Here is a 57,671-nt window from a genome sequence, read left to right on the forward strand (position 1 = left end):
CACAGCTTCTCAAACCATTAATCAACAAAAACAATCGATTAATCAAAACACCAACAAAATATTAAGAAAAAGAAAACAACCACAACCCCTATCCAAACAACCAACTAAACACCATCACAACTACTGGAGCCCTTAGCGCCCTTCGTGGTGAAAAATAGTGAACCTTGGTTATCTTTGTGATGGACTTGACAACTATAGACTGATATATGCTAAAAACTTAAGACACTCGCTACTTAGACTTGGTCTCCTTCGTGCCTTATTCTCCGAACTTTATGACGGACACTTCCCCGCTTTTCAGGTCGACAAGCGGTATCCTTGCCGGATCGGGCTGGATGTTCATGCGTTTTTGGAACTCGGTCTGACCCTGCCAGGTGCCCGAATTCGCGAGAAGGACTCCCCTGTACCTGCAAATCCCGACCGTATGAACGTGTCCGCTGTGTATGACATCGGGCAGCGGGTCTATGACAAAATGATCTTTCGACTCTGGCGCTATCATCACCCTGCCCCCGTATATGGGCGACAGGTGGCGGCGTTTTAGAAGCTCTACCATGACTTTTTCAGGGTATGAATAAGATGCTCCCGGAAGGTTCGACACCATATCGTCGATGGAACGTCCGTGATATATGAGGAATCTTACCCCCTCTATTTCCACTGCAGCGGGGTTCCCCACGAAAGTAATATTGTCGTTCCGGAACATGCTCCTTATCTCTTCAGGCAGTGCCGGCTGTGGCTCGGCCTGGCGTACGGCGTCGTGGTTGCCCGGAGATATCACGACGCTTATGTGCTTCGGTATCTGGTCAAAGTACTCTGCTGTTTTTTTGTATTGATCATAAATATCCAGGATATGAAGCTCTTTATCCTGTCCCGGGTATATCCCTATGCCGTCGACAAGGTCTCCGGCGACTACTATGTATTTTAGCCGTGATACCAGGTCGGCATCCTGATCTGAAACGGAGTCTCCGTTTATCCAGTCAAGAAAGCTTAGCCAGTTATCCTCAAGGAACGTGTCGCTGCCTACATGCACATCAGATATAAGAGCTGCCACTGCCGGTTCATCGGAATGGCGGGCAACGTTAGTATAGGGCACATCGGGATAAATGATGGAACTGGCTATGAAAAGTCCCCCGTCGCTTGCGGGAACACCGGTCACCCCGATGACCTCGTCCAGAAGGACAGGCATATCGCAAATGTCGCTGTCTTTCATTATGAGAACGCTGATCGAGCCTGTCTGATCCTCTACCTCTATCAGCCTGTGGCCGTTAGCCGTAACGCGATGGTCGGACACGATGCCTATTATGGATATCTCGTTCTTTTCAGAAGAAGAGGCGGACCTCATTCCTTTTTTCTTCAATATGCTCTCTATGGGGCGGGAGCTTATCCTGTTACGCATCATATCCCCGAGTATGGAGAACCTGTTCCGGAAATATCCTACGAACTCGTCATAGTCCCCTATGCATGTGGAGTTGTTCGTGATGTCCTTTAATATCCTGATGTCGGGCGGAGTGCCGGCTATCCCCGTGGCAGCGGGCTTGATCGCGATACGCGCCACATCTTTGCCCGATATTATAAAGGCTGAAGGGTCCAGTCCTGAAAGCAGCCTGCCAATGAGCTCGTCCGGGTCGCGGCTGCCCTTAAGCATATCAAGGGCATCAGGCTCAAGTATGTAACCCTTATTCGCCAGAACTTTTACGATATCCATATCATGCATGTACAGTATATGCCAATATCTCAATTACCAATATAGCTTTTTGGGAAAGGTATAAGAACATTAATAATATAAAATTATTAATATATTATAATAGGGGCAGAGTACATTGGTAAACTTGATCCATCAATTCTTAACAAGCGACAATTTTTGGATATCGCTGTTCAGGGACGTCTTATACGCATTCGCTCTTGTTTCGGTCCTTGCCATAGCGCTTTATGCTTATGCAGGAGTATGGCCGCCGCTTGTGAGCGTGGAGGGCACCAGCATGTACCCCAACATGCAAAACGGTGACCTTATCGTCGTACAGGGCCTGAACAAGATGGATATCGTCACGAATGAAATAGGGAAACAGAACGGGTATAAAATGTTCGGTGATTATGGTGACGTCATAGTATACAGGCCGTTCGGGAGGAGCGACGTCACGCCTGTGATACATCGCGCCATGTACTGGACGAACGCTTCCGAAGTGATGTGGGACGGAGGAGTGCAGGCGCCGGCAGAAGGCTACATCACACAGGGAGACAATAATTTCCTTTACGACCAGTGCAGCGGCATATGTCCGAACACTCCGGTGAAGGACGAATGGATACTGGGCGTCGCAAAATACAGGATCCCGTACCTCGGGTATATCAGAGGGCTCCTCGGGTTCATAGGATAGCCCGATAATACCTGACCTTATTTTACCATTTGTTGTAATTTATCCATGATATATCTTAAATAAGGCGTATTCGGCGAGCTGGCTCCCCTGAAAGAGTACTCGATGACGCCTTCCTTATTTATGAGAAAAGCCGCCGGATAGGTCCAGTTCGATACCGGATCGTACACATCATACTGTTTTGAAACACTAAGCTCGGGATCGCTCAGTACCGTAAAAGGTAGATGCACTCTATTAACGGTGTTTTTAACCTTATTCTCCAGCTCGGGAGTTATGGCCACGACCTCGGTGTCAAGCTTTTTGAGATCGGGGTAGGTCTCCTTTAAAGAATTTAGGAACTTCAAAGCGTTTTCATCATACCCGCCTGTATAAAATGTTAAAAAAATATTATGCTTACCTATAAGGTCCATTAATGAGAAGTCTTTTCCGTTCTGGTCTTTTAGACTAAAGTTCTCCGCATTGTCACCTATGTCCAGACGTAAAACCATCTTATACATATCTATCAAAATAAATCTGAACATATTCTTAAAATAATAATCCAAATTTTATACTGTTGTACGAACATATATAACATTAAAATTATAAACTAAAATATTGGCTATGGAGAAAAAGGGCTTATCGGGAGCTTCAAATGGCGATGGTAAAAAGTCTTTTTGGATAGAGCTCCTTAAGGATATTGTTTTTTCGCTCGTGGTGGTCGCACTTATAGCCGGATTCTTATTCGCTTACTCCGGTATCTGGCCGCCGATGGTGAGCATCGACGGAAAGAGCATGCTCCCCAACATGAAACAGGGAGACCTCGTCATAATCCGCAGCCTTGATAAAGTAAATGTCGTCACGTATGAAGAAGGGCAATATAACGGCTATAAGATGTTCAATAATTACGGGGACGTCATCGTGTATAAGCCTCTTGGCGATAAGTCAAATACTCCTGTCATTCACCGTGCCATGTACTGGGTCGACGAAGGACAGCCTATGTGGAGAGGAGGGCCGCCTGCACCTCATTCAGGCTACATTACCCAGGGGGATAATAATTTCCTTTATGACCAGAGCTCGTCAATATCGCCGGGCCAGCCGGTCAAGCCGGAATGGATCCTGGGAGTGTCGGAGTTCAGGATACCGTACCTGGGCCTGGTACGGGCAAGACTTGGATAGGGAATGTTCTGATCGTTGTATCCCCTAAAATTCGATGTTTTATACGTTATTGTCGGATAGGGCGTTAATGATAATGATATCACTGGCAGTGCTTGACATACACTTACAGCATATCCGGTTCACACGCAAATTTCTATGTCGCTAATTATAGGTCTTTGCTTTACATCTTAGGCCCTAAAGGATCTGAGGCTGGATGATGCCTCTGTGCTATAGCCGCTGCTGGTGAAAGAAAGGCCTCGCCTCCTTCAGCGTCCTCAGGCGATAATCGTCCGTTAACACTTTTCTGGTGCTTTCGGCGGGGACACTTAAGGATATTTCTTTTGTACGCCCATACCTTCCCTTGCTCACTACGGTCGCGTTGATTATCCCCAGCATGTCAAGCTCGGATATCAGGTCTGTCACACGTCTTCCTGTAAGGATGTCTATGTCTATCATCCTGCAGAGCCTCCTGTAGACGTTGTAGACATCGCCGGTGTTGAGCTCGTGGGAGCCTTCTGAATCAAGCAGCACTATGCTGTAAAGGACCAGCTTACTCTGTGTAGGAAGGGTGCGCACGACCTCGGTGATCCTGTCCAGCTCTATCTTTTCACGGGCCTTCCTGACATGCTCTTCCCTTACCACGGTATCGCTTAGCCTTTCGGAAAGCTCGGCCGACACTCTCAGGAGGTCGAGCGCTTTTCTTGCGTCGCCGTGTTCCTGGGCTGCGAAAGCCGCACATAACGGTATTACCGCCGGCTCCAGCATATTTTCCTTGAACGCCATCCTGCTGCGCTGCTCAAGAATATCTCTTAGCTGATCGGCATTATATGGCGGGAAAATTATCTCTTCTTCGCCGAGAGACGATTTTACTCTCGGGTCAAGATAATCCGTGAATGTGAGGTCATTGGATATCCCTATTATGCTTACCTTGGCTTTTTTGAGGTCCGAGTTTATTCTCGAAAGATTGTAAAGGATATCGTCACCGCTTTTCTTAACAAGGTTGTCTATCTCATCAAGGATTATGATTGCTATCTGTTCCTTTTTATCGAGCGCGTCCCTGAACTCATTGAATACCTGGTCTGTCGGCCAGCCGGTGATGGGCACATCCCTGTTGTAATGCCTGGCCAGGTGCGCCAGGATCCTGTACTGGGTATCGATCCTCTCACAGTTTATGAATAGCACTTTGCATTCAATGTTCATCTTTTCGGCAAGGTCCTCGAGCTTTTTGCTTACGCTCTCCAGAGTCGCTGTCTTTCCTGTGCCTGTTTTACCGTATATCAATATGTTAGAAGGTGATTCACCCCTGAGAGCTGACACCAGGATCTCCGCGACACTGTTGATCTGATCAAGCCTGTGCGGCAGGTATTCCGGAGTGTAAGATGGTCTTAATACTTCTCTGTTCTTGAAAATGGGCTTAATGCTCAAAAGATTTTCAAATACTTTATCTATTGATTTTTCCTCAGCATTACCTACCAGGTCATCAAAAAGTCCCTTTTCGGACCTATGTTCCCTGTCATTTTCGGAGGACTGGGATGAAGGTGGGGATGTTTTATCAGTGATCATAATCCGTTCTCCAAAACTAAGCGGTTCCAATAGAAACGATAGTTTCGTTCTATATTAATAGTTGTGGTAGGCATAACCCCTTAATTTCTACTGGAGTATAGCTTTATTATCAAATATTTTTATGAATAAGCTTTTTAAATTCCATAATAAATTTAATACTACATAAATTCCTGTGTAATTTGAAAAATAAACGGTTATAAACAAAAATGACTTCGCAGTAAGGGCATAATTTCCACTGGAAAAATTAATGTTCAGTAACACCCACCCCTTAATTTCGAGTGGAACTCTGAAAACACAAAAACAAACTTTTTGTGTTTTTTATGGTGAAAACACATTGTTGTTTCGTTATGAAAATCATACTATTTATAAATAACCATATGTATAGCAAGCGTTTACTGAACAAAAATGATCCGAGTATATAAATTAAGGCCAAAATTCAAATATATTATTATTTTTTTAAATTAAAACGTTCAATTAGCGATCATCAGGAATATCTGGCTATGAATTAAGTAAACTGTCAGAAAAATATTGCATTGGAAATATAGGGGTGGGCCTGTTTTATATACTCTCATTTTCATTTTTCATTTTTTGGTAGTTCTATATTTTCAGTTATTTTAATGTTATAGATCATGAGGTTCAAATATTCTTTATTATTCTAATGGCTCTTCTGCGATCTTTCGGAATTTTAATTATACCTATCGGATGGCAGGTATGCACTAATTTCACGAATACGCTAAACCACTAAATTTTTTTAATATTTAAGAGCTCAAAGGCACAAAAAAATTTCACTCACAAAATCACTAAGGCTCTAATTTCACAATCAAGGCACTAACTGCTCAAACGCTCGACTCAACGCTCAAAGGGCACAAAGTCTCCAACACTAAAACAAGGCTCTAACATCACAAAAAGCACAAATGTTTAAATCACTGTTTGTGTTGCACCTTATCGATCATCATTATATCCGGTAGTATCCATATTTGTCTGTAAATCTTTTGTGACAACCTTTTAGCATGTGTATAGATTCCCAAATTACAGCAAAATCGGGATATCACCGACATCACCATATCCGGTATGCTTCAGCCATAAAGCGGAAACCGTGCCATTAAAATTTCGTGCCTTAGTGGAGATTAGTGTCTTGTTTTAGTGTTGGAGACTTAGTGTTCTTTGTGCGTTAAGTCGAGCATTTGAGAAGTTAGTGCTTTGATTGTGAAATTAGAGCCTTTGAGTTTTGGTGAGTAAAAAAATTCTTAGAGCTTTCGTGTACTTAAAATCTAAAAAAATTTAGTGTTTTTGTGTTTTTGTGAAATTAGCGTATACCTGCCATCCGATAAAAACAACACAAAAACATCAATACAAAAATAGCCTAAGAATTATTATAGTTCATGAAAAAAGTTATTTACCATACACGCGCTAAAACTCAAAGGTGATTTCATCATGTTTCCAGGAATGGGCGGAAGAGGTATCAATCCCAAGCAATTAGAAAAGCAAATGAAAGCTCTCGGCATCGATATTGAAGAGATCGAAGACGTAAAAGAGGTCATAATCAGGACCGGTAGCAAAGAGATAGTATTCAAGGACGCTCAGGTCAGCATAATGAATGCCAGAGGAATGAAGACTTACCAGTTAGTAGGCACTCCCGAAGAGAGAGCTCTGGAAAAAGAGATACCGGAAGAGGATATAACCCTTGTCGCCACGCAGACAAACGTCAGCAGGGACGTTGCAAAGCAGGCATTAAAGGAGTCAAAGGGTGACCTCGCCGAAGCAATAATGAAACTATCCGAAAACAAGTAGATCTGAATGATAGCTCAAGGAGAATATATCCTGCTCAAGGCTGAAGGAGGCCGCGAGTATTTTACATCGGTCAGGGATGAGAAACTACATACAGACCTTGGCATAGTCGACTTGAAAAATATTGAAGGCCTTGAATGGGGCGCCATTGTATACTCGCATCTGGGTAAAGAATTCAAGGTCCTCAAACCCAGGACCCCGGATTTCTTCAAACATATCAAGCGTACAGGGGCGCCTATGATGCCCAAGGACATAGGAACTATAATATCTTATACCGGGGTATGTCCTGACGACACGATACTTGATGCCGGTACGGGATCAGGCGTCCTGGCAATATATCTGGGTACCATAGCTAAAAAAGTAATAACTTATGAAGCCAACGAACACTTCGTTAACGTGGCCCGGAAGAACGTCGATAAGGCAGGGTTAAAGAATATCGAGGTCAGGCACGGTAACATAGTGGAAGAAATAAAAAGCCTTGAAGGCCCGTTCGATGTCGTCACTCTTGACATGCAGGAAGCCGCAAAGGTCGTACATGACGCTAAAAGAGTTCTCATGAATGGCGGGTTCCTGGCGACGTATTCTCCATTTTTTGAACAGACGTCCGAGATCAGGGCTGCAGTGGAAAGAGAGGGCTTTAACGATATCATCACTGTGCTGATCAACGAGCACGAGCTCGAGTTCGGAGAAAGAGGCACGAGGCCTTCCACAAGAGTAGGGCATACGGGTTTCCTGACTTTCGCAAGAAAGTGACAGGGCGACAGGAGTACACCCCGTACCCCGCATCCTTTTTTCTTGTCCGGGATATCTTAAGCATACTTTTAATGATCAATTTTCTTCCTGACAATAAACAGCAAAATACTGGATATTTCTTTAATGGCAATATTATGCCGTTTCCACAGGAAATAAAGGGGTAAAATCTTTTTTATAATTTTTAATTGATGATATTGACAGAATATCTATTTTTAAGCCTTGAATTGACTTCTTGCAAAGTTTCATACATTTCCTGGCGCCAGGAGCTTATTATATTGTCAGGTTCTCCATGATCCGAAGAATAACTCCTCAATTGACCTGCCCATACGCTCAGGTCATGAATATGGCCCAGCCTGTCCTGGAAAAACTTGAGGTCTTCTATCTCATCATCATCGATGCCCGGAATGAAATCTTTCAGGCTGCTCAAAGCATACCTGAGCTTTTTCGCATTGATCCTCACCCTGTGCAGCTCCTCTATGAACTTCTCATTATCCATATCCTCCGGCGTCCTGTTATCCAGGCCCAAGGAGATCATAGAGCTTTCAAATCTTTCTCTGAGCCACATTATCTTCTCGTCCAGGGAAACGCTCTTAAGCAGCTTCGGGATCCTTCTATTCGCCCAGATAAGCATCTTAGTTCTCCAGCGGGGTCTTATGTTCTTCGGCAACTTTTTCTTAGCCTTTATCCTTATGCCTTCGCGTTCCGACCTTTTTTCATCAAGCCAGCGCCCGATCAATTCTTTATCTTCCACGTCCATATTTTCGGCACGTTTTTCCATTTCCTCTATGAGCACATCCAGGTCTCTAAGGTCGCCCAGAGACTTTATACCTTTTTTTAAAGAGCTGCGAAGCCTGATGAAACCGGGACGTTCCTTTTCGAATTCATCCGACAGGACATCAAGGTAAGTCAGAAGCGTGCGGCCTTTTACCCTGATCTGGTGCAGGTCTTCCGGGTCTCTGAAGGTCAGCACCGGCTGTTTATAGTCATATATTTTTTTCGTTGTTTTTTTGACCGTCTTTTTTAACGCCTTTTCCATACATTCCTCGACCGGATATTACAATGATAGGTTGTATAATTAATAATTATAAAAATTACTACAAACATTTTCCGGAACGCAGTATTCATATATGGAAAATAATGCAGTTGCGACAGCAATACACTGAGAGGATGAAGCCGGAAACAGGCGGCTGATATCGGGATACAGCTGAATTCTTACTATACAGGATAAAGCTGGCTATTTGCCTGTATAAAAATGAGAAAACAAATGATCGCCAGACCGATAAAGTCTGGCCTGTACTTATATTATGGACTATCTTCCATATTTGGCATGAGCCCTGGCAAGATCCTGAGACGCGAGCGCACCCAGCAGCGATAATTCGCCCGCGAGCGCGGTCGACGCTATTATCTCGGCAAGCTTCCTCGCGTTTGAGCCGGGTGGGTCCCCTCCTCCTTTTACGCCAAGCATCGATAAGCACTCGCTCTGCGTAGCTACTCCAGTGCCTCCTCCGACCGTCCCCAGCGGAAGCGACGGGAATGAGACAGAGAACTGAAGGTCACCGTTATCGGTCATCTCAGCGGATGTTATGGCATTGCTGCCCTCTACGACATGGGACGGGTCCTGTCCGCAGGCGATAAATGTCGCGGCTACTATATTGGCGATGTGAGCGTTAAATCCGAACGATACCGCCCTTGCCGATCCAAGGAAATTCTTACGGTAGTTGACGTCGCAGACATTCTCCGGGGTCGTCTTCAGCTTTGAAAGGACAACATCCCTCGATATGGTGATCTCTGCCACCGTCGTCCTTCCTCTGCCCTCGATGACATTAATGGCGGCGGGCTTTTTATCCGTGCACATGTTGCTTGAAAGCGCTATGAGCCTTGCGCCAAACCTTTCCTCCACCAGGTGCATGACAGCCTCTGAAGCTATGGTTACCATGTTCATCCCCATCGCATCCTTTGTGTCGTAGGCGAACCTGAGAAAAACATTCTTACCGACCACATACGGGTCCACTCCTAGAAGCTCGCCGTGCCTGGTCGTAGAGCTTACGGCCTTTCTGACCTCTTCCATGAACTCGGGCGACTTAAATGCCTGGACTATTTTCTTCGCGTCCTCAAGGGTGTTGACTTTTACTACAGGCGCCCTGGTCATCTCGTCCTGGAAGATCATCGTATTGACCCCTCCGCTTTGAGTGCACACAGAGCATCCCCTGTTGACACTGGCGACAAGCGCGCCTTCAGTGGTCGCAAGGGGCACGTAGAAGCTTCCTTTCGCATACTCGCCATTGATCTTTAACGGTCCGGCGACTCCCAGGGGTATCTGCACGGCGCCTATGGCGTTCTCTATGTTCTTTTTAGTGACAGTCTCAGTGTCAAAAGTATAGTTAGAGACATGCTTAAGTTCGGTCCCGGTAAGCTTTGATATGGCTTCACGGCGGATGTCCAGGGCTTCTTTTCTGGAGCTCGTGAACTCCTCGACCTGATATAGCTTAAGTTCTCCACTGACGATCTTTTTAATTAGCTCTTCCTTATCCATACCCTACCATCCCGAATAAGTAAAAATTATAACAAGTGTTCCGCAAGTTCCGTTTCCAGCACGAACTCGCAATACGAGCACCTTAGCCTTACAGGATCTTCGGACTCGACAAAGAACCTCGATTCTAACGGCTCGTTCGTGTTGGATATACAGTTAGGGTTTCCGCATCTAACGAGGCCGACGACGGATCTTGGCGTTTCGACCCTGAACTTCTCCACGACTTCATAGTTTCTTATGATATTGATAGTCGTCTTAGGCGATATCAATGCTATCGTCTCGACCTCTTCAGGGTCCAGCTCACGGTCCTCGACCTTTACCACGTCCTTTGCACCCATATGCCCGCTCGGGACGTTCATCAATACGCTTACAACAGATTTTGTATGGCTGGTTATTCCCAGTATCTTTAAAACATTTAACGCCTGGCCTGCAGATATATGGTCAATAACAGTCCCGTTTACTATCGGCTTTACTCTTAGCTCTCTTTCTGTCGTCATATCTACATCTCCGCATTCAGTACTAGCGAAAGTACCGCCATCCTGACAGGTACGCCGTAGAACGATTGCTGGAAATATTTTGCATGTTTGGTCGAATCCACTCCGGGCTCGATCTCGTCAACCCTCGGCAGAGGGTGCATGATTATCATGTCATCCTTTACGCCGGCTAACATATCCGTCGTGATCCTGTAGCTTCCCGCGACTTTCAGGTATTCGCTCGGGTCCGGGAACCTTTCTTTCTGGATCCTCGTCATATATATGACATCAGCATCCTCTAACACTTTATTCAGATCAGACGTTTCGAAGAACTCAATGCCGCCTCTCTTCAAATAGTTTATTATGTTCGACGGCATCTTCAACTGGTCAGGGGCTACGAAGGATAGCTTCGTGCCGTATAATGATAATGCGTAGACCAGCGAGTGAACGGTCCTTCCGTACCTGAGGTCTCCGACGATGGCCACGTTCAGGTCGCCTATGCCCTTTGTGCACTCCTTTCTTATCGTATACATATCCAGGAGCGTCTGGGTAGGATGATGGCCCGCCCCGTCGCCTGCGTTTATTATAGGGACGCTCGATATTTCCGATGCCATCCTCGCCGCCCCTTCCCTCGGGTGGCGTAATATTATGGCATCCGCATATGACTCGATGATCTTTATAGTGTCAAATAGCGTCTCACCCTTTGCAATGGAAGTGGAGGTCGCCGTATCAAACCCTATCGTGCTGCCTCCAAGCCTTTTTACGGCCGTGTCAAAAGAAAGCCTCGTCCTTGTAGACGGCTCGAAGAAAAGTGTGGCAATGATCTTGTTTTTAAGCAGGTCAAGGTGACCTTTACGGGCGACCGGTTCAAGCTCTTCCGCCCTGTCGAGTATGAGGTCTATCTCATCCCTCGAGAAGTCTTTTGTCGATATGATGTGTTTCCTCTCGAAAATCATCGTAGTTAGTAAGCCGCTTTAGGATAAAATAGTTCCTGTATGCTACATATTCGCAAGTGTTCGGGGATCGGTTAGCTGTATCACATGATCATTATCGGATTCGATCGCGATCATTGATACATCATGCCTATGTGCAGGGCGCCGGATCGCTATCGTTGACAACCGTACACGATAATGACAATATTCGGGAAAAGTTATAGAACACAGCACATAGAATCATACCCAGGCTATTGTGGGAGGGCTTTCTTTAGTCTCTTCTGCTTCAAACCTGCCATCTATTTTTTTCAGCTTGAGCTTGATGTTGCACCGCGGGCATACCGTCAGGCATCCGTCATAAGTATTGATAGTGACGGGCGTGTCAAGAGAGCATACGGGACAGCCATACCTGAAGTTATCCATTAACATGGACCCTACAGGCGTGGGGCCCTGAACTGAAATGATCACGAGGTCATTCTCACCTGCCAGGATGCTGTGCAGAGTATTTGCCGGGACGTATATGGCGGAATTCTCACTTATGGAACGTTCCTCATCATGGACTATGAATATGCCTTCGCCGTCAACCACATAAAAAACCTCGTCATTATCCGGGTGCTTATGCATATGAAGGGCCTGCCACGGCTTAAAATTGTAGACGTTGAAAATGATCTTATCTGTTTTAAAAGGGTTTACTTTGAGGTATTTTTCGACTGAGAACTCTTCTAATGAACTGATCTTCACCGTCTCCATCCTCTCACCAAGAAATGATGATAATTTTTAACACTGTCCAGTGATCCTATGATAGTCATCGAATCCTAAAAAATAATATTACAATACAATTATAATAATCTTGATACTATAAAAAATGAATAAAAATACGAAAGCGTCGAGAAATTTTTTAATATCTCTCGACACGTTCACCAATCGATTTTGTGGATAGGGATTTACTCTCTAATATTACCTAGTATCGTCTTTTACGATAGTTGAAGACTATACCTACTCCTAATATGAAAGCCGCAAATATCCCGGGAATCGGGCAAAAGCTATCCGAAGGCACTACGCTGGGCTCTGCCGGCACGGTCGCCGTGGGTGTCGGAGATAATGTAGGACCTGTCGTAGTGGATGGCTTTGCCGTGGGGACCGGTGTGACCATGACGAGCGTCGATGGCAGCTTCAATGAATATACCTTGCCGTCAAGCGATCCGAAGTATATGTTCTTATCCGTGACCACAGGCGTCGTATCTACGGCGTCCCCCGTCATATATTTCCAGTACATCATCCCGAACTTAGCGTCCACGGCATGCATGTAGCCGTCGCCCGATCCTGCATAGACGACCCCGTCCTTTACTACGACAGAGGCTTTTATCGGCCCGTCGGTCTTATAGCTCCATACAAGGTCGCCTGTTGATGCATCGAGCGCGTACAGGCGGCTATCTCCCGAACCAACAAAGATGACGTCCTGATATCCGACAGGCTTGGCATAGACCTCCCCGTCAGTCTTATATTTCCATATTATCCTTCCGCTGTTGTGGTCTATGCAATATATGTGACCGTCCTTGGTCCCGACATATACTAATCCTTTATAGATACCCGGAGAATTCACCTTTTCCTGAAGGTCCAGGCTCCATTTTTCCTTTCCGTTATAATTTTCGACCGCGTATATCTTTCCGCCCGACGTGCCGAAATAGATCTTACCGTCATAAGCCTCGATCTTTGAGCTCATGGTGCCCGTGGCAGTATAGTTCCATATCTCCTTGCCGTTAGAGATGTCCAGTGCATGGAGCTTCCCGTCATCTGACCCGACATAAATGACGCCATTGTAGAAAATTGGCGACGAATCGATGTTGGCTTCCGCCGTGAATCTCCATTTTTCAGCGCCTCTGGAAACATCAAGGGCATATACTGTACCGTCACCCGTACCAAAATAGATCGTACGGTCGTAGTATTCAGGGGATGACGCTATGTACGAACCGGCATTGAATTTCCAGTTCGCTGCACCGTTCATCGTGAAGATGCAATACATGTGATTATCGTATGAGCCTGTGTACAACATGGCGTTCTGGTAGTTTGGGGATGAAGTGATATACGATCCCGTATCGTAAGCCCATTCGAGGGACGGCTGCTCCGCAAGACATGCAGGCGCCGCGAAGGTTATTATCGCGGTGGCGAGCGTAATCGTGAACAATGCTATTAATGATCTTTTCATTCTTTTACCCACCTAAAAATAAATCAACGTATACGGATATTATTTTCATGTTAATCAATCGATGGATAAAAAGCTTTGGGTGACTGCTCCCACGGCTAAAGCCCGTGGGCTTCTACGGAGATTACTCCGACAGATTGCGATCCCAATCTGAGATCGTTCACGGCCGCATTCTCATCTCTATTTATGACGAGACCGCAGCTTGGACATTCATGTATACGGTCTGACAGTGATTTTTCGACTATCAGACCACATCGAGAGCGTATCTTGCTTGTGTTAGCAGGGTTAACCAGCACTACTCTTGAACCGGCACTTTCAGCCTTGTACTTCGTGGCGGTGATTAACATATTCCATACGGCATCGGATATGCTCTTTGCAAGACAATGATTCTTGACCATTCCTTTGATGTTAAGGTCTTCAAATAATCAGGGGTTGTCGGGATAAGTGTCGCCATTCATCCCATGACTAAAGTCATGGGCTTTCTGGCTGTTTCATCGTAAATTGTATAATGTAATGGTGCTCAAAAACTTAAGGCTCAAAAAAATATATTTTCATAGAATAATGATAAAGAAAGGTACTCTGCCGGAAAAATATGATTATTTCCAGTTGAAATAAGGGGGTAAATTACTATTTTTATGATAATAATTTTATTATACATATTTTTGTAAAATTTTTATTTAGTTAATATAAAAATAAGATATTCAAAATATTCCCCCGAAATAAAATGACTTCCTGTGAATAATTCATGGGCGTTACGTTCATACGCCCGATGTTAACGCAAGAGCCTCAAGATATTCTATGATAGCAAGAATGAATGTGGAATGTGACCAGGTAAGAGGTACCACTGATATCGGCTCGCCATTTTCACCGACCTGTTCTGGCATAAGCCCTCCGGGCACTGAATACCTGACGGACCATTCAAGAAGCTCCCGGGCCCTTTCAAGGTCCCCTATCCGGATATACCACTGGGCAAGCCATAATGTGCAGATTATCCAGCTATTCATATAACCCTGATAACCGTCGTCGGTATAGCGGGCTATGCCGCCGTTAGGCCTTAGGAGCCGCTCTTCCATGGCCTTCATCGTATTCACCGCCATAGGGTCTTTCGCAGGAACAACGTCCAGATACCAGACGGCAAATAGGGACGAATCGACGACGTCATCGTCTATGCCCCGCTTGAACCTTCCCAGGGAAGGATCGTATAGTTCTCTTATTATCGCGTCCCTGACGTTCATTGACATTTTACGCCAGACAATGCCCCTGTTATCGTCGCCGAGCGCGAAAGCCATCTCTGAGGCTCCTTTCAACCCTGCGTAGACGCAGGCGCACGAATATGTATAAATGCCTTTACGCTCTTCCCACAGGTCAAAACTCGGCCTGGGCAGATCGTTCGAGCTGTCTATAAAGTTCATAAGGGCATTTGCGGCAGGCTTTACCAGAGGCTCATACAGGGCGGATACTGTCATTATGTTCCTGTCTTCTGTCCAGTGCTTATAGACTGCATATAACGGCAGCCCTGTTTCGTCTATCTGCAGCATCGGCAGGGGATGCCATGTGCTTCCAAGGTCCCCTTCCGGGGTATACTTATGCCTGAAATAGCCTCTGGGATCGATCACGTCCTTGAGATAATGGTATGTGCGCCTGCTCAGGTTACTATACCCGGCTTTATCCAGCGCGATCGCCACCCACGCCGCGTCCCTGGGCCAGCAATAAGAGTAATAGTCAGCGCCCTGCTGTTTTATTTGAGAGTCGCAGGATGCTATTATGGAGCCTCCCTTATCGACATGGCATGTGACAGTAAGAAGGCTTCTGGCAAAAGCCTCCTGCAGGTCCTGGGGCAATAAATAGAAATTTAACAGGTTTTTCTCGTCATAAGCTTTCATACTGAAGGATGACCAGTAGTGGTGGTTCGAATGGAATACGGATTCAATGTCATGGTCTTTTATCCAGTTGTTTATGTCCCTGGCCATGGGATAGTTCTCTCCCACGCATACCCAAAAATAGACGGTAGAAGATTTTCCTGACTGCAGAGGCAAAAGGTTCCAGCCTACGCTGGAATCTACCATGCCCTGGGAGACTGTGTTCCCCTCGAGAACGCCATCTTCCGCGTCCTTCCATGTCCCCAGCCTGTCACCCCATTCCCATAGTCCGGTCGTGAACTGGTCGAACACCGGAAAAGAGCTATGAAGGAAAAACCTGTTCCTTTTGTAATGGTTCATCATGGGGCCGTCCCTGACGGCAGTATTCGCATAATTGTTCTCAAGTATGCTGTAGGTCTGGGACGAGAAGAGCCTGAAGTTCTTTATCATCTCTGATGTGTTTTTTACTTCTATAGAGCGCAGAAAAAAGTTCTTTACCTGATGCACCATTTCTCTTACAGTGACCATCGCCTCAAATCTTTCATTATCAAATACGGTCTCGCCGATAAGAGATATGTTCTTGAACGGGCCCAGCCTGTCCTTGATCAGGTTATCCTCCCTTAAAACATAGTACTCGTCCGGAAAATCTGACCGATATCTCTGGACAATTTTCCAGTTCTCCAGCCAGCCGAACGTTTTAAGATCACAATCGTAAAGTCCGAGGCGCATGTACCCGCCATGGTTCTCCATACCCGCATACGGGTAATAAAAGTCCCGAACTACACCTTTTTCGTCCACGCATACCAGAAGTGAACCATTACCATATATGAGAGGCCTCATCGTTATCGTATTAAATTTATATCATATTTAATATAATTATATTGCATGATATATGGAAAAAGAATGACAATATAGTACAAAATAATGTCTTCTATGGGATTATCGATGCCTTTTCATGAATAGAAAGAAATCGGCCAGGCCTTTTAAACTAATTTAATCTAAAGTATACAGAACAGGCTCTTCTGTTATTTCAGACGATGTATTTATTTAAAATCGGCATACTTGTCTCATGTTGAATGACTGCTTGTTTGGCCGGCAGATAGTATCAGGCCTGATAGACAGCAAAATAAAAACACTCAACAGTACGCTCATTTAAAAACGGAAAAGATCAGAAAAAATATTATGCGGTTTTCGCCTTAACGCTCGAACAGCCTGTCCACGAACCAGCCGGTCTCGAATTTCTTTATATCCTTATATTCCTGTCCCATTCCCAGGAATAATATCGGCTTACCGGTGATATGGGCTATGGAAATAGCCGCTCCGCCTTTTGAATCCGCGTCGGCCTTCGTAAGAATGGTGCCGTTAATGGGAACTGCGTCGTTGAAGAGCTTCGCCCTTTCGACCGCATCATTGCCCGCTATGGCCTCATCGACGAATATGACAAGGTCCGGTTTCACGACCCTGCTGATCTTACGCAGCTGGTCCATCAGGTTGATGTTAGTATGCAGCCTTCCTGCGGTGTCGGCAAGGACTATGTCCTTTTTATTAGACTTTGCGTATGCCACGGCATCGTAGATGACAGCGGCCGGGTCCGCGCCCTGCTGGTGCTTTATCATCTTGATCCCGAGCTTTTCCGCATGCCTTTCCAGTTGCTCGATGGCGCCCGCCCTGAACGTATCGCCTGCAGCGATGGCCACACTGTAATTATGGTCCTTCAGGTACTGGCCAAGCTTTGCGATGGTCGTGGTCTTTCCGGCGCCGTTGACGCCAATAAAAATGATGGTGACTGGCTTTTCTCTATTCCTGACGAACTCGTCAAAATCAAGAGTGTTAACGTTCAGTATGTCGGAGATCGCATGCCTGAGAGCGTCCTCGGTCATGTCCCCCGTGGATGATAACAGCTTTTTTCGCTGTCCTGTCATATCCTTTTTAACGGTCTCGATGATCGATTCTGCGACGGGCAGGGCCACATCGCTTTCAAGAAGCGCCATCTCGAGGTCCCATAACGGCCCTTCAAGCTCTTTTTCGGACAGTATGAGCTCTCCGCGCGTAAGCGCGACAGCCTTATCAAAAATACCTGATGGCTGTTTCGCTCCCGCCGGGGCGGTCTCTTTAGCCCGGGCCGGAGCTTGAGCCGGAGCTGCAGCCTGAGGAGCTTCTTGAGCCCTGGTCTCAGGTGCCGTCTCAGGCTTTTGTTCCTTCTCGGCCTGAGTAACGCTCTTTACTTTATCATCGATCGTCTTTTTAAAGTCGTTAAGCTTCTCTTTGAGCTTATCGAACATCGACCGATCACCTGTACTTTTCTGCTTCCTGCTGAAGCCTCATCAGTTCGTTAGTGACCTGATTTATGGCCCCTGAGGTCTCTACAAGGATCTTCTCCATCTCCGTCCTTCTTGAGGAAAGGATGGCCTTTGAATCATCAGCGCTCTTCTCGACGCTGATGCCCGCGCCGATACCTATCAGTACGCGGCTCGGGTTTGAGATCGTTGCATAGACATAAGAGTTAGCGCCGATCGGGACAAGCATCTCGTGTCCTTCTTCCTTTTCCTCTAAGGACCCAAGCGCCTTAAGTGCGTTATCAATGTCGTTTAACGATAACTGTATAAAATTAGCCTGCTGTTGCAGCATTTCCAGCCTGGACTGGTATGCCTGCATCCTGGCAACTAATTCCCTTATCTGTTCCTCGGTCGCCATGTCTGCCATTGATCATGCCTCTTCAACGGATTCGATGTTTATCCTGTTCCTGGTCACACGGTGCTTGCTTCCGAATAAGGATAGGACTTTCTCCTCGGCATTATTCGCGTTCTGCGATTCTACCTCTTTGGAGAACTTCTCCTTCTGGACGCCAGCCTGAAATGTTCCTTTGACTATGAATTTTGCCATATGTTCACTCCCCTATGAAGCCCAGGGCATCCTCGATCCTTCCTAATTCCGGACCGGATGTCCTAGTGCCTGTTATTAGCCCTTTCGTCGTAGCGAGTATCGCCGAACCGACGAGCGGTGAGCCGAAGCTTACGGTGCCTATGTCGACTGGCAGGTTAAAAAGGTCCTCAAGGAAAGATAACTCTTCCTCGGTAGCCCTTGGATGTACCAATAAACCCTTATTGGTCGCGAATCCTGCCATTCCTACCGTCTTCAGCCCTCCTATCGTTCCACGCTTTACGGTAACTTTGAGGGTATTTTCAACTATCTCGATACTCTTGTCGCTCAATCCCGGATGCACTAGCGCCGCATTGTCGTTTGCCAGTACTATGTTGCCGACCGCCGTCATTTTTCCCGGCAGCCTGGCCACTGGCACGTACTCTTCAATGGGGCGTATCTCTCTGTCGAGCGCGAGGTCAGAGACGATGATGCCATTACTGTTGCCCGTGAGCATCGAGCCTATCAAAGTGCTTTCGTTTATCAGCGTAGTGACGGGTTCGACCTCCAGGACTTCTGCCACTTCTGCCACAGTGTCCTTTGGAAGGTCATGCGGCAATATCACCAGGTTTTCCGTATTAGATCCATAAATGCCTACGTACGGATAACCGTAAAAGTCTAACTGCTTGATCATCCCGTCATCACTAGCCTTTATACTTACTCGCTTCCGATCACATCGGCCTCTACTATTCCGTCCTCTGCCTTGATCGCTTTGACCCTGACCTTGGAGGGCGGCTTTTCGATGCCCTTGGACCATACAGCCTCATTGAGCGATTTGTTGATCCTGATGCTGCTTTCGTCTACCTTCATGTGCCTGGAAAGGTATTCTCTGATAACTTTAACGGCCTTGTTACTCTTCTTCCATGTCGGGTAGTTCTTGACCTCCCTCAATGGGATCGTGTAGATCTGCTCGGTAACGGCCCCTGTGGTTTTTTCATTTTCTGCCATGCTAAACACCTACGCTTCTTCTACCTTACTCCGGTAAGCTTGTTCTTCTCCAGCTTCTCCTCTGCGGGTGGGACATGACAGCACGGTTTGTCTTCATTATGACCCAAGCTGGAACTCTTCTGTTCTGGTTAGTGTATTTTGCTAACCTGATCTTCTTACCTTTCGACTTTTTCGTCATGTTTAAACCTTCTCAGTACCCTTGATTGAATATGTTTATGGGGAAATATTCGATGATACACGTCCTCCCCGTATTTGTCCCTCATCAACGACCTTGCTTCTGTCTCGTAATCGGCCTTTTCCAAGGTCTCGGAGTTCGCTTCTACGATCTCGAGATGCTCTCTCACGAGAGCGTCTATGGCGCTTTTTCCATATCCTGCAAGTGGCCGGACATATCTGATATTCGTTCTGTCCTCAAGGCTCCTTATCTCGGATATGTTGAGCATCGGCGCGCGGTCATCCCGTCTCGTGCCGTCGGCAATGAATGCCGCCTCACCCAGCGCAGCGACCGTTTCGAGCGCCTCTTTATGTATAAGGTTAATGCCGTACCGGGGATACCCGAACTTGAGCATTACCTCAATGCTTTCATCCAGCGTTTTCGGATCAAGCTTCACGAGCTTGAACGGGAACCCGATGTCATGGGCAGCCTGCCTGGCATTCTCCCACGATCTTTCCAGCCCGAACGTACAGGTAACAAGCTCCACCTCGAAAAAAGGCTCGAGCAATATGGCTGACAGCGAACTGTCCTTGCCGCCACTGTACAATACCTGCACTTTCATTTCCGTCTTATCTTAATGTCCCGCTTCTTTGGCTGGATCTGTTCCAGTATGCTTTTCAGCTGTTCGTCGTCGATCTGTTTTGCGAGCCTTCCCGATTGCGCCAGTGCTATCAACTGGTTCTCGACGCTGGCAACGAATTCGGGCTTTGTCATCCTTATCGTATTAAGGCGCTCGCGGGCTTCGGGAGTGAGGATCTGGCGGAGAATCATTGCTTTTTGCTGCTCTACCTGCTGACGCTGCTGCTCTCTTGCCATGTCTTCGCCCTGGGCTCTCTGTAGCTCTTCAAGCTTGCGTCTGCGTATTTCGTTTATTTCATCGCCGCTCATTTGTATCACTCTATTCTATACGGGTTATACCTATAAATCGATCCCTGGCTTTATGCCTCTACCTTCGACTCACCGGCTACCATTTCGGTAGCGATCTTGTCGAGGAACGACATGCCTGCCGGTGTGATAACACGGCCGTTCTTGATCGATTTTACGTATCCTGCCTTCTCGAGCTGCTGAAGCGCTGTCCTTATGACCGCACCGCTGCCTCTCTCGTGTCTGTCCGGGCGTACACCGCGGTTCTTCTTTCCGCCGTACAGCGACCTGAGCCTCTGCACACCTACGGGGCCGTCCATATAGATCCTTCTTAAGATGGATGCGCATCTGGTGTACCACCAGTCTTGCTGGGTGGGAGGAAGCTCTCTGTGTACACCTGTCTTCACATCTGCAGCCCATTCAGGGGGCTGGATCTTACCTGTCTCCTTTAATTTTTGTGCCGTCTTGTTAACAAATAAAGTGCCGGGCACGTCATAAACTACTGCCATCTTATTCCTCCGTAATACTTACGTGATAGATTCATCGCCTGCCGGGTCTTTTTGGAGGCCTGGCCGTTTTACCCTGCTATGTACAAGTGCGCGGTCATCCCGCCGGTGTCATCCGCTTTTTGCTTCACGCGACACTGCCACGGTTTCGGAGCATACCTTACGGATGCGCCAAGGTCGGGCAAACTAAATACCGTCACAGAGCCTGTATGATCGATATCATCAATTACATTGGGCAGATAAATCTATGGCTTGTGAAGTGTTTTTATATACTTATAGTTTTTCGTGAGTCGAAACACTTCGTGTACTATTGAAACGCATCAAGGATATAAAGCTTCACTTCGACTGCAGGTCCTAGCGTTCATTCTGATGAAAATTAATTATAAAATTACGTGTATAAATAAATATGTATTTAAAGAAAAAGGATGGAGCGCATCAAATGATGCAATCTTCATTTAACCTGTAAGTGCCCGGCTTCACCGGCCTGCCGGAAGTGAGACGGTCTATTATCTTATCATATATATCATGATCCTTCGAGTCCTCTATGCCCGCATAGAAGCTCGGGTTATCGTTGATCTCTATGCAGTAATATTCCCCGTTGACCTCTTTTATGTCAAGGCCGTATAGCCCGTCGCCCACGCACTTTGTGACCTTTATCGCAAGCTCCTCCAGCTTCTTAGGGATGTTCTTACGCATGATGGGCGTCGATTTCCCCCATTCCTGCTTGCCGTCAACCATGGACTTTACTTTCCACCCTCCCTTTGGCATATGATATTTACAGAGGTAAAGCACCTTGCCGTCGAGCATTCCGACTCTCCAGTCGAAAGTCGTCGGCATGAACTCCTGCAGGACAATGGGCCTGGCGTTCTTGAGATACCTGGAGGTGATCTCCTTGAGCTCAGCCTCATCATGCGCTTTCTCCACATGTGAGGAGAACTTGGTGTAAGGGGCTTTGACCACTATAGGGAACTTAAGGTATTCTATTATTTTCCTGAGATTATCCGGGCTGTAGTCTCCCGCGAAAAGGACCGATCTCGGGGAAGGTATATTGTTCTGCTTGAACAGGCCGTCAAGCACCACTTTAGAGGAACAGGTGCGTATCGAGTGGGGGTCGTCTATGACGACCTTACCCAGTGCGTCGGCAGTCCTCGATACGACATACGCGGTATTCATGGGGTCCGTAGTGGCCCTGATGAATATCGAGTCGAACTCGGGTATCCTGTTCAAGTCCTTTTTAAATATATACTCGAACTGATGCCCTTTTCTTTCAGCCGACGTCTTGAAATTCTCAAGCGCCTGCGCCTCTATTTTGGTGTGGAAGGAATATGTTTCAACGAAACACCCTATTTTCAAATACACGCACCACGTTTTTCAATGTTATGGATAGTATGCAGCTTCTGTTTGACGAGATCCCAGTTAACCTCTTTTCGCTCACAGGGCTCGAAATGCGAAAGATATGCCTTTCCGTCGTGGATCTGTATTATCAGCTTTCCTATAGGTATATGGAATGCCTCATAGAACTTGCGGGCTATCTCTTTCGCCTCTGCAACATCGGTCTCTCCGAAGACCTGAATGGCTTCCTTTACCTCTCCGACCAGAGGCTGGACCGATACGGGATACCTGTTATTCATGCTCAGGCTTTTCATCGTCCTGTGCATCTTTGACTCAGATCTCACCTGTGTCACGGAGTTACAGGTATACGGGTTTACCGCGAAACACAATGCAGGCAGGTTAACGTTATGCTCGTACTTTGCCAGCAGCGTGTAAGGCATGCAGGGAATGCCTGCCTTTTCTGCCCTTATCATAAGCAGCGGGTTCCTGTGAGCATCGAGAATATCCGCGCAACTCGGAGTGACCTTGTTGCCGCTTAGCTCGGCATGCATAGAAACATAGTAACCCATCTTCTGGTATCTATAATCGTGCGATACGTTCAACACTTCGCCCTTTACGGACGAGTTAAGAAAAGCGAAGGGACCGAAATCCGCTTCATCATCATCCTCGTTAATAACGATTGTCACTAAGGGACATCTCCACTTGTGCTAATATCATTTCTGAATGTATATGAATTTGATGGTGTTACTCCTGTTATAACCGCTTAAATAGCGAAATTTAGCAGTATTTACATTATCGATAATGTATTATATAATTAATATCGAAAAAAAAGCGATAATTACCGAACGGCATGTTGGCCCCGATCTTTAAAACTCTGAATGAATTAAGGCGATATTAAGCGATATATACCATCGGGTCCAGGATGGGTATGATCATCATTGGTCATGAAGGAGATGTTATTATGCTGTGCGCAGACATGATGCACTGCCTTCATGATCATTATCGCCCTGTCTGGCATGAAAAATGAGGCCCGGAGGCTTAACATAGCCTCAGCTGGCCATTGTAGACTTTTTAAAAGTAATTTCTTTTCCACCGGAAATAAAGGGGTAAAATGCTCTGTTTAGAGCAAAAAATACCCGTTATTTACCCTTCCACGGATATGGTCTCAAGCTGGCTCGCTATGTTCCAGATGAGAGTCCTGGTGTGCAGCGGTATGTTGGGATCGTTCGATATCTCATCAAGTATCGATATGCTCGACGCTGCCCTTACGGCAGGGGTCTCGCTTGTGTTGAGCAGTATATTTTTAACGTTATCCGCGCTTCTTCTGATGTTGCGCGGGACGGTGTCGTCGTCCTTGATCCTGGACAGGACGTCCACGCATTGTTTTATTACGGTGTCAGCATTTGACATTATATCACCTTTTTAACCGTTTGATCGATGTAAAATCAGATGTACGATTTCTATATATAATATTATAGAAAAATTTCGGTCAATCCGGACTTACTCTTGGTATGTTTATACTCTTATCTATTATTAGTGTATCCTGATATAAAACTTATCTCTTGAAATTTTCCAGAGACATTATCATATGTTTTTTAAGGTTCATATAATACGCTATGCCTCTGCCCAGGAACAATGCGGCCTCGGCCAGGAGAAAATAGCTGACATAAAGGTACTCCCTGCCCGCACCGTGCCACGGCATGCTGATGCCGAACTGGCCGAAACAGAACGTGTAAGCTAAAAGTGATGCGACCGCCACAAAAACGAATGAGATCGCCGTCATCAGCTTACTCCACGACCCCTGCCTTCCCGACATAGCCCTGTACTTGAATGTCTCCCTGAACCTTGAATAAAGAACGCCGAAGAAGACCAGTGCCGGTAAGAAGCTTACGACCGCTATCAGGAAAGAGTACGGGCTCAGCCTGTAGGATGTCTCAAAATACACCGAAGACGCCAGGAATATGACCGTGAATAACAGTGACATCATAGTGAACACAAGCTCAAACCTCAAAATCCGTTGAGCCCTGTCTGCCAGTATCCTATCCAGTTGATTCCTCATACAAACGAACTGAGATTGGTTTTAACCCTTATGAAGCTTCCCATTATTGCGCCCGGCATTTATAGAAAAGTTTATCTGAATAGTACCTAACCTATTCATAATATGGCAGAGGAAGACCTTGAAAAGATAACGAAGATGCTGGAGCGCGGCGGGACGATGCTCGCGAAGCACTGTGATTGCGGAGCCCCGCTGTTCAAGTATAAGGGTAAGATATTATGTCCTGTGTGCGACTCTAAAAAAGAAGAGGAAACATCTACAAAGCTGGCAGTGCCGGTGGAGACAAAGCCTGCGCTGACGCCTCAGCCGTCGCTCGAGGCTGTAAAAAGCAATCGTATGATCGAGCTCCCCGAGAAGCGCGTGAGCCTGGTCATCAAGTACGATGAGCTGGAAGAGGAGAACATCGAGGCTGTAATAATCTCAAAGATCAATGACATCACGGCCAGGCTGGCAAGGGAAGAGTACCCGGACAAGATCCAGATGTACCTCGATATACTTGAGACATCCATGCGAGTCCTGCGTGAATTAAGAGGCCTGTCCAGATAGGCCTTTTTCAATATTTTATTTTTTATCTTTTTTCTTCAGGGCGAACTCGTATACTTCCATAAGCCTGCCGGCGCAATTCTCAAGCGAGTGCTCGGACGCCGTTTTTATCGCTCCCTGCTTCAGTTTCATCCGGAGCCCGTCATCGGACAGTATCGTTATAATGTGGCCTGCCATGGCTTCGATGTCGTCCGGCTTGAATAGGTATCCGTTCACGCCGGGAACGACCGCGTCAGGTATAGCGCCGGCGTCCGCACCGACGACCGGGATGCCTGTGGCAAGGGCCTCGATGACTATCAGCGACTGGGTCTCCACCGGAGAGTTCAACGCGAGGACGTCTGCAGCAGCGAAGGCTTTTGGGAACTCCTCATCGCTAATGTATCCCGTAAACACTACGGAGGACTCCACACCGCGTTCCTCTGCTGTCTGCTCAAGGGACTTTCTGGCCGGGCCGCTGCCAACTATCAGAAGCTTAGCGTCAGGCACGTTTTTTAGTATTATGGGCATTGCCTTGATGACATAGTCTATGCGCTTTTCAAAGCTCAGCCTGCCTCCGTGCAGTATGACGGGTCCGTTCCCAAGGCCGTATCTGTCCCGGAACTCCTGTCTTCCTTCAGGGCCATATCGCGACAGGTCGACGCCGTTAGACACCGGGAATATTTCCTTGCCCTTGATGTCAATGTATATCGCGGCCGATCTCGCCGGCACGACAATGACGTCGCATTTGTTGTAGAACCAGTCCTGGTAGGTTTTTGCGATCTTGCCCAGTATCTTTTGTAAAAGTTTAGAACGCTTTGCGATATACATCACATACCCGTCTATGGGCGTATGGAAAGTGCCGACAAGAGGCGATTTTAATTTTTTAGCGGTCCTCCATGCACAGAACCCCATGATAAAAGGCGTATGCGCATGTACTATTTCCGGCTTGAACTTAAGCGCGTCACCGGTGGGGTTGATGAAATCGATCGAATACTCGAACTCCGGATATGGAATGAAAGTGAATGCTCTGTACCTGTGTATCTCAGCGCCGTCCAGCGTAGACACGCCGGGCTTTTTTCCGGAGGTGAAGACTTGGATCTCATGCCCTTTTTTGGTCAGCGTCTTATTAAAGTTCCTTACAGCGTTTACGACCCCGTTGACCTGGGGGAAAAAAGTGTCCGTAAATACCGCTATTCTCATGCTATCCCTCATGACCGTACGATAGCACGCTCTCAACTGCTTTAATCCTTTGCATTCAAGCTAATAAGTGATAATATCGTTGTTTTTTTATTATGCAAGCTCCAGATTTATAAAACTCCACGAATTCGAACGCGAGTACTCCGTTTCCTGAACTCTTTAATATATCAGTTCATCTTAAGATCAAGTCCACCACAAAGGCGACGAAGGTACACTAAACTGTTAACCGCGAAGCACACGAAGGCGAAAAAGGTATACAATTTTTTTTAAGTATATGATAACCTTCTAAAAAAGTCATTTGTGTCCCTTTGTCGCCGTTGTGCGCTCCCATGAAAGACTTTTTGATGGTCTCTGTAAAGACTTGCATGTAACATCTATTATGGGATCGATGTTCTGCCATTGTGCCTGTCGGATGGCAGGCAGGCACGTAACCTCACAGAAACACGGAAACACAAAAATTTTTTTATATGATTTTTTAAGGTCACGAAAACCCAAAGGTTCTCTCACCAAACCACAAATGGCTCTAGTATCACCGTCAACGCACTAAAGTCTCTAATGCACGGCTTAATGCTCGAAGTGCTCTAAGTCACTAACGCTAAAACAAGACCCCGAACATTCTCCAAAAACACTAAATTTTAACTGCACGGTTGACGCTTACACGACAAATATATCACTGCTATAGGTCAAGGGGAACACAAACCGGGATATTGAACTTTTGTGATTTGGGGAATGTTCGTGTCTTGTTTTAGCGTTGGTGACTTAGAGAGGTTGGTGCGTTGAGCCGGGCGTTTGGGCTGTTGGTGCGTTGACGGTGATACTTGAGCCCTTTGTGGTTTGGTGAGTAAATTCTTAGTGCTTTTCGTGACCTTAAATTCTAAAAAAATTTTGTGTTTCCGTGTTTCTGTGAGGTTACGTGCCTACCTGCCATCCGACAGGCACAACCATAAAAACTTCATCTCAAAGACCATTTAGTAAGACACGTACTTTCATTCTTAAAACCTGAGCAAGACCCCGCTCATCAAAGATTTCGTGGTGAAAAAGAAGATAAAATCAATGAATTACCAAGACTTACCGCTTAGAACCTTAAAACCGTGCTCTGTTCTACGGATATGGCCAAATAATACTTTCAGAAAGCACTAACGTTTTATAATAATACCTGTATCTGTAAAATAATCAATAATATGGTAGTGAAAAAACGAACGGCCGCCGAAATGGCCAGAGAAATGAAAGAAATATCGTTCAGCGAATTTATCGCAGCGAACCCGCATCTTGTCGGCTTTGAAAGCTCCATTAAGATGCTTCCAATGTCCATTCATGAGCTTATCACTAATTCTTTGGACGCGTGCGAATCGGCAGGCATATTGCCCGAGGTCTGGATAGACCTGAAGAACATCGATGAAAAGGGTAAGCTAAAAAGATACCGGCTTGTGGTCAGGGATAACGGTCCGGGGATACCTCCGAAGAACATACCCTACGTTTTCGGGAAGCTCCTTTATGGCAGCAAGTTCGGCGTCAGAAAACAATCACGCGGGCAGCAAGGCATAGGGGTCTCTGCCGTTGTTTTAATATCTCAGTTAAAGACAGGGGAGCATACAATAGTAAGATCTTCGACCAGCGGAAAGACCGCGACAGTGTATGAGATCTCTGTCGACGTAGCGCATAACAGGGCTATTGTCCACAATACCTATAAAGAGAAAGCCGGCGGGTGGACCGGAGTGGAGGTCAGCGTCGTGCTCGAGGCGCAGAACTCGTCAAAGATCGTCGAATACATCGAGCTTACTGCGGCCATTAATACTCATCTTACAATTCATTTTGACGGCATCTCGCCTGAAGATCGCATAGAGATCGAGAGGCGCACAGATGAACTGCCTTCACAGCCAGTGGAAACAAAGCCTCATCCCATGGGCGTCGACTATGATATACTGAAGAAGATCGCCTTGCAGAGCAGATATTCCCGGCTACCTGAATTCCTGAAGGGCGAGTTCGACCAGATGCGCCAGGACATCGTCAAAGATGTCATCGGAAGATGCAAGGGCTCCATCGATGTGAAAAAACACGTGCAGGACCTGGAAAAGTCTGAGGTGGCATACCTCATGGAAGCAATGAGGGACGCTAAATTACCTCCTCCGTCAGCCGTGTGCTTATCGCCTGTAGGGGAGGAAACGCTTGTAAAAGGTGTCGTCAGCAGGCTGCGCCCCAGATTTATAGAGGCAGTGACCAGAAAGCCCGCGGCAATGAGGGGACAGCCGTTCCTGGTCGAGGTGATAATAGCGTACGGGTGTCAGGAGAACATTGGCAACGATACGAGCAGCCTTGATCCGGTCACTGGAGTATATGTTCACAGGTTCGTCAACCGGGTCCCCCTCCTTTTCTCAGGGTCGGGAGACGTTATCATGAAAGCGGCGAGGGATGCCGGGCTGTCGAGATATGAAATATCCCCCGAAAGCTCATCCCATCTCTTCGTTCACGTCGCAGGCGTCAACATACCGTATACCAGCGAAAGCAAGGAGGCCATCAAGCCGGTCGACGAGTACTACGAAGAGATAAGACTGGCGATACAGGAGTGCGGGCGTAAGATATCCCGGCATATCAGGCAGGTGAAGAGAGCGGAGGAAGACCTGATCCGGGGTAAAAGAAAGGCGATCATACATTCATTGCTGCTGGGCCAGCTAAACCGGTATGCCGGCAGAAAAATAGCGAACAGGGGCTATGCGGAAGCCTTCGGCTTCGACGAGTCGCTTGACGAGGTGCTTCAGCGTTATCATCTTGACGTGTTCAACGGATCGACAGGAAAAAAGGATCAGGAACAGCCGGACAGAAGAGCGATGAGGTCAAGCGCTGAGGCTGCGGCAGCGGAGTGATCGAGAAAAATGTCAGACCTGTACCAGAGAATAGAGACCGCGGCGATCACCGATGATTTCGAAGAGATATATGAAATAGTGGACGCCACGGACCGCCCGGAGTTCGTGAAGATGCTTCAAAAGCTCTCAAAGAAAGCCGACGATCACTCTACGATGAAGATGGCGATGAACATCCTTAAAGAAAAGAGGCTTACAGTCGACCAGGAAAAGTCGATAATGATACTGTCGGCATACTGCCTCGGTGCCATGATCAGGGTTGAAAATGCCCTGCCTTACACGTTCAAGGCTTTAAGGGTAGACCGGTCCTCCGTAGAGTATGACGACATAGAAGGTTACAACACTTCCGGCGAGACGGTCTCGATGACCACTTCCAGTATCGACCAGGCTGTGTCCATAGCGAAGCTCCAGTTCCTGGTCAACCATATAATAGAGACAATTGCCGCAAACTCGGTATCCACGAAGAGGGACTGCTACTACATGCTAAAGAACCAGTTCCAGAAATACCCGTGGATGGATATCGCCGGGCAGAGCGAGAGCGACCGGCTCATAGACACGCTGGAGCGTATCATCAGAAAGCAGCGCGAGAACCTTAACGTCATCGCTGACCCGAAGGGCCTGATATACGGCGATATCACTATCATCGACGAGGAAGGCAAGAAATTCCGGTGCATACCAAGAGAACAGAGCATAACCGGCCTTGCGGGGCAGTGGGAGATAAGATCGCACAATGTAAAAGCCATAATACCGATCGAGAAGACCGGTGTCTTCATGGACCTGAAAAAGCTGAAGGTGGCCGACGAGCTCGGTATAGGGCTTATACACCTGGGAGGCCAGCCTGCCAGAGGGTGCCGCGCTCTCATAAAACTCCTATCGGAAAAAGACATCCCGATAGGTGTGCTCACCGACTTTTCGCCGTGGTCCGGCATGATCGCTAAATCGGTGATAAGCGGCAGTATCAACGCGGCGCACCTTACCGGGCTGCACGCGCATAAAGCGGCGTTCATAGGCATCGAGTCATCAGATGTCAACACCTGGCTGAAAGACGTATGGAAGAGCGTGCAGGAGCCTCTGAGCAAGAACGACCAGCAGCGGGCACAGAATAATTTGTCGCTTCCGTACATGCAGGATGATTACTGGAAGAATGAGAACTCCTGGTTCGTAAAGAACGGTAAAAAGACGGAACTCGAGGCTCTGGGAACGGCGGCAGGCTCTCCGCTGAAGAAGAAAGAGTTCTATAAGAAATACCTGAGAAGTAAATTAAAAGAAAAATTGGGTGTTATCGTATGATCTACGATAACAGAGGCTTTAGCTTTCCTTCGATGTACTGTCTCGGGACCGCGCCTATGATGGTGTCGGCGAGCTTACCGTCTACGAATATGAAGATGGTCGGTATGCTCCTGATCCTGAAATCGTTCGAGACTCTCGGGTTCTCATCCGTATTCAATTTATAGAAAGCTACCTTGTCTCCATAATCCTTGGCAAGGGCCTCGATGGTCGGGGCAAGTATCCTGCACGGCCCGCACCATGGCGCCCAGCAATCAACGAGAACTATATGATTGCCTTTTATGATCTGATCAAAATCAGAGTCAGTGGCTTCTTTAACATATTGTGACGTTTCAGCCATTTTAACAACTCCTATACACTAAATATCACGTTATTATTTATAGAATTTGGCTTCTAAACATGTAAAACAAGGACAATTTGCGTTAAAAATTTTCGCCCTGCATTACTCGCATGAAAAATAAACCGGTCTTAAAATATGAATCTTTAAAATTTTTTTCCAGTATTATTTTTATGCGAATCCGGATTTTTTGCATCTAAATCGCATCACATTTTTATTTTCGCTCCTGTTTGATATAACCGGGGTATTATGGGTAGAACCGCAGGAGCATTCACAATATTTTCGACCGTTTTAGTCACAATGATGATAATGGCGATCCCGTCGGCGGCGCTGTTTGACATGAAGTCGGATATGCCCTTGAAAGGCCTATCCCTGAACAATACAAATAATACAGGGCTTGAATGGATGGGATCTTTAAAAAAGTTAAATGCCGGAACGATCGCTTTTATGGATCCCGGCGATAACGGATCCAGTATTTTCTCTAAAAGGCCGAAGAAGATGAGCGATCTATTCGAAAGCTTCACTTTCATGAAAGGCAACGGCAGTAATTATGCAGACCCGAAAGAGAACATTAACCGGACACTTACCGGCAGGTCGTTGACATACTATAATATCGCCGGACAGCCAATGACATACGTGATCAAGCCGGAAGACATCGTAAGCATAGAAAAGACGAAGCGGGACGGAGACGACGCATGGAAAGTGAGGGTCGGCACCGGCCTATCATGGGACATCACAATGGACGCTGCCGGCACAAAGATACTTGAGACAAAACAGCTATTCTATACTTAATTTTTTAATAAATCATTACCGCTTTAAGGCGGCACAGGTAAATACACGTCAAATCTCGCACCTTTGGTATGATCGCCCTTTATTCTATCCTTTACCTCTACCCATCCTCCGCAGCTCTCCACCACCTTTCGAACGATATAAAGCCCGAGGCCTGTGCCGCGTATAGCCTGGTTGCCCCGCTGGAACCTTCGGAAAAGCTTAATCTTTAGCTCATCCGGTATCCCGTAACCGTTATCACAGATGGATACGCGATAAAAATCTTTACCATCTATCTGGCTTATATCGACGTCTATCCTGATGTCGACCTCGATTCCCGAATATTTTATTGAGTTCCCTATGATGTTCAGGAAAACATCCACCAGTAACGGGGAAGCGATAACCGGGGCTTTGAACCTCTCCTTAAAATCGACCGAGACCTTTTTTTCGGGATGGGCAAGCGAATTAGTGATAGCCTGAAGGATCACGCTGTTAAGGTCCATCCTTTCCATCGTGCTATCTCCGGAACTGATCCGCTGGATCTTTCTTACGTTTTCTATCAGGACGGTGCTGTTCTTGATCGACGACAGCGCGCTCTCAAGCATATGTCTCGCATCTTCGGGCAATCCGGCACGCATCAGCGCGATCTCTAAGAATCCTGCCGCCGACTGGTTCATATTATTGATGTCATGGCTCATCAGGTCGACATAAAGCTCCGCGTTATTCTTTTCCTTCTCGAGCTTTTCTTCAGACCTCATTCTCTGCACCGTCATGGCAAGCTGGCCGCTGAAGCTGGTCAGGAACCTTACGTCCTCTCTCGTAAAGTCATTCAGCCTCTCTGTGGCCGCATCGAGCACTCCGACGACTTTTTCCCCTATTATTAACGGGAAGGCCGCAACGGACAGGAGACCCGAGTCGATAAGGTCTTTTGAGCGCACTCTTCTAGGATGTATCCTGATATCCCCGACGACGACAGGCCGTCTTATATATGCCGCATAGCCAGATACTTTCGAGTCAGGTCCGATCTCCTGGTATCCCATGGCTTTTGCGTGCCTTTCTTCCATGCCGGTATATGCCCTGATCCTTATCGCGTTCTCTTTTTCATCCACAAGGAACACGGCAGCCATACGAAGGTTCAACATATCTTTCAGCATGTTAAGAGACTCGTTGAGCATTTCATCCATGCTGGCGGCGCCGGCCATTATTGTAGATACCTTCAGTATCGCGTCCCTTTCCGTGACATCCCTCAGCGATAACAATTTACTGCCCGCCCCGTAAACATGTCCTAACGGCACTATTGTCGCTTCGAATATCCGCTTACGTCCTCTAATGTCAGAGCCTTTATAATAATTCCTGAAGACCCCTTCCTCCAGCATGATGTCTTCCTGGCCGGGGTCTACTTTTTGTATAAGCTCGTCAAGTTTTAGCCCCTCGATATCTTTTTTGCTAATGTATCTCGTTCTCATCCTGTCGTTAGCCCACAAAAGAATGTCACTGCCATCCACTATGCAGATCTTTTCTCCGGCGCTTGCGAGTATGGCGTCAAGGCGCTCCTTCTCTATTGACAGCTCTTCGCGCTCTTTCATCAGGGCTTCGGACATGCTGTTGATGGATGACGCAAGGGCTCCTATCTCATCTTTCCTGTCTGCGGGGAGTGTGATCCTGCATCCTCTCGCTTCCATTTTTTCACACGCATCGGCCATATCCATTATAGGCTTTGTTACCGAACTTCCCACAAAATAGGCCAAAACGGCAATTATAGAAAGCATTGTCAGAAATGCCGGAATATACTTTTCCAGCTCTCCCATGATAAGCCCGTCTACATAAGAAGCATCATACTCTACGACAACACCCCAGTTCGATCCGGGCTCAAAGGCATATGCAGCGTATTTTTCTTTTCCGTAGACATATACCGGGATCTTTATGTTACCGCTCTCTCCTCCGATCACCCTTTTAACGGCCGGGTCAAACGACAGGTCACTGATGCCGTTCTTGTATGTCTTATTATCGTGATATATGGGGCGTCCTCTTTCATCGACTATGTACGTCTCGGTCTCATATCTCTGGCCTATCGATTTCACCTGTGTGGATACTTTATTTATGTCCAGAGAGCCGATAAGTAACCCGATAACGTTCTTATTTTCATCCTTTACCGGGACAGCGATGTCCAGGCCGGTCACATTATTTTTTCCCTCGATGATGGGCTTGCCCATCCATGGACCGTTCGTTTTTATTAAAGCCAGAGTCCCGGCATTAATATCCTTTATTCCGTCGGCATTCGATGCCGGATAACCTGCTATGACGGTCCCGTTCGGATCTGTTAAGTATATACGGGAAAACCTGGGCTCAGTGCTATAAAAGCTAGATATCTTTGTCCTGACCTCTTCAATGTCATTTTGTCGTATCCCTTCGACAAGATTTGAATTGCATGCGAGCACTTCCATAGATGTGCATGCCCCGTCAGTGAACAGGCCTATGATCGACGATATGCTCTTGGCACGCCGAAGATTGTCTGTCTGTAATTCATAGTTGATAAAGCTGCCAGCCTTTTCGTATGCAAGCACTCCAAAGACCAGAATGGGGACTGACCCTATTATTATCAACAATATTATGGCCTTTATACGGATGGAATTGACATTCACATAAATTCAAATTGAAATATTATTGTTTATATATTGATTTATATATTATATTGGATAATTGTCCAACCTGTAACAGATGTTCATAATCTATGCGTGATTTTCCAGCATTGTCGAAAAGATGCCAAAAATTGCGGGAAATTTTTACTTCAGGTTTTCCTTAAAAGAGGGAAATCAACTTCCTGGTAGTTGATGTTCAGCGACGCGCGATATTGTGTTAAAACAAATGTAAACTGAATTATGTATTACAATATGTCCAGCAACTGCTCTAACGCTCTATTATATCCATCGGCATTCTCCATGTTCGAAGTATGTCCCGCACCTTCTATCGTCATCATGGTAGAATTTTTTATCAGCTCGTTCGCTTTTTTAGAATGGGCAAGAACGCTTTCCGACTCGAACTCCCCGTTGGTAATGAGCGTCAGCGCCCTGACGGACGACAGGTCCAGAAGCCTGAAACCCAGGATGGCGCCGTAGATCTTTGCCATTTCATCGCTATCCATTTCGCTCATCTTTTGCCTTACATAGTCCCTGACTTTCTCATCGGTTCCGAACCATCTCTCTCCTTTTGTCACCCTGGCCATCCAGAAACTGTAATCGACAAACCGCCTGGCGCCTATCAAACGGAGCGTCAGTGGCATGCTCCATCCCAGCGTATATAGCTGGATCTTATCGTTCGCAGTCAGCGCAGTGGAGATGGCCGTATCTGAGAGTATCAGCGCGCCGAGGCTGTCAGGATATTTTACCGCGAAAGCCTGCGCGACCATACCGCCGAGGGATAGCCCGCATATGACTGGTTTTTCTATTGCGAGAGCGTCGATCAGCGCTTTAAGATCGTCTGCCAGCAACTCGATTGAATATTTCTTTTTCTTTGAGCCGCCTGTTTTACCATGCCCTCTCAGGTCATAGGTGATGACTTTGTACTTCCTGGAAAAATATTCGACCTGCGGCGCCCACATATCATGGTCGACGAAACCGCCGTGAATGAACACTATAGGCTGGCCTTTGCCGGCGATCTCATAATACGTGTCTATATCGTTCGTCTTTACCTTCGGCATAAATGGCTACCCTGACCTGATCGTATGTTCGATTTATTATTCCCATTGTGGCTCAAGCCCATTAAACATTTTGGAGATACGCTCAATTTCATCATAGCTCTTAATTTATCATGCCAGGTAAGAAACTCATCGTTCGGCAGAAGGGTACCATGGTTTAATGCGAGGGATCCACCGGGGAACGTTTTGCTTATAGCGACGGTACTCCTCTCCAAAGCGGTCTTCTAATCCGGGCTCTTCCAACAACGGAATATATACGAGGTTGATGGCGATAACGATGATAGACCAGATCATTACCGCGATCGACCCGCACAATAACGACTCTCCTATCAGGATCGAGAACACGCCGGTGATCATCGGATTACGGACATACCGGTATATACCTTCGACAACGAGCTTTTTGGGCGGCTCCCATGGTGCAAGCGTCCCTTTTCCGACCGTGGCGAATAGACGGATAGTTATGTAAAGTATTAATGACCCGCTCAGTATCAGAGTTAACCCGGCAATAAGTACGAGCAGATCGATCGGGAACGGCGTCCCCCAGAGCGGAACAGGAATGCCCGTCAGCGAAAGTAGTATCGCCGGGATAGCTACGGTCACCGTAAATGGTAGAATGAGTATAGCGCTCATATGATGGGGTCTTTTATATCCGGGCATCTGGTCTATTCTCACTCCTAAATTATGCTAGATTTTGACGCTTGTTAAAAATTTATGATAAAGCCTGTTTTCACTCCTCTTACAAACCCGGCATTTTCATAAAACCTCAGGGTCTCTTCATTCTTAGACCCCGACATGAGCATGACCTTATAGCAATTTTTCTCTTTTGATATCTCGATCGCTTTTTGTAAAACTTTGGTGCCGTAACCCATTTTCCTGTGATCCGGGTGTGTGATGACGTTCTCTATTATCCCGTATGGCCGCAGGTCTCTGGTAAGGTTCTTGATGACCGCCAGGGTACATGAAGAGACAATATCCCCGTCTTTTTCGGCGACTATATAATGTAAATTTTCATCTTCGTAAATATCCTGCCAGAGCTGTTCCAGGAGATCAGCATCGCCGGCCTCAGGGTCTTCCGGGTGTAGTTTACCGTATAGGTCCAGTAACTTATCAAGCTCGTCATAGCGGATCAGCCTTACCGTTTCGGACATATAGTCTCCCTTCAAGTATTGCGGCATACCTTAAAAAAGGTTTAAGGTAAGAGTTTTTCGAATTACTTAAAATATTCTTTTTCATTAATATGATAAAGGTTTCCGGCGTCTCTTCCCTCTTTGCCGGATATCTCGCATGTTTTATAGGTAATATGTTACCTAATAGAAATGCTTATATAGTAATATGTAACATATTACCTTTTGTAAAGGTAACATATTACCTATAACTTAATGTAGGAACAAAAATGGAGACTCAATACTTCATCGCTATAATACTTCTCATAATAGCATCCGCTGTCTTTTCCCTGGTATACCTGTCAGGCGACCTGGAAAGGACATATAAGGCCGAGGTTTCTAAAAGGCTCGAAAGCACCGCGGGCTTAAAGCAAGAGATACTGACTGAAGACGATATGGCGCATCTGCCAGTGCCTGTACAAAAATACCTCAGGTATACAGGTGTTGTAGGTAAAGAAAAGGTCCATAACTTCAGGGCTGTCCTGGACGGCCAGATGAAGGGCGACCCGGAAAAAGACTGGGCGAACATCGAGGCCGTTCAGTATAATTTCTTCGATGTCCCCGCCCGGCTGTTCTATATTAAGATGAACATGTTCGGCGTCCCGGTCCTCGGCTTGCATTCATATACTGAGGAAAACGCGTTCATGCATATAAAAATAGCCGGACTGGTCACCGTGCTTGATTCCCGCGGCCCGGAGATGAGGATAAGCGATACGGTAACTCTGCTCAATGACATGTGCCTGATGGCGCCTGCCGCACTTATCGACAAGAGGATACAGTGGGAAACGATCGACCCGCTTACTGCGAGAGCCATGTTCGAGAACATGGGATGTAAGGTGTCCGCTGTACTATACTTTAATGAAAAAGGAGAGCTCGTAAATTTTATTTCGGACGACAGGTTCATGATACCGATGAACGGCCAGTCCAGAAAGGGGAGCTGGTCGACGCCCGTGAGAGACTATAAAGACTTTGGCGGCATAAGGCTTCAATCCTACGGGGAGGCCATATGGAATTTCCCGGAAGGGGACTACTGTTATGGCAAGTTCAACATAAAGAAAGTCAAGTATAACTGTGAAAGATTATATTGAAATAAGAAGCCGGGATGAATGCTGAAATCAATGGCGTTTATGATCTGTATTTCGTTGCTGTACGACTGGCCTGATGCCGGGACAGGGGTCATCCTCCCGGCACTATCTCGAAATCCGCGCTCCGTATGCCCAGCGGTATTATCTTGCCGCCGGCATCTTCAGCTTCCACGCGCACTATCATCCTGTATTTTCCCGTGACGAGCGAATCGGGTATATCCACCTCAATATTGCCTAATATCGGGACATTCTGGGTGTGAGTTCTCGGCACTTCCTTTTCAATCACTGCCCGGTACTGCTGTCCCGGCCCTATGTTGATATCTTCAAAAGACTGTCTTATGTTCGAAGGGTCTATACCGGCCAGCTTTAACAGGTTATTTTCCCACAGGACATACTTTTGCGACTTAGAGTCATAGACGAATATCTGTCCTACCATATGGACGTTCTTTATCGGCACTTCGCCTGTATTGGTAATATCCATATAGGCGGATATCTTATCCCCCTTCTTTATGGTAGTGGAAGACATACCGTAGCTGTCTATCCTGGCGTTAGACCCTTTTCCGGGGACAGGCGTCGGAGTAGGTGTGACAGACGGCATGGGCGTCGCCGTAGGCGTTGGGCTCTCATCGCTCGACAGCGGCGGTAATTGCGGCGGATTCGCTATGATGTCGAATATGTGCTCAGAAACAAAATTCATGACCTGGTTCTCGTTAGTGAGTTTGTACAGCGTGACGCTTCTCGCCACCGTCGCCTTCTTGTTCTTGCTCAAAGGCTCAACTTCGCTATAGAATATAGTGTCGTTATCCGCAAAGAGCGTGGTGCCAAAACCGAAAAGGTTTCGTGTCCCGTCGAGTGCATATGTGGACGCCCCATACCATATCGCATCTCCACGGTCTATGGTGTAGGTCTCTACTTGTAAAGCTTTACCGGACTGGTCAGTGATAGCACGGGCCCTTTTGACATTATCCGGGACATCGTCACTCGTCTTCATCTTACCGGTGACGAAAAACACGCTCCCGTCCGGTACAGGGTTACCATCAAGGTCCTTAACGTTCACTTCCATGACTAGCGTGACCGTTATGTTCGTGTCCTCGTCATCATCAAGGACCCATAGCCACTCCTCGCATCCGCTGACAATGACCGCCAGCAGAATTATGATAAGTGTGCATAACAGGATTTCAGACCTTTGTATACCGGGCGATCGCATGATAAAAGATTAGGTATTAAATCAATAGTAAATAAAAATTATCGTAATAATAACTAAATTTATAATACATCTTATATGCTGTGCGAAAATTTCCAGCCGCTTTAATTTCCTAAAAAATTAAAGAATAAGTTATTTGATATATTCGGTCCCCGGTTTTTACTGTTCCATTATTATATATCATTTATCAGTTGTTATGCCGGGCAAACTTATTTTACCGCCATATTTCTTCCACCCAAGCCATTTCTGCCCAAACGGGCTCGATACCGTGATAGCCGCAGCCCAGGCCAGGACGATCAGGATCGCATATGCGGGGACCACGCTGCTGACCGGCAGGAAACCCACGCTCAGCACGTTGTAACACCAGTGGAACAGGATCACCATCAGCAGGCTGTTGCCGGTATTATTCATGAACCAGGTGATATAGATCGCTCCCGCGGTGATGAACGCCCAGCTCATCAGCCAGTAGCCCCAGCCGAAAGTCTCGAGCTCGCCCAATATCATCCAGAAAGGCAGATGCCAGACCGTCCAGACCGTTCCCAGTATCAGGCTGGAGTTGAACGCCGTCCAGCGCTGCTGCAGCAGCGGCAGGGCAAGACCTCGCCAGCCGATCTCTTCTCCCATGACGCTGATGGTCATGATCACCATGATCACTAAAAGGCTGCCTGCGGTAACCTCGACGACGGGCAGCGGCTGTGCTCCGGGGACCAGGCTGTAGATACCGGCCGAGGCCAGCAATAGTAAGGGAAATACCAGGGCGGCCGCGGCGTACCACTTCCAGCCAACTCTCCACCTGCCGATCTGTCCCAGGAGTGCCCTTACTGCCGGCTTTCCGCCGACAAGGAGCGAGACCAGGATCGCAGAAACTGCGGGGCCGAGTGTCCCGAAAAGCCTGAAGACCATAACAAAACCGGGATCCATCCGGATAGGGAATATTCCATAGTAGTTCATAGCCATTGGGATCCAGATCGCCCAGGAGAGAGCAAAGGTCAGGAGAAAGAAAAATAGTAATGTGTGCGTACGCAAAAATTTGATCATCAGATCATTCCCCGATATTCAGCCACCTATATTGGGGCTGGCGATTTGTCGCCATATTAATATGTAGTATTAAAGGATACTCCTGCCGCTATTTATATCTTAGTTCTTTCGATTTATCTAATCGTCTGAGGAAAATTTTCGTTTTTAAGGGCAACGATCAAAAAGTCATAGAGAAAAAGTCATCATTAGTAAAAATTCCGGGCATGCGCCTGCGATTAACACTTGCGGTCTATGTAATATTCGTGGATAATTCGTGGATATATACAAACCATTATCAGCTCCACAAAAGGCCGGTGGAGGGTAGTATATAAAACTCCGGATTTTGTCTTCTATCCCAATTTTTTTTAAAAAATCATAGTCGAGGCACGAGACTTTGCATAATACTCATACCTTATCTAATAACATTGAAAAAGATCCCATATATGTCGTTATCCTGGCGTTCAGGACTTTTTTTCTTATAACTAGATGGATAATGATCACTTTACTGCAGGTAGCATGACCACGAACCTGGCTCCCTTTGAATAATCCCCCGGCACGCGGTCTTCGACCCACACGTCACCGTGATAGTCCTCCACCAGTTTCTTAACAATGTATAATCCAATGCCTTTACCGTGGGCCTTCGTGGCACCCCTCTGGAAACGCATGAATATCTTATCTTTAACCCAGTCCGGTATGCCAGGCCCGTTATCCTCGACCGTACACATGTAATACTCCTTGCCACTTTCTTTGATCGGCTTTAATTTAATGTCGATGGTTACCGATTTGTCCGGATTTGAGTGTTTTATGGCGTTATCCAGGAGGTTCGAGAACACCTCATTTATAAGCTCGTTGGCCATGACATAACACAGTGGAGGAGCCTTCAGATGGATCTTGACGTCCTTGCCCTTCCTGCCCGAATACTGGGACTGCAGCTCGGAGAGTATACTACACAGGTCGACCGCATTCGCTGTCTTAACTTCCTTTTCCTTCTCCTCTACTGTCATCCGCTGGAGCTTTTTGACGTTCTGGATGATCTGGGAAACGCTCCTTATTACCTCTAATGGCTTCTGGGTCAGTATCATCATCTCTTCCATGTCCGATGACTCCTGGGCTAATTCCAGGTATCCGAGGGCGATCTGGTTCAGGTTGTTAATATCATGGCCCATCAGGTCCAGATAAAATTCAGCTTGTTTCTTCGATGCTTCCAGCTCAGTTTCAATCCTCGCCCTCTCTTCGATCTCGACCCGTAGTTCTTCCTCTGCTGCTTTCCTCTCCTCGATCTCTTTTCTCAGGTTTTCGTTGGCGGTTAATAATTCCCGCGTGCGCTCCTGTACTCTAACTTCTAGCCCGTTCCGCGCTTTGCTGAGTTCTTCCTCGTATTTGACGTGTCCGGTAACGTCCCTGAAGGATATCAGGTAAGAAGGCCGGTCTTCCCACTCTACCTCCACCATGCGCATCTCCGCCGCCACGAACTCCTTGAACCCGCGCAAGACGTACATTTCGACCGGCTCTTTGAGCACGACCGGGAAGCCGAGCATCTGGCCGACCAATTCCGATCCGGACAAGTTAAAAAGAGATACGGCAGCAGGATTAACGTACCGAATGATGCCATTTTTGTCGAGGACAACCATGGCATCGGCATTTTTATTAACGATAGCATGGAAATCCTTCTCTCGCCGACGAAGCAGATCCTCCGCCCTTTTGCGTTTCGCTATCTCCTCCACAATGTATCTAAGCTCGGCGAACTGTGCTTCAGGATCAGCGCTCTTTTGCAGGAAGAACTCCGCACCGCTCTTCATGGCTTCTACGATAGCGTCCTCTCTACCCCTGCTAGCGTATAAAATGAAGGGCGTATTATCCCCCCTCGACCTCAAGGCCTTTAAAAACTCGATACCATCAGTTCCGGGCATATCATAGTTCGAGATTATCACATCATACGTTTTTTCTTTTAAATGTTCAAGGGCCATCTTGACAGAGCCGGCCGTGTTAACCTCGATATTCCCGCCATGCTCCAGAAGCCCTTTCACGATCCCAGGGAATTCGGGCTGATTATCAACGAGTAGTACCGATATCATAATTATATCACTAATATTCTCGCAAATATATTAATGTATATTATATACTTTCCAGTTCAGGCCTTACATTATGCTATTTTCTGGGATGTATATCCAGTCCCACGAGCACCTTTTCGGTGGCGGAGAGGTCCCCGATGATCTTCCTGATGGGCTCGGGAAGCTTTCTGACCAGGGTCGGGATCGCAAATATCTGCTCGCCGGCAGCGAGCTGCGGATTTTTTGTGAGGTCTATGACCTCGATGTGGTAACAGCCTTTTAAATGCTCCTCGCAGATCTTGTTAAGGTTCTCGATCGTCTTTTTGGTCTTGGGGGTCTCTCCGGCCACGTATAGCCGTAATTCCCATTCCTTTTCACCCACGGCCTCTTCCTTTTTCTTAGTAACTTTAACCATGATAACTCCAGCTTTACATGTACAGTTTAATCCTATTTCCGGACTCGGGCCATTAGCTCGCTGTCTTTCAACATGATATCGAGGTCTTGCTCCGTCCGCTCGATATCCCTGACGATCTTGTCCTCTTCCACCTTATACTGGGCCTTTAGCGCCGCGATCTTCGCCTCAAGTTCCTTGCGATTCTCCTCAAGAGCATTACGCTTATGCTCATTGTCACGTTTTACACCGAGCAGCGTTGCGTTGTCCTTTGCCTCCTGTGATAGCTTCGCACTGCCCATGAGCACGCCGGAAGGGCCGATATACGGGTCTATCAGCTCTATTCCCCCGTCAGTCATGACAAACTCTCTGATCTGGTTGGAGTGAGCCATGCCCCTGGATTTCAAAACGGTTATGCCCCGGTTACGCTCGCCGTTATACTCGAAGTTACGGAGCAGTATCCAGGTGTCGATCAACGAGGTAATGTAGAATTGCTGACCCTCCGGGCGGATGTCACCCCTGATCAGATCGGTGAAGAGTGTGGTGATGCCGCGAGACTTCATCAAGTCGTTGAGACGGGTGAGCATTGACTTGACCTCTCTTCCGCCGCCGACCGCTGAGAAGTCGGTGATCGGGTCTATGACAACGTTCACTGGATCGTACTTTTTGATATCGTTCTCCATCATGACGAGGTGTGTCTCAAGGCCATACAAAGCCGGGCGGGCAATGTGGAATTTGAGCGATCCCTTTTTAACCCACTGACCAAGGTCAAGCCCTACCGACTCCATGTTACGGATGATCTGGTCCTGTGTCTCTTCGAAGGCAAAGTACAGGCATTTCTCCCCGCGCCTGCACGCTGCGTCGACAAAATGCGCCGCAATACTGGTCTTACCGGTGCCTGCCGTGCCCGAGACCAGTACGGTGCTCCCGCGATAATAGCCCTTATCGCCCAACATACCGTCCATGCGAGGGATGCCGGTCGATACTCGTTCCTTCGATGTCCCATAATCAGTTTTGATCGATGTGATGGGGAAGATTATAATGCCATCTTTACCGATCAGGAACGGATACTCGTCGGCGCCGTGAGCACTGCCACGATACTTCACTATGCGTAAACGCCTTGTTGCCAGCTGCTCGGTCACGCGGAAGTCCAGCAAGATAACACAATCGGCAACGTACTCTTCCAGGCCATAGCGTGTCAGGGTAAGCTCGCCTTTCTCGCCAGTCACTATGGCCGTGATACCCCTGTCTTTCAGCCAGCTGAATAAGCGAAGCAACTCGGAACGGACGATAGCCTGATCCTTCAAGCCGGCAAATAGCACCTCTATAGTGTCCAGGGCGACACGCTTAGCGCCGATGGAATCGATGGCATACCCCAATCGAATGAACAGCGCCTCAAGATTATATTCGCCCGTCTCCTCGATCTGGCTCCGCTCGACGAATACGTGATCGATGACCAGCTTCTTATCATTGATAAGCATATCCAGGTCATATCCGAGCGAAGCGAAGTTCTTTTTTAGGTCGCCGATGTTCTCCTCAAAAGTGACATAAACGCCCGGCTCGTTATATTCCAGGGCGCCATGTACGATGAACTCCATTGCGAACACCGTCTTACCAGTACCGGCACCGCCTGCAACAAGCGTAGGCCGGCCTTTTGGTAACCCGCCATACGTTATATCGTCAAACCCACTTATCCCCGTGGGCGATTTCGACAACCCGATCTTGCCAGGGACTCTAACTCTTTTCGGCATATATACCACATTGAATAAATAAGGTTAATATTTTGGTTTAATAATTTATGACTATCTAAATACATAATAACTTCGGGAAAAATATAAAGGATATTTGAAATCATAGTGATTAACCGGATGGTCGACATAGAAAAACGCCTTATGAGTTTGGAACAAGGACAGACCAGTCTAATCTATTTTAGCTTTTTTTAACATCATTATTTCCAGTATTGGTATTGTTGACAGATCTATGAGCTGTCTATAGAGTTTCATTATATCATAGACAAGAGGCATCTTAGCACCGGCAAGCTTGTGAAAGTATCCGACACAGGGATACAGTCCTGCTGTAATGATTTTTTTTCGACCCGGTATTCGAGGATAGCATAACAGTAGTTCAAAAAAGACTGGTGGGAGTAGTATATAACATCCCAGATCATGAAATTTTTACGATCTTTTTATAAAAATTATAGTTATTTTTCAACAGCGGGCAACATGACAATGAACCTGACGCCTTTTGTATGATCGCCCGGCACACGGTCTTCTGCCCACACCTTTCCCTGATAGCCTTCCACTAGCGTTCTTACCAGGAATAATCCGAGGCCTTTACCATGTGCCTTCGTGTCGCCTCTCTGGAACCTGTAGAAGATCTTGTCTTTAACTGCATCGGGTATGCCCGGACCGTTATCCTCTACAGTGCATTTATAATAACTGCGGCCGTCCTCGATCACAGGCTCGACCCGCACATCTATAATTAATGACTTCGCGCCATCGGAGTGCTTGATCGCGTTAGATATCAGGTTATTAAAGACGTCACTCAGGAGCTCGTTCGCTTCTACCCGATAATGCGGCACCGGTGGAATATTAATGGTCACATCCCTCTCGCCCTTATAATAACTAAGCCTGCCGAGCTCCTCGAAAATTTGATGAAGGTCAACAGGCCTGGTCTTAATACCCTGTGTCATCAGTTTCTGAAGCTTCCTGACATTATCGATCAGCCTGGAGCTATTGATCAGTGCCTGTATCGGCTTCTCTAAAAGCAGCTTATCATCCGGCCTGAGATTACCTTCCATCTTCAGCGTATCAAGCGCAAGCTCAAGGTATCCGGTCGCAGAATGGTTCATATTGTTGATATCATGGCCCATCAGATCCACGTACAGTTCTGCCTGATCTTTTGCCTCTTTTAACCTTTCATCGGCGAGTTTACGCTCGGTGATATTTTCTATTAGCGAGATGATCCATTGAGGAGCGCCCTCTGCGTTGCGCACGACAGAAACGCTTTTTCGGACCCACACGAATGTCCCGTCTTTACGGAAATATCTGTTCTCTATAACGAAATCGGGGATCTCGCCTGTAAGCATCCGGTCGATCAGTCTCATGTTCTCCTCGAGATCGTCGGGATGGATCAGATTCCGAATCATCTGTGTCCGTAGCTCCTCGATGCTATAGCCCGTGATCATGCAATAAGCTGGGTTCGCATCCACAAAACGGCCGTCGGGCGCTGCCATCGCAAAACCAATGGCCGCGTTGGCAAAGGCACTGCGGAATTTCTCCTCGCTCTCACGCAGCGCCTCCTCAGCATCTTTACGCTCGGCGATCTCTCTCTCAAGGTCCGCTTTGGATGCAGTGACGTTCTTCAAGCGGGTGGTCATCTCGTTGAACGCATCCGCCAGTTCGCTGATCTCATCGACCTTTCTGGCTTTGATGGTGTGATCGAGGTTTCCGGATCCGATGATTTTCGTTCCTGCCTTTAAGTCCCCTATCGATTTTATCACACCCCCGAATACCAGCCAATAATCAAGGAGAATAAAAGCACCGAACGCTCCCAGCAGGGACATTATGATCATGTTGTTCGTTTGCTTCACATGATTTTCCTGCTCCTCAAGCATCTGTGACAGGCGGGACGCGTCAAATAGGATACTACGGGTCTGGACGGCCAGCCGGCTCCATGAGATCTGAATATATGCCTTATCATCCGAACTATACAGGACCTGGTTTTCATCCTGAAGGGTAAGCACAACATCGTCAAATACGCTTTTTAATCGCTGCTGGCTTGCTTTGATGTTATTGACCAGCACTTGCTGTTCCGGGGTATTCACAGAAAGTTTTGATATGTCATCCGAGAACTCGGCGTATTTCGAGCTCCACCTGTCGAGCTGGTGTTTTTCGTTGTACAGGATAAAGTCGTTCGATAGATAACCCAGCTCGCCAGCCCCCAGCTCGATGTTTGTCACAAGCTCCTGCTGCCTGTTCAGCTGACTCACCTGCTGGTCTGTCATCAACATCGTCGCGGCGATAATAAGCAGGGCTGAACAGAAGATGACAATACTGATGATTAGCTGCGTCCTGATCTTCATGGTCCCTCTGCTCACCGGATAAGGTTGACTGATTCAGGCTTGATCTGATCCAGACCTTCCCGATATAGGTAGTATCGGTAGTCAGGGATCGTCTTTTCATCTGTGAGGTTGTTTTTGATCATCCATCGGCCCTCATCTTCCATCGCCGTGATAAGCGACTGGTCAAGAGATAGCGAAAACTGGGTGTTGCTCCAGATGGTCTCCAGGTAAACATCGTCTGCAGGCAGTCGTTTTCGTGCGATAGCCTTCGCTTGCTCAGGATGATATACAGTGTATGTCGCTGCCTGGTCAATTGACTTCAGGAACCGGTTGATCATGTCGGGGTGCTGTCCCGCCCAGTCCTGCCTGCACATGGCGAGCCAGTGCCCTTGCTGGCCGCTTTGGGCCGGCCATGTAACAGCAGCAGGGCCAAGCTGATCTTTTATGATACTGACCTCAAGCCCCCATACAATAATTGCATCAACAGACCCATTACCGATCGCATCGACGAACTGCGGACGTTTTATATCTACCAGCGTTACGTCATCCAGTCTAAATCCGTGCAGTTCGAGAAACCTGCCGAGGATAAATTCCGTATTCGTCCCGAGATCAACGCCGATCTTCTTTCCCTTGAGGTCTGAAACGTTCTTTATACCGTGGTCACTACGGCCAATGATGACTTTATCCTCGTATTTGGCAATACTTGCGAAGCCGTAAATCTTTTCCTGGTCGAACACTTTTTCGACAAGGACGAACTCCGTGGCTATCGCAATATCGTTTTCATTGTTTAACATGCCGTTGACCGCTCTCAAACCTACGTCATAGTCTTTTATCGTCACGTTGAGGCCGTTATCGGCAAAATAGTGCTGGTCGTCAGCGATAATGATCAGCGCCGCAGAGTCTATATTAGGCGACATCCCGACGGTGATCGATTCCATCTCTACGGAAATCTGATTCCGCGAATTCTGGAGGTACCATACGCCAGACCCTATCAACGCGATGATGATTATTGCAGCGATTAAAGTGATAACGGTCTTTTTCATAGCAGTTCTCCACATACTACAACATCAGGGATTAAAACGACAATAATATAATAGTTTAAAGCTGATAATATTATTGTTTTAAAATAGAAGTACACTGGTATATTACATATATTTTTCAATAAAAATCTAAAAAAATTTATGTCTACGTGTAATCAGTCTTTACCTGTCATCATAAATGAATAACATAGCAAACATCATCTAAAAAAGCCTAAGAACTAAAAAATAGAAAGCTTGTCGCGTCATAAACTACTCATTATAAAAATAAGTGATGCTTATCAGTTTTTATCCAACTATCCGCATTCAGTCATATAAGGCCGGATATTTCCCGTATGAAATCATCCAGCAGGCTTTTTACAAGATTCACGTCTGCCGCGGTGTCGCAATAGCTGATAGAGCATCGCATGGTATCTCCGAATGAATATACGGTAAAGTCGAGATACGGGGGGAATGTGACCGGGCCGAACAGCGATATATCCGTGACCTTTATATCGCCGAAATTGACGTCTTTCGGACCGATAATTCCAAGGTTCGAGAAACACGGGATAGTCATTAAAGCCCGTGCACGCTGCTTCACGAAGTGTCGCGTTACAAAGCTCATCGGCATATATCCGGCAACGAATGCGGTCTGGAGAAAAAGCATTTGAGAGAGGTCCATTTTATTTCTTTTTGCCGTGTCCATGAACTCATGTACCCGGGACAGCGTATCTTCGAATGCCTCTCCCGGCTCCCGGTTTATGGCGGGGATGAACAGCCCGGAGAGAGAACAAATGCTGCCGGCTTTTCCGGAAGGCATATAGCGCCGGAGATTTACCGGCACCGTTACCGGTAACGGCTTTCCTGCCGGCGGATCCAGCACCTCGAACAGTGCGCGGTAAAATGCCGTCAATAGCAGGTCATTGATCTTAATACCTTTTCCATGGGCATATGCCCGGATGGCCGCAGACCTTTCCGGACCGATTTCAGCAGTGAGGAAAGAACGGCCGGAGTAGTCGGAACTTGTGACCGGAAAACACCACTCGAGCCCGGGGATCGTTATATGCAGGCTTGATTGGGCCAGAGTGGATAGCCCGACATGTTTTTCCAGCTGCCATGGGCTTCGGTTTCCGCGCGAATTCGGAACAGGCCGGTAGCCAGGGTCGAGACAGGCATGCCGGTATATCGAGGAGAGCAGCTCCAGGTATTCTTTAAAGCCGCCGCCGTCGGCGACCGCATGGGTCATCTTCACGCATAACACATCCCGGTCCGAGCGAAATAAGCGTGCCTGGATCTGGGGAGCCGTAAAAGTATCCATCGGGGCGGCCATGAACCTTAACGCTTCATTCAACGCATCCACTGTCTCGATGACCGGGCATAGGTCGATACTATCAAGGCTATCGGACCGCTGCCATCGGAGGCGAAATGGCCCTTTTGTCATTCTACATCCAAGCACCGGCTCGGCATCCAGGGATAGCCGTATCGAACGAGCCATAAGTCCCGCGTCCACGCGGCCGCTAAAAGTGATCAGGCTGTGCATTTGCCCGTCGCTATTTGAGTTATTAATGAACATCAGCTGATCCGTAGCTGATGCACGATAGAATTCCTGTATTTTGTCATTATTAAAAGGTCCGGCAGCCATTTAATCGCTGTATGACCGCTTATTAGTTAAAACCTCTCATCATCGATTAAAACGCAGGCATTAACCGCATATATGCCATGTGTTTTTGTTTAGAGATAGCAGGATAAAATTCTAGAAATTATTAGAAACTTATTAAAATGTACATTCTACTACAAAAAGGCTGGTGGGACAACCCAGATTCGAACTGGGGTCCAAGCGTCCCAAACGCTCGAGGATGGACCAGGCTACCCCATTGTCCCATATGTTGCGAATCATAGTTGTGCTGGTATCATAAATACATTACGGTTACAATTTACGGTTTTGTAATGAACGTTCAATACTTTCAGGCGTCTCTAAAGATATTTATGCCTCCAGTCACCATACTGTTGGAATCGTATCATGTCAGCTAATAAGATAGTCCCGAGGAGCTTTTTTGACAGGCCGACGGTGGCCGTGGCGAAAGACCTTCTCGGAAAAGCACTGGTAAGAGAACATCCGGTATATGGAAAAATGGCCGCAAGGATCGTCGAGACCGAGGCATACGTCGGTATGGACGACAAGGCATGCCATGCCAGTAAGGGCATGACCGAGCGTAATAAAGTGATGTTCGGCGAGCCGGGGCATGCTTACGTTTACATGATATATGGAATGTATTTCTGTCTCAATCTTGTCACGGAGCATAACGGCTTCCCTGCTGCGGTCCTTATTCGCGCTGGAGAGCCGCTGGAAGGAATTGAGGCTATGAAAAAGCTTAGAGGGGATAAAGTAAAAAAGCTGAGAGATCTGACGTCAGGCCCGGGAAAGCTTTGTAAAGCCATGGGCATTAATCGCGAGCAGAACGGAATAGACCTCTGTAAGAAAGGGGAATTATATGTCGTTGATCTTCCTCAAGAGAACTATGAGATCGTGGAATCTGTCAGGATAGGCGTGGATTATGCTGAAGAGGACAGGCTTAAGCCGTGGCGCTTCTACGTGAAAGGGAATCCTTATGTTTCCAAAAAGGACTCCAGGGATGAATAATTCCTTTTAACATATTTAGTAAAAAATTATTACATTTTTTGCTCATTTTATATTCAAATATTTAATAAATTATTCTAAATTAAATTAGTGTTACGATTTTTAACAATTTTATATTCATCTAATTTTATTTATAATAACTTTACATTATATTTATTAAACATAATATTTGCATACTGTAAATAAAATTGATTTTAACTCAAGTAATTTTTTTCATCTTTTTATTATTAAACCATAAGTTATATTACTAATTAGAAATTTCAATATAGTAAGTATTTACTAACCAAGCTAATGAAAAAGCAAAACATCGGCGGTATGATGCAATGTCATGTCAACTCATGCCATAGCATAGGAGGCAACCGCTTTCCGCATTTAGATAATATAATTAAAAATTCTAAATGTTGAGATGTAATAAAAAATATGAAAAAAATGTGGGGGTATGAGGTAAGATAGGGCGTATATTTAATTATGGTAAATATTGAATTTTAGTAATTTTATTATTTAGTAAAAATGAAAAACGGTATTTAAAGAAAATGGGAAAGGGGGTATATAGCTTTGAATGATCGTATCATATCAAAGAACCTGAGAATTATTACTAACACACTTAGCGTGCTTACTATTATAGCATTTTTACTGGTAAGTACATTTTCGGGGATCGCGTGGGCGCAGACTGCGGTTCCTCTTACAGAGGTATGGGTAGACGATAGCTGGATAAGCAACAGCAGCGGGGATATAGTCGGCCCCGGGCTGTTATTTGGTTATAACGCTTTCAGTGACATCAACTGGGCTATTGAGAACGTCTCATCGGGCGGCACGATACATGTTGCAGATGGAGAATATTCGGAAAATGTCAATATCTACAAGCCGGTATCGATACTGGGAGCAAATTATCAGGGTTATGACAGTTTCGTGTCGTCAAGTATCGAAGAGACTTTGATCGACGGTATAATAAAGATCACCTCAAGTGATGTGTTTATCAATGGCGTGACCATTGATGTTCCAGCTGATTTTGCTTCTGATCACGGTATATATGTGACATCGAACGAGCTTGTCGGCGCTACGATAGCCGGCGATCTTACGAACATCGTCATACAGAACTGTAACATATACACACTGGAAGGATACGGTATTTACTTTGATCAGGTGAGCAGTTCATCGATCCTGTACAACTTCCTCTACAACGACGATATTTCTCCTTATGGTATTTACTCCGAGGGTGACGGTGTCAACATTACCGGAAATTACCTGGAAGACTTCAATAATGGTATATTCTCGTTCGGCGACAACTGTATAATAGATTCGAACGGCATATACTGCGGGGAAGGCGATACCAGCATTTTCTCGTCGGGAGAATATGTATCCATTGAGAACAATTACGTGGACTATTATAACACAGGCATAGTTTCGACCGGAAACGATTCTACCATAGCGAACAACGAGATATATTCTTACTATGGCGGATATGAAGAGACCGTCGGAGACGCTGGTTATGAATATTACGGCATTGCTTCGGAAGGAGATAATGCGAACATTGCCTTTAACGATGTGTATTACTTCAGCGTCGGCATATACAATCTGGGCAACGGCAGCTTCATTAATGATAACTATGTCGAAGGCGACGAATACGATCCATACGGCATAATATCCGAAGGCGATTCAGTCAGTATCGGCGATAACACCGTCCTGTACTATTACATGGAAGGTATAGACTCATTCGGCACCGGGTGCAGCATTACCGGAAATAGCGTCGCGTATGACGATAATAGCTGGGGATTTGTGGGAATATACTCCGGCGGAGATTCTGTGGAACTATCAATGAATTATGTCCAGAACTATTGGGCTTATGGAATATATTGTTACGGAGACGGCGTTGTCATTAATGATAACACTGTCGAGGACGTCTATGAGGAAGGCGACGATGACTGGGGCATAGTAGCCAGAGGAGACTTTGTCACCATCAATGATAATACCGTCCGGAACAATTTCTTTGGAATATATACATATTGTAATGAAACCGAGATAGGCGACAATAACATCCTTTATGATGAAGGATCCTTACCGTCGACAGTCTTTGCCGGACTTGCTGCGGATAGGGACCGGTTCGATATAACGGCCAATATCCCTGCCGGAATGAACCTGGCAAGCGCATCTCTCGTCGGAGATTTTGATGAAGGGGACTATGTCGAGATCGGCATATTATCGTACGGCGATCTTGTAAACATCCACGACAATCAGATCACTGATCTCTACAATGGTATAGTGACTTTTGGCGACGATTGCGACGTATCATATAATGTTATCGAGACAGTCTTTGGCGAGAACGGAATATATTCAGAGGGCAACGCGATCGAGTTCCTCTCAAATAGCATATATGGCTATGTTTTCGGAATAACGTCCACGGGCGATGACTGTACATTCACGGACAACGATGTGTACCGTTATAACGAATATATTGACGACCCTGTTTTTGACCAGGGACTTGTAGGCTGCTATATCACAGAGCACGGGATCTGTTCTAACGGAGACTCGGCGGTCATAACCGGCAACGATGTTTATGACTATTTCCTCGAGGGAATATTCGCCCGCGGTGACGGCTGTGAGATAACGGACAATTATCTCATGACAGAATACGGTGAAACGGGGATCACAGCAGACGGATTTTCCATTATAGTGACTGGTAACACTATCACCGGGTTCACTAAAGGTATCTTCTCCGCCGGAGACTACAACATCATAGCGGCGAACACAATATCCTACTACGGATCCGAGCTTGATGCAATGGTAGGTCTCGGGGAATACGATAGCTGTGCCATTGACTATGACGGAGACTTTGGAATAATCGAGGAGAACACGATCGAATACATGCGCTGTGCCATCGACTACTGGGGCAAGTACGGCACCGTCAGGAATAATATGATCACGGCATACCCGGGATTCTATTACTACATATGGAACAGTGACATAGCATACTTCGGTGACTTCGGCATAATCGAGGGTAACGTCATCGATTATGGATTTGAAGAGCCGCCTCTACCGCCTGTAAGCCCTGCCGAAGGCGAATATGGCGCTGATTACGGCCAGACCGGACTTGCGTTCGGTGATATATCCTATATCGGATATGCCGGTTACATACAGGACAACGTGCTAAACACCGAATATCCCACCTTACTCGGAGTATTCTATCTGGGCAACACCGGCAGCATCGTGAACAACACGATAGAGAACCCGATCGCAGGAGTGATATACGCAGGCAGCACCGGTACCGTGAGTGAGAACAACATACTCAATGAAAACCAGGGCGGAATCGGTATTGGCCATCTCGGATACTACGCGACCATAGAGAACAATGAGATAAACAATACCGCGATGGGTATCCTCTACGTGAACAGCATAATATCGGTCCTGACGGACGTGCTGTCCGAAGACAACATCCTGTACGGCGGGGACATAGAGGACATATTCTTAAACAGCGCCGAATACCTCGGCTATGAGATCGATGACGGCCTGCTCAGTGCGGCAAACACCGTCGAATTCTCGGACCCGGGCTTCTCAGGCCATATTAACGGCAACTGCATAAACAACAGCGAGAATTATGGCGTGAACTGGGGTATAGTCTACTACGGATATACGGGTACCATCAACTGCAACGAGATCTACGGCAGCGAATGGTCCATGAAGGGCATAACCGCAGTCTCCGATAACCTCACTATCGCAGGAAACACGATCGAGGGCATCGGATACTACGAAAAGGGACTGCCCACGGCAACCTTAGAATCCGACATGTATGGTATCGGGCCCCTATGCGAAGGCATAGCTATTAGCGTATACCCGGTCACCAGGAACTTTGAGGACGGTAACGCATACATCTATGACAACTACCTCAGGGACAATGAGATACAGCTGATGTTCTGGTCCGACGAGATTCTCGGACAGGGCGACGGCAGCACCGGCAAGATCGACCTTGCAACCCTTGAGCAGATATTTGCTACAAACGACCTTGACGCCAGGAGAGTATACATAACTGACAGCGAGGGTAACCTCAAAGTAGAGAGCCCTCTGGACCTTCAGAAATTCATCATAGATCCGCTGGGTATTTGCGAGTTCATCCTGGGAGGATACGACCCTGAGGACTTCGATGATGTCGGCCTGATATTCGTAAGGACGTTCATCCAGGACGCGGTAGATGCTGCGAACGAATCGTCCGATATGTACGGCCAGCCTCTGTTGAGCGATACCGTAAATCTAAAACCGGCAACATACGATGAATGCCTGTTCATCCTGAAATCGGTGAACATAGTCGGAACTGAAGAATCCGGTACGGGAGAGCCGCTGGCAATAATAAGGTCATCCGGACCCAAGGGGCTACCCGAATCAGTCGGCTACACCTACGTCCACGGCTTCCCGATCATCGACGTCGTTTCATGGAGTATGTACCCCACGTTCGCTAACATAGCGAATGTTCAGATAGATGGTTCGGGAATGATCGACTCAGAGTTCGTACCGTTTAGCGGCATATTCTATGATAAAGGCACGAACGGCACTCTTTCGGACAACATGTTCGTGAACTTCGGCCCGTTCGGCGACGCCAGTGAAGCATACGGCAACGCAATGGTCGGCGAATATGGCCAGGTAGGATACGCGGTCGTATTGAGCAACCATGAGGGCAGCCAGTACTACATGAACGATAACACGTTCACTGAAGTGCAGGGAGCGCTCCTAAATTACGGAGAGCTTGACTACGTGCTGACCAACACGACATTCTTCGAGAACGGCAACGTCATCACCGGCGACAAATACTTTGTATACGTCGATACCTACGGAAACTACCGCATAGACGGACAGCTCACGGGCGACCCGGATTACCTGAACTATGTGATATGCATGGTCGGCGGCAACGATATGTGGCAGACAGCCATCCCGAACGAGAAATACGAGATAGCCATGGGTGCCGGGAAATACTACATGAGCACACCGATGGTCAATCCGTATAACACCGTTACGCTTGTCGGTCCGGATGACTGGGTCTATATCTTTGTGCCGGACGGACAGCCTGAGAACATAATAGCAGGCTACAACGTCAGCTTCGGCGTAGGAACATGTGAGTACGACCTTGTCTACGAATGGAACCTGATATCAGTACCCTTCGAGCTTGAAGATAATAACATAGAGAACTTCTTCCCGCCCGAAGTTAAGGCAAATATCGAGTCAGTTTGGAGATACGACGATGATGGCTTATGGTATCTGTACAAGCCTGACGGCGACTATACGGGATGGGATTTCCTTGGTACGGATCCCCTGTCAACGATAGAGCCTGGCATTGGATACTATGTCAATATGACCGATGGCGCATCATTCACCGTATCGGGAATCATCCCGGCGGATTCGCCGCTGGGCAGCTGCTCGATCAACGACCAGTGGAATTGCATAGGCATTACCGGGATCGATTCCTATGATGCGGCAACGTTATTCGGCGACGCCGATTCCATAGAATCTGTCTGGACTTATGATAGCGGATACTGGTATCTGTACAAGCCTGACGGCGACTATACGGGATGGGATTTCCTTGGTACGGATCCCCTGTCAACAATAGAGCCAGGAATAGGCTACTGGGTAGAGCTTAAGGAGCAATAGGAGGTTCTAAGATGAGTAAAAATAACTTAAAAAGATTCGTATCGGCAGTATTCGTACTGGCATTGTTAGCAAGCGTGATGTCATTTGAGGCTGTAGCAGCCCCGCCGGTCCCGCCGACACCGACTCCGACGCCGGTCCCGACGTCTACGCCGACTCCGACACCGAGCGCGACGGCTTCGCCAACATCTACGCCTACGTCAAACCCGCCTTCTGTCCCGTCAGGTGGCACGTTCCATTATGTCTGGGATGTATACGGCACTCCGACCCCTGAACCCACTATAGTTCCGACACCGGAGCCAACGGTAGTTCCGACTCCGACACCCGAGCCGACGCCGGAGGCAACTCCGACACCGACCCCGGAGCCTACGACGACCGAGCAGACAGGATTTGACATAAACCTGTTACTCCTGCTGCTGGCCATACTGGTCATAGCTGTCGTTGGAGCATACTACCTGTTCTTCAGGAAATAGTAAAGATAGAAAGATGAAACGTGGAGTGAATTCACTCCACTTTAATTATTTTTTAAAAAATGATATCTTAAGATCTTATGGAAAAAATATTTCCTTTACGCTTTGATGCAGGAAAATTTATTTTCTAGATTTTTTTAGCTATCAGTGTTTATACAGCTCTTTATTCATCCTGGGGATCAGAGCCATGAAAACGCTCTGCTCCGTCAGCCTCGTCCTGTCGAGCATGCCATTTGATAAATACCCTATCGCGCCCATCTTTTTGCCGAGATCATCGATGCCGGTGAATTTGCTCATTACCTCCCCTACTTCCTTTCCGGAGAGGACTTCATCCAGTACTAAGGAAGGATATTCAAATCCGCTGCCGCACCCGATGGTGGTCCATTGGCCGTCGAATATGGCACAGTACTGCACGTCTATGACATACCCCTCAATATCAAATAATCCTGCTTCTATGCCGACACCGTAATCGTATCTTCCGGACTCGTACGCGTTTTTCGCGCGGTTCATTGCACCTTTAACCGTATCATTTCCAAACGGCTGAGAAGGGACACCGGAAGGAACGTTTATCCCGTCCACTGTCACATCGCCGAATACACTGCTAAAGACATTCTCCGCTGCATTTACCTTGACAGGATTATTCGTGCCGACGGCTATTCTCACTCTTTAGGCCTCTTTAAAAGATTACCATGAGTGTCTATCTCGCCTTTGACTATCCTTGTCGAGGATATCGGGTCTCCGTCCTCGGCAAGCACATAATTTACCAGAATGACGTCAATCGGGTCAAAGCCTTTGCTTTTCCTGATATCGTTGATCTTCAGGGCTGTAGGATAAGTCTCAGGAGAAACGACTATCTTATCATAATCCTCAGTCAACGTTTTACCGTACGGGTCATTGATCTTCATGATGTTCGGCTCAACGCCTATCTCTTTCTTTATCCATTCCCTGAGCTTATTTTCCCTCTCTTCATAGGTCTCGACGGGCCTGACACGGCTTCCTGTCGCCATCTCGTCCGAGGTAAGGCCTATATCGACATCATGGCTTAGCCAGTATGCTTTTCGAAGTAAGAGCTTATGCCCGTCATGAAGGGGTTGAAAAGTGCCCCCCACAGCTACTTTCATGTTCAGGAATGCCTCCTTATTCATTTAAGTACTTTCGGGAAAGCCCGACGTACTCTTCACAGTTGACGACAGGGTATCTCATCTGTTCCGGCGTAAGCTGCCTGACGACCTTTCCCGGGATCCCCACTACAAGAGAGCCGGGAGGTATCTTATCATTTTCTTTTACGACGGCTCCGGCGCCGATAATACAGTTCTCGCCTATCTCGGCCTTGCTGAGCACGACGGCGCCCATTCCGATCAGTGAGTACTTGCCTATGGTGCAGCCGTGGATGACAGCGCAATGGCCGATGGTGACGCCTTCGCCTATGACCACGTCCTCGCCCGGTGCCGAATGGATGACGACGTTGTCCTGGATGTTAGCTTTTTTTTCGACGATGATCTTACTCATGTCGCCTCTCAACACCGCACCGTACCAGATGCTGGACTCTTCCCCGACCTCGACATCTCCTATGATGGCCGCGGTCTCTGCAACGAACGCGCTATCGGCTATTTTTGGCTTTGCGAAGTGTTCGAATATCATTATTTCTCTTACTTATAGTCGTACTTAAATCGTAAAAATCTATTTATTTTTTATAGTGAGAATTAATTAGCTATTATTTAGCTGACTTTTAATAAAATTATATAATTAATAGTAAAAAAGACGATTACTTCTCTCATTTTAAAATATATAAGTAAGTAAATTTAAACTATGGTAAATTTTTACTTAATGATTTGGGAGTAAATT

General features: G+C 46.9%; 54 protein-coding genes, 1 tRNA gene and 1 pseudogene. 13 read left to right on the forward strand and 43 right to left on the reverse strand.

Going from position 1 to position 57,671, the window contains the following annotated elements; translation table 11 throughout:
- Positions 1-256: 256 nt before the first annotated feature.
- Positions 257-1,708: a DNA-directed DNA polymerase II small subunit gene (locus CUJ83_RS09985; protein WP_230742166.1), complete on the reverse strand. Its 1,452-nt coding sequence runs from the start codon at positions 1,706-1,708 to the stop codon at positions 257-259.
- A 115-nt stretch (positions 1,709-1,823) separates the two neighbouring features.
- On the opposite strand from CUJ83_RS09985, the gene CUJ83_RS09990 reads away from it, so the two are divergent.
- The gene (locus CUJ83_RS09990; RefSeq protein WP_230742167.1) at positions 1,824-2,366 is read left to right on the forward strand and encodes a S24/S26 family peptidase; all 543 of its coding nucleotides are present in this window, start codon (positions 1,824-1,826) and stop codon (positions 2,364-2,366) included.
- Positions 2,367-2,383: 17 nt separating this feature from the next.
- Here the strand turns inward: CUJ83_RS09990 and CUJ83_RS09995 are convergent, their stop codons facing one another.
- Positions 2,384-2,860 (reverse strand): peroxiredoxin family protein, encoded by a 477-nt coding sequence (locus CUJ83_RS09995; protein ID WP_230742168.1) that lies wholly within the window; start codon positions 2,858-2,860, stop codon positions 2,384-2,386.
- Positions 2,861-2,963: 103 nt separating this feature from the next.
- On the opposite strand from CUJ83_RS09995, the gene CUJ83_RS10000 reads away from it, so the two are divergent.
- A complete protein-coding gene (locus CUJ83_RS10000) occupies positions 2,964-3,518 on the forward strand; it encodes a S24/S26 family peptidase (RefSeq protein WP_230742316.1) in 555 nt (184 codons plus the stop codon).
- Positions 3,519-3,725: 207 nt separating this feature from the next.
- Here CUJ83_RS10000 and CUJ83_RS10005 read toward each other — a convergent pair whose 3' ends face one another.
- Positions 3,726-5,060 (reverse strand): ORC1-type DNA replication protein, encoded by a 1,335-nt coding sequence (locus CUJ83_RS10005; RefSeq protein ID WP_305067647.1) that lies wholly within the window; start codon positions 5,058-5,060, stop codon positions 3,726-3,728.
- A 1,434-nt stretch (positions 5,061-6,494) separates the two neighbouring features.
- Between CUJ83_RS10005 and CUJ83_RS10010 the strand changes: the two genes are divergently transcribed.
- The gene (locus CUJ83_RS10010; RefSeq protein ID WP_230742169.1) at positions 6,495-6,851 is read left to right on the forward strand and encodes a nascent polypeptide-associated complex protein; all 357 of its coding nucleotides are present in this window, start codon (positions 6,495-6,497) and stop codon (positions 6,849-6,851) included.
- A gap of 6 nt (positions 6,852-6,857) precedes the next feature.
- Positions 6,858-7,601 (forward strand): tRNA (adenine-N1)-methyltransferase, encoded by a 744-nt coding sequence (locus tag CUJ83_RS10015; protein ID WP_230742170.1) that lies wholly within the window; start codon positions 6,858-6,860, stop codon positions 7,599-7,601.
- Between the two features lie 181 nt (positions 7,602-7,782).
- On the opposite strand, the gene CUJ83_RS10020 is transcribed toward CUJ83_RS10015, so the two are convergent.
- From CUJ83_RS10020 to CUJ83_RS10100, 17 genes and pseudogenes are all read right to left on the reverse strand, one after another.
- Complete coding sequence (locus CUJ83_RS10020; RefSeq protein WP_230742171.1) at positions 7,783-8,637, reverse strand: CHAD domain-containing protein; 855 nt, start codon at positions 8,635-8,637, stop codon at positions 7,783-7,785.
- A 273-nt stretch (positions 8,638-8,910) separates the two neighbouring features.
- Positions 8,911-10,134, reverse strand: coding sequence for a hydroxymethylglutaryl-CoA reductase (NADPH) (gene hmgA / locus CUJ83_RS10025; RefSeq protein WP_230742172.1), 1,224 nt, complete (start codon positions 10,132-10,134; stop codon positions 8,911-8,913).
- A gap of 26 nt (positions 10,135-10,160) precedes the next feature.
- On the reverse strand, positions 10,161-10,628 hold the full coding sequence (gene pyrI, locus CUJ83_RS10030; protein ID WP_230742173.1) for an aspartate carbamoyltransferase regulatory subunit: 468 nt from the start codon (positions 10,626-10,628) through the stop codon (positions 10,161-10,163).
- Positions 10,629-10,630: 2 nt separating this feature from the next.
- A complete protein-coding gene (gene pyrB / locus CUJ83_RS10035) occupies positions 10,631-11,560 on the reverse strand; it encodes an aspartate carbamoyltransferase (RefSeq protein WP_230742174.1) in 930 nt (309 codons plus the stop codon).
- A gap of 216 nt (positions 11,561-11,776) precedes the next feature.
- Positions 11,777-12,286 (reverse strand): cupin domain-containing protein, encoded by a 510-nt coding sequence (locus tag CUJ83_RS10040; RefSeq protein WP_230742175.1) that lies wholly within the window; start codon positions 12,284-12,286, stop codon positions 11,777-11,779.
- Positions 12,287-12,497: 211 nt separating this feature from the next.
- On the reverse strand, positions 12,498-13,742 hold the full coding sequence (locus tag CUJ83_RS10045) for an outer membrane protein assembly factor BamB family protein (RefSeq protein ID WP_230742176.1): 1,245 nt from the start codon (positions 13,740-13,742) through the stop codon (positions 12,498-12,500).
- Between the two features lie 95 nt (positions 13,743-13,837).
- A pseudogene (locus CUJ83_RS10050) lies at positions 13,838-14,161 on the reverse strand (RNA-guided endonuclease InsQ/TnpB family protein); the annotation flags it as partial.
- Positions 14,162-14,497: 336 nt separating this feature from the next.
- Positions 14,498-16,438 carry a glycoside hydrolase family 15 protein gene (locus CUJ83_RS10055; protein WP_230742178.1) on the reverse strand — a complete coding sequence of 647 codons (1,941 nt, stop codon included), beginning with the start codon at positions 16,436-16,438 and terminating at the stop codon, positions 14,498-14,500.
- Positions 16,439-16,794: 356 nt separating this feature from the next.
- Positions 16,795-17,880: a signal recognition particle-docking protein FtsY gene (ftsY, locus tag CUJ83_RS10060; RefSeq protein WP_230742179.1), complete on the reverse strand. Its 1,086-nt coding sequence runs from the start codon at positions 17,878-17,880 to the stop codon at positions 16,795-16,797.
- 7 nt (positions 17,881-17,887) lie between these two features.
- Positions 17,888-18,301: a prefoldin subunit alpha gene (gene pfdA, locus CUJ83_RS10065; RefSeq protein WP_230742180.1), complete on the reverse strand. Its 414-nt coding sequence runs from the start codon at positions 18,299-18,301 to the stop codon at positions 17,888-17,890.
- Between the two features lie 3 nt (positions 18,302-18,304).
- On the reverse strand, positions 18,305-18,481 hold the full coding sequence (gene rpl18a, locus CUJ83_RS10070; RefSeq protein ID WP_230742181.1) for a 50S ribosomal protein L18Ae: 177 nt from the start codon (positions 18,479-18,481) through the stop codon (positions 18,305-18,307).
- Positions 18,482-18,485: 4 nt separating this feature from the next.
- Entirely contained in the window at positions 18,486-19,151 is a 666-nt protein-coding gene (locus CUJ83_RS10075; RefSeq protein ID WP_230742182.1) for a translation initiation factor IF-6, read from the reverse strand.
- A gap of 23 nt (positions 19,152-19,174) precedes the next feature.
- The gene (locus tag CUJ83_RS10080; protein WP_230742183.1) at positions 19,175-19,465 is read right to left on the reverse strand and encodes a 50S ribosomal protein L31e; all 291 of its coding nucleotides are present in this window, start codon (positions 19,463-19,465) and stop codon (positions 19,175-19,177) included.
- A 25-nt stretch (positions 19,466-19,490) separates the two neighbouring features.
- Positions 19,491-19,643 carry a 50S ribosomal protein L39e gene (locus CUJ83_RS10085; RefSeq protein WP_230742184.1) on the reverse strand — a complete coding sequence of 51 codons (153 nt, stop codon included), beginning with the start codon at positions 19,641-19,643 and terminating at the stop codon, positions 19,491-19,493.
- The gene (locus CUJ83_RS10090; protein WP_230742185.1) at positions 19,621-20,241 is read right to left on the reverse strand and encodes a DUF7411 family protein; all 621 of its coding nucleotides are present in this window, start codon (positions 20,239-20,241) and stop codon (positions 19,621-19,623) included. Before CUJ83_RS10090 ends, CUJ83_RS10085 begins: the two co-directional genes overlap by 23 nt.
- Positions 20,238-20,567: a DNA-binding protein gene (locus CUJ83_RS10095; RefSeq protein WP_230742186.1), complete on the reverse strand. Its 330-nt coding sequence runs from the start codon at positions 20,565-20,567 to the stop codon at positions 20,238-20,240. The genes CUJ83_RS10090 and CUJ83_RS10095 overlap by 4 nt, the downstream gene beginning before the upstream one ends.
- Before the next feature lie 50 nt (positions 20,568-20,617).
- Positions 20,618-21,052, reverse strand: a complete 435-nt coding sequence (locus tag CUJ83_RS10100) for a 30S ribosomal protein S19e (RefSeq protein ID WP_230742187.1) — start codon at positions 21,050-21,052, stop codon at positions 20,618-20,620.
- A gap of 78 nt (positions 21,053-21,130) precedes the next feature.
- On the opposite strand from CUJ83_RS10100, the gene CUJ83_RS15735 reads away from it, so the two are divergent.
- On the forward strand, positions 21,131-21,262 hold the full coding sequence (locus CUJ83_RS15735; RefSeq protein WP_255668494.1) for a hypothetical protein: 132 nt from the start codon (positions 21,131-21,133) through the stop codon (positions 21,260-21,262).
- Positions 21,263-21,484: 222 nt separating this feature from the next.
- Here the strand turns inward: CUJ83_RS15735 and CUJ83_RS10105 are convergent, their stop codons facing one another.
- The 4 genes from CUJ83_RS10105 to CUJ83_RS10120 form a co-directional block, all read right to left on the reverse strand.
- Positions 21,485-22,402, reverse strand: a complete 918-nt coding sequence (locus CUJ83_RS10105) for an ATP-grasp domain-containing protein (protein ID WP_230742188.1) — start codon at positions 22,400-22,402, stop codon at positions 21,485-21,487.
- On the reverse strand, positions 22,399-23,067 hold the full coding sequence (locus CUJ83_RS10110; protein WP_230742189.1) for a RimK-like ATPgrasp N-terminal domain-containing protein: 669 nt from the start codon (positions 23,065-23,067) through the stop codon (positions 22,399-22,401). The genes CUJ83_RS10105 and CUJ83_RS10110 overlap by 4 nt, the downstream gene beginning before the upstream one ends.
- A gap of 457 nt (positions 23,068-23,524) precedes the next feature.
- On the reverse strand, positions 23,525-23,791 hold the full coding sequence (locus CUJ83_RS10115; protein WP_230742190.1) for a stationary phase-response protein: 267 nt from the start codon (positions 23,789-23,791) through the stop codon (positions 23,525-23,527).
- A gap of 145 nt (positions 23,792-23,936) precedes the next feature.
- Positions 23,937-24,440, reverse strand: a complete 504-nt coding sequence (locus CUJ83_RS10120; RefSeq protein WP_230742191.1) for a hypothetical protein — start codon at positions 24,438-24,440, stop codon at positions 23,937-23,939.
- 102 nt (positions 24,441-24,542) lie between these two features.
- Between CUJ83_RS10120 and CUJ83_RS10125 the strand changes: the two genes are divergently transcribed.
- Positions 24,543-24,983, forward strand: a complete 441-nt coding sequence (locus CUJ83_RS10125) for an Sjogren's syndrome/scleroderma autoantigen 1 family protein (RefSeq protein WP_230742192.1) — start codon at positions 24,543-24,545, stop codon at positions 24,981-24,983.
- Between the two features lie 15 nt (positions 24,984-24,998).
- Here CUJ83_RS10125 and CUJ83_RS10130 read toward each other — a convergent pair whose 3' ends face one another.
- The gene (locus tag CUJ83_RS10130) at positions 24,999-26,195 is read right to left on the reverse strand and encodes a glycosyltransferase (protein ID WP_230742193.1); all 1,197 of its coding nucleotides are present in this window, start codon (positions 26,193-26,195) and stop codon (positions 24,999-25,001) included.
- 1,142 nt (positions 26,196-27,337) lie between these two features.
- Between CUJ83_RS10130 and CUJ83_RS10135 the strand changes: the two genes are divergently transcribed.
- Together CUJ83_RS10135 and CUJ83_RS10140 are read left to right on the forward strand one after the other, a co-directional pair.
- Complete coding sequence (locus CUJ83_RS10135; RefSeq protein ID WP_230742194.1) at positions 27,338-29,017, forward strand: DNA topoisomerase VI subunit B; 1,680 nt, start codon at positions 27,338-27,340, stop codon at positions 29,015-29,017.
- 9 nt (positions 29,018-29,026) lie between these two features.
- Positions 29,027-30,304, forward strand: a complete 1,278-nt coding sequence (locus CUJ83_RS10140; protein WP_230742195.1) for a DNA topoisomerase IV subunit A — start codon at positions 29,027-29,029, stop codon at positions 30,302-30,304.
- Position 30,305: 1 nt separating this feature from the next.
- Here CUJ83_RS10140 and trxA read toward each other — a convergent pair whose 3' ends face one another.
- Entirely contained in the window at positions 30,306-30,641 is a 336-nt protein-coding gene (gene trxA, locus CUJ83_RS10145; RefSeq protein WP_230742196.1) for a thioredoxin, read from the reverse strand.
- A gap of 246 nt (positions 30,642-30,887) precedes the next feature.
- Between trxA and CUJ83_RS10150 the strand changes: the two genes are divergently transcribed.
- The gene (locus CUJ83_RS10150) at positions 30,888-31,430 is read left to right on the forward strand and encodes a hypothetical protein (protein ID WP_230742197.1); all 543 of its coding nucleotides are present in this window, start codon (positions 30,888-30,890) and stop codon (positions 31,428-31,430) included.
- A 23-nt stretch (positions 31,431-31,453) separates the two neighbouring features.
- On the opposite strand, the gene CUJ83_RS10155 is transcribed toward CUJ83_RS10150, so the two are convergent.
- The 4 genes from CUJ83_RS10155 to CUJ83_RS10170 form a co-directional block, all read right to left on the reverse strand.
- On the reverse strand, positions 31,454-34,048 hold the full coding sequence (locus CUJ83_RS10155) for an ATP-binding protein (RefSeq protein ID WP_230742198.1): 2,595 nt from the start codon (positions 34,046-34,048) through the stop codon (positions 31,454-31,456).
- Positions 34,049-34,290: 242 nt separating this feature from the next.
- Positions 34,291-35,103, reverse strand: coding sequence for an alpha/beta fold hydrolase (locus CUJ83_RS10160; protein ID WP_230742199.1), 813 nt, complete (start codon positions 35,101-35,103; stop codon positions 34,291-34,293).
- A 126-nt stretch (positions 35,104-35,229) separates the two neighbouring features.
- A complete protein-coding gene (locus tag CUJ83_RS10165) occupies positions 35,230-35,730 on the reverse strand; it encodes a methyltransferase family protein (protein ID WP_230742200.1) in 501 nt (166 codons plus the stop codon).
- A gap of 71 nt (positions 35,731-35,801) precedes the next feature.
- A complete protein-coding gene (locus CUJ83_RS10170) occupies positions 35,802-36,248 on the reverse strand; it encodes a GNAT family N-acetyltransferase (RefSeq protein ID WP_230742201.1) in 447 nt (148 codons plus the stop codon).
- A gap of 245 nt (positions 36,249-36,493) precedes the next feature.
- On the opposite strand from CUJ83_RS10170, the gene CUJ83_RS10175 reads away from it, so the two are divergent.
- A complete protein-coding gene (locus tag CUJ83_RS10175; RefSeq protein WP_230742202.1) occupies positions 36,494-37,351 on the forward strand; it encodes a DUF6544 family protein in 858 nt (285 codons plus the stop codon).
- 88 nt (positions 37,352-37,439) lie between these two features.
- Here CUJ83_RS10175 and CUJ83_RS10180 read toward each other — a convergent pair whose 3' ends face one another.
- The 10 genes from CUJ83_RS10180 to CUJ83_RS10220 all read right to left on the reverse strand — a co-directional run bounded on the left by CUJ83_RS10180 (position 37,440) and on the right by CUJ83_RS10220 (position 48,971).
- Complete coding sequence (locus CUJ83_RS10180; protein ID WP_230742203.1) at positions 37,440-38,555, reverse strand: hypothetical protein; 1,116 nt, start codon at positions 38,553-38,555, stop codon at positions 37,440-37,442.
- A gap of 177 nt (positions 38,556-38,732) precedes the next feature.
- Positions 38,733-39,590, reverse strand: coding sequence for a CPBP family intramembrane glutamic endopeptidase (locus CUJ83_RS10185; protein WP_230742204.1), 858 nt, complete (start codon positions 39,588-39,590; stop codon positions 38,733-38,735).
- Positions 39,591-40,066: 476 nt separating this feature from the next.
- A complete protein-coding gene (locus CUJ83_RS10190) occupies positions 40,067-41,644 on the reverse strand; it encodes a hybrid sensor histidine kinase/response regulator (RefSeq protein WP_230742205.1) in 1,578 nt (525 codons plus the stop codon).
- A gap of 73 nt (positions 41,645-41,717) precedes the next feature.
- Positions 41,718-42,035, reverse strand: a complete 318-nt coding sequence (locus CUJ83_RS10195; protein ID WP_230742206.1) for a circadian clock KaiB family protein — start codon at positions 42,033-42,035, stop codon at positions 41,718-41,720.
- Positions 42,036-42,067: 32 nt separating this feature from the next.
- Positions 42,068-43,762, reverse strand: a complete 1,695-nt coding sequence (gene kaiC / locus CUJ83_RS10200) for a circadian clock protein KaiC (RefSeq protein ID WP_230742207.1) — start codon at positions 43,760-43,762, stop codon at positions 42,068-42,070.
- 168 nt (positions 43,763-43,930) lie between these two features.
- Positions 43,931-44,173, reverse strand: coding sequence for a CRISPR-associated endonuclease Cas1 (locus CUJ83_RS15925; RefSeq protein WP_369424160.1), 243 nt, complete (start codon positions 44,171-44,173; stop codon positions 43,931-43,933).
- 38 nt (positions 44,174-44,211) lie between these two features.
- On the reverse strand, positions 44,212-46,095 hold the full coding sequence (locus tag CUJ83_RS10205) for a PAS domain S-box protein (RefSeq protein WP_230742208.1): 1,884 nt from the start codon (positions 46,093-46,095) through the stop codon (positions 44,212-44,214).
- Positions 46,096-46,106: 11 nt separating this feature from the next.
- Positions 46,107-47,117, reverse strand: coding sequence for an ABC transporter substrate-binding protein (locus CUJ83_RS10210; RefSeq protein ID WP_230742209.1), 1,011 nt, complete (start codon positions 47,115-47,117; stop codon positions 46,107-46,109).
- Between the two features lie 304 nt (positions 47,118-47,421).
- Positions 47,422-48,732 (reverse strand): WS/DGAT domain-containing protein, encoded by a 1,311-nt coding sequence (locus tag CUJ83_RS10215; RefSeq protein ID WP_230742210.1) that lies wholly within the window; start codon positions 48,730-48,732, stop codon positions 47,422-47,424.
- A 161-nt stretch (positions 48,733-48,893) separates the two neighbouring features.
- Positions 48,894-48,971 (reverse strand) — tRNA-Pro (locus CUJ83_RS10220).
- A gap of 139 nt (positions 48,972-49,110) precedes the next feature.
- Here CUJ83_RS10220 and CUJ83_RS10225 point away from each other — a divergent pair.
- From CUJ83_RS10225 to CUJ83_RS10235, 3 genes are all read left to right on the forward strand, one after another.
- The gene (locus tag CUJ83_RS10225; protein ID WP_230742211.1) at positions 49,111-49,731 is read left to right on the forward strand and encodes a DNA-3-methyladenine glycosylase; all 621 of its coding nucleotides are present in this window, start codon (positions 49,111-49,113) and stop codon (positions 49,729-49,731) included.
- A gap of 552 nt (positions 49,732-50,283) precedes the next feature.
- Entirely contained in the window at positions 50,284-55,359 is a 5,076-nt protein-coding gene (locus CUJ83_RS10230) for a right-handed parallel beta-helix repeat-containing protein (protein ID WP_230742212.1), read from the forward strand.
- Between the two features lie 11 nt (positions 55,360-55,370).
- Complete coding sequence (locus CUJ83_RS10235) at positions 55,371-55,829, forward strand: hypothetical protein (RefSeq protein WP_230742213.1); 459 nt, start codon at positions 55,371-55,373, stop codon at positions 55,827-55,829.
- Between the two features lie 141 nt (positions 55,830-55,970).
- Here CUJ83_RS10235 and yjjX read toward each other — a convergent pair whose 3' ends face one another.
- The 3 genes from yjjX to CUJ83_RS10250 are packed head-to-tail and all read right to left on the reverse strand — an operon-like array spanning position 55,971 to position 57,467.
- Positions 55,971-56,489, reverse strand: a complete 519-nt coding sequence (yjjX, locus tag CUJ83_RS10240) for an inosine/xanthosine triphosphatase (protein WP_230742214.1) — start codon at positions 56,487-56,489, stop codon at positions 55,971-55,973.
- Positions 56,486-56,947 (reverse strand): phosphopantetheine adenylyltransferase, encoded by a 462-nt coding sequence (locus CUJ83_RS10245; RefSeq protein ID WP_369424162.1) that lies wholly within the window; start codon positions 56,945-56,947, stop codon positions 56,486-56,488. Before CUJ83_RS10245 ends, yjjX begins: the two co-directional genes overlap by 4 nt.
- Before the next feature lie 16 nt (positions 56,948-56,963).
- Positions 56,964-57,467, reverse strand: a complete 504-nt coding sequence (locus CUJ83_RS10250) for a gamma carbonic anhydrase family protein (RefSeq protein ID WP_230742216.1) — start codon at positions 57,465-57,467, stop codon at positions 56,964-56,966.
- Positions 57,468-57,671 lie beyond the last annotated feature (204 nt).

It is taken from the genome of Methanooceanicella nereidis, assembly GCF_021023085.1.
Taxonomy (GTDB): domain Archaea; phylum Halobacteriota; class Methanocellia; order Methanocellales; family Methanocellaceae; genus Methanooceanicella; species Methanooceanicella nereidis.

Bases quoted from the DNA above. Each gene is read 5' to 3' on its own strand.
- hmgA (WP_230742172.1), bottom strand. From the start codon at position 10,134: ATGGATAAGGAAGAGCTAATTAAAAAGATCGTCAGTGGAGAACTTAAG.
- CUJ83_RS10005 (WP_305067647.1), bottom strand. From the start codon at position 5,060: ATGATCACTGATAAAACATCCCCACCTTCATCCCAGTCCTCCGAAAAT.
- CUJ83_RS10185 (WP_230742204.1), bottom strand. From the start codon at position 39,590: ATGATCAAATTTTTGCGTACGCACACATTACTATTTTTCTTTCTCCTG.
- CUJ83_RS10080 (WP_230742183.1), bottom strand. From the start codon at position 19,465: ATGGCAGAAAATGAAAAAACCACAGGGGCCGTTACCGAGCAGATCTAC.
- ftsY (WP_230742179.1), bottom strand. From the start codon at position 17,880: ATGTTCGATAAGCTCAAAGAGAAGCTTAACGACTTTAAAAAGACGATC.
- CUJ83_RS10100 (WP_230742187.1), bottom strand. From the start codon at position 21,052: ATGGCAGTAGTTTATGACGTGCCCGGCACTTTATTTGTTAACAAGACG.
- CUJ83_RS10250 (WP_230742216.1), bottom strand. From the start codon at position 57,467: ATGATATTCGAACACTTCGCAAAGCCAAAAATAGCCGATAGCGCGTTC.
- CUJ83_RS10215 (WP_230742210.1), bottom strand. From the start codon at position 48,732: ATGGCTGCCGGACCTTTTAATAATGACAAAATACAGGAATTCTATCGT.
- rpl18a (WP_230742181.1), bottom strand. From the start codon at position 18,481: ATGGCAAAATTCATAGTCAAAGGAACATTTCAGGCTGGCGTCCAGAAG.
- CUJ83_RS10140 (WP_230742195.1), top strand. From the start codon at position 29,027: ATGTCAGACCTGTACCAGAGAATAGAGACCGCGGCGATCACCGATGAT.
- CUJ83_RS10040 (WP_230742175.1), bottom strand. From the start codon at position 12,286: ATGGAGACGGTGAAGATCAGTTCATTAGAAGAGTTCTCAGTCGAAAAA.
- CUJ83_RS10085 (WP_230742184.1), bottom strand. From the start codon at position 19,643: ATGACGAAAAAGTCGAAAGGTAAGAAGATCAGGTTAGCAAAATACACT.
- CUJ83_RS10135 (WP_230742194.1), top strand. From the start codon at position 27,338: ATGGTAGTGAAAAAACGAACGGCCGCCGAAATGGCCAGAGAAATGAAA.
- CUJ83_RS10170 (WP_230742201.1), bottom strand. From the start codon at position 36,248: ATGTCCGAAACGGTAAGGCTGATCCGCTATGACGAGCTTGATAAGTTA.
- CUJ83_RS10115 (WP_230742190.1), bottom strand. From the start codon at position 23,791: ATGTCAAATGCTGACACCGTAATAAAACAATGCGTGGACGTCCTGTCC.
- CUJ83_RS10245 (WP_369424162.1), bottom strand. From the start codon at position 56,947: ATGAAAGTAGCTGTGGGGGGCACTTTTCAACCCCTTCATGACGGGCAT.
- CUJ83_RS10165 (WP_230742200.1), bottom strand. From the start codon at position 35,730: ATGAGCGCTATACTCATTCTACCATTTACGGTGACCGTAGCTATCCCG.
- CUJ83_RS15735 (WP_255668494.1), top strand. From the start codon at position 21,131: ATGTACAAGTGCGCGGTCATCCCGCCGGTGTCATCCGCTTTTTGCTTC.
- CUJ83_RS10210 (WP_230742209.1), bottom strand. From the start codon at position 47,117: ATGAAAAAGACCGTTATCACTTTAATCGCTGCAATAATCATCATCGCG.
- CUJ83_RS10000 (WP_230742316.1), top strand. From the start codon at position 2,964: ATGGAGAAAAAGGGCTTATCGGGAGCTTCAAATGGCGATGGTAAAAAG.
- pfdA (WP_230742180.1), bottom strand. From the start codon at position 18,301: ATGGCAGACATGGCGACCGAGGAACAGATAAGGGAATTAGTTGCCAGG.
- CUJ83_RS09995 (WP_230742168.1), bottom strand. From the start codon at position 2,860: ATGTATAAGATGGTTTTACGTCTGGACATAGGTGACAATGCGGAGAAC.
- CUJ83_RS09985 (WP_230742166.1), bottom strand. From the start codon at position 1,708: ATGCATGATATGGATATCGTAAAAGTTCTGGCGAATAAGGGTTACATA.
- kaiC (WP_230742207.1), bottom strand. From the start codon at position 43,762: ATGCCGAAAAGAGTTAGAGTCCCTGGCAAGATCGGGTTGTCGAAATCG.
- CUJ83_RS10175 (WP_230742202.1), top strand. From the start codon at position 36,494: ATGGAGACTCAATACTTCATCGCTATAATACTTCTCATAATAGCATCC.
- CUJ83_RS10045 (WP_230742176.1), bottom strand. From the start codon at position 13,742: ATGAAAAGATCATTAATAGCATTGTTCACGATTACGCTCGCCACCGCG.
- CUJ83_RS10225 (WP_230742211.1), top strand. From the start codon at position 49,111: ATGTCAGCTAATAAGATAGTCCCGAGGAGCTTTTTTGACAGGCCGACG.
- pyrB (WP_230742174.1), bottom strand. From the start codon at position 11,560: ATGATTTTCGAGAGGAAACACATCATATCGACAAAAGACTTCTCGAGG.
- CUJ83_RS10010 (WP_230742169.1), top strand. From the start codon at position 6,495: ATGTTTCCAGGAATGGGCGGAAGAGGTATCAATCCCAAGCAATTAGAA.
- CUJ83_RS10190 (WP_230742205.1), bottom strand. From the start codon at position 41,644: ATGATATCGGTACTACTCGTTGATAATCAGCCCGAATTCCCTGGGATC.
- CUJ83_RS10015 (WP_230742170.1), top strand. From the start codon at position 6,858: ATGATAGCTCAAGGAGAATATATCCTGCTCAAGGCTGAAGGAGGCCGC.
- pyrI (WP_230742173.1), bottom strand. From the start codon at position 10,628: ATGACGACAGAAAGAGAGCTAAGAGTAAAGCCGATAGTAAACGGGACT.
- CUJ83_RS10055 (WP_230742178.1), bottom strand. From the start codon at position 16,438: ATGAGGCCTCTCATATATGGTAATGGTTCACTTCTGGTATGCGTGGAC.
- CUJ83_RS10075 (WP_230742182.1), bottom strand. From the start codon at position 19,151: ATGATCAAGCAGTTAGACTTTTACGGTTATCCGTACGTAGGCATTTAT.
- CUJ83_RS10205 (WP_230742208.1), bottom strand. From the start codon at position 46,095: ATGAAGATCAGGACGCAGCTAATCATCAGTATTGTCATCTTCTGTTCA.
- CUJ83_RS10180 (WP_230742203.1), bottom strand. From the start codon at position 38,555: ATGCGATCGCCCGGTATACAAAGGTCTGAAATCCTGTTATGCACACTT.
- CUJ83_RS10160 (WP_230742199.1), bottom strand. From the start codon at position 35,103: ATGCCGAAGGTAAAGACGAACGATATAGACACGTATTATGAGATCGCC.
- CUJ83_RS10125 (WP_230742192.1), top strand. From the start codon at position 24,543: ATGGCAGAGGAAGACCTTGAAAAGATAACGAAGATGCTGGAGCGCGGC.
- CUJ83_RS10150 (WP_230742197.1), top strand. From the start codon at position 30,888: ATGGGTAGAACCGCAGGAGCATTCACAATATTTTCGACCGTTTTAGTC.
- CUJ83_RS10195 (WP_230742206.1), bottom strand. From the start codon at position 42,035: ATGGTTAAAGTTACTAAGAAAAAGGAAGAGGCCGTGGGTGAAAAGGAA.
- CUJ83_RS10020 (WP_230742171.1), bottom strand. From the start codon at position 8,637: ATGGAAAAGGCGTTAAAAAAGACGGTCAAAAAAACAACGAAAAAAATA.
- trxA (WP_230742196.1), bottom strand. From the start codon at position 30,641: ATGGCTGAAACGTCACAATATGTTAAAGAAGCCACTGACTCTGATTTT.
- CUJ83_RS10095 (WP_230742186.1), bottom strand. From the start codon at position 20,567: ATGAGCGGCGATGAAATAAACGAAATACGCAGACGCAAGCTTGAAGAG.
- CUJ83_RS10235 (WP_230742213.1), top strand. From the start codon at position 55,371: ATGAGTAAAAATAACTTAAAAAGATTCGTATCGGCAGTATTCGTACTG.
- CUJ83_RS10120 (WP_230742191.1), bottom strand. From the start codon at position 24,440: ATGAGGAATCAACTGGATAGGATACTGGCAGACAGGGCTCAACGGATT.
- CUJ83_RS10090 (WP_230742185.1), bottom strand. From the start codon at position 20,241: ATGAAAGTGCAGGTATTGTACAGTGGCGGCAAGGACAGTTCGCTGTCA.